At 59.9% G+C, this 56,577-nt stretch carries 53 protein-coding genes (1 of these 53 only partly in view); 24 read left to right on the forward strand and 29 right to left on the reverse strand.

Features of this window, described 5'->3' with window-relative positions:
• From PMI16_RS12890 to PMI16_RS12920, 7 genes are all read right to left on the reverse strand, one after another.
• Positions 1 to 660, reverse strand: a 660-nt coding sequence (locus tag PMI16_RS12890) for an ABC transporter permease (protein WP_007880146.1), incomplete at its 3' end; no start/stop codon positions are given.
• Positions 661 to 676: 16 nt separating this feature from the next.
• Positions 677 to 1,768 carry an ABC transporter ATP-binding protein gene (locus PMI16_RS12895; RefSeq protein ID WP_007880148.1) on the reverse strand — a complete coding sequence of 364 codons (1,092 nt, stop codon included), beginning with the start codon at positions 1,766 to 1,768 and terminating at the stop codon, positions 677 to 679.
• Between the two features lie 25 nt (positions 1,769 to 1,793).
• Complete coding sequence (locus PMI16_RS12900) at positions 1,794 to 2,861, reverse strand: ABC transporter substrate-binding protein (RefSeq protein WP_007880149.1); 1,068 nt, start codon at positions 2,859 to 2,861, stop codon at positions 1,794 to 1,796.
• A 91-nt stretch (positions 2,862 to 2,952) separates the two neighbouring features.
• Positions 2,953 to 3,726, reverse strand: a complete 774-nt coding sequence (locus PMI16_RS12905; protein ID WP_007880150.1) for an enoyl-CoA hydratase/isomerase family protein — start codon at positions 3,724 to 3,726, stop codon at positions 2,953 to 2,955.
• A 471-nt stretch (positions 3,727 to 4,197) separates the two neighbouring features.
• On the reverse strand, positions 4,198 to 5,235 hold the full coding sequence (locus PMI16_RS12910; protein ID WP_272942482.1) for an NAD(P)-dependent oxidoreductase: 1,038 nt from the start codon (positions 5,233 to 5,235) through the stop codon (positions 4,198 to 4,200).
• On the reverse strand, positions 5,180 to 5,980 hold the full coding sequence (locus PMI16_RS12915; RefSeq protein WP_007880152.1) for a transporter substrate-binding domain-containing protein: 801 nt from the start codon (positions 5,978 to 5,980) through the stop codon (positions 5,180 to 5,182). The genes PMI16_RS12910 and PMI16_RS12915 overlap by 56 nt, the downstream gene beginning before the upstream one ends.
• Positions 5,981 to 6,450: 470 nt before the next feature.
• Positions 6,451 to 7,269 carry an AraC family transcriptional regulator gene (locus PMI16_RS12920; RefSeq protein ID WP_007880155.1) on the reverse strand — a complete coding sequence of 273 codons (819 nt, stop codon included), beginning with the start codon at positions 7,267 to 7,269 and terminating at the stop codon, positions 6,451 to 6,453.
• Between the two features lie 126 nt (positions 7,270 to 7,395).
• Here PMI16_RS12920 and PMI16_RS12925 point away from each other — a divergent pair, with 126 nt between their 5' ends.
• Entirely contained in the window at positions 7,396 to 8,637 is a 1,242-nt protein-coding gene (locus tag PMI16_RS12925) for an MFS transporter (RefSeq protein WP_034380484.1), read from the forward strand.
• A gap of 92 nt (positions 8,638 to 8,729) precedes the next feature.
• On the opposite strand, the gene PMI16_RS12930 is transcribed toward PMI16_RS12925, so the two are convergent.
• From PMI16_RS12930 to PMI16_RS12940, 3 genes are read right to left on the reverse strand one after another with little or no spacing between them, the layout of a single operon-like run.
• Positions 8,730 to 9,764, reverse strand: a complete 1,035-nt coding sequence (locus PMI16_RS12930; protein ID WP_007880159.1) for an alpha/beta hydrolase — start codon at positions 9,762 to 9,764, stop codon at positions 8,730 to 8,732.
• A gap of 56 nt (positions 9,765 to 9,820) precedes the next feature.
• A complete protein-coding gene (locus tag PMI16_RS12935) occupies positions 9,821 to 10,348 on the reverse strand; it encodes a thioredoxin family protein (RefSeq protein WP_007880161.1) in 528 nt (175 codons plus the stop codon).
• Between the two features lie 19 nt (positions 10,349 to 10,367).
• Positions 10,368 to 11,075, reverse strand: a complete 708-nt coding sequence (locus PMI16_RS12940) for a cytochrome c biogenesis CcdA family protein (protein ID WP_007880163.1) — start codon at positions 11,073 to 11,075, stop codon at positions 10,368 to 10,370.
• Positions 11,076 to 11,277: 202 nt separating this feature from the next.
• On the opposite strand from PMI16_RS12940, the gene PMI16_RS12945 reads away from it, so the two are divergent.
• Genes PMI16_RS12945 through PMI16_RS12955 form a run of 4 tightly spaced genes read left to right on the forward strand, consistent with a single transcriptional unit; the run spans position 11,278 to position 13,844 of the window.
• A complete protein-coding gene (locus tag PMI16_RS12945; protein ID WP_007880165.1) occupies positions 11,278 to 11,649 on the forward strand; it encodes a GFA family protein in 372 nt (123 codons plus the stop codon).
• Positions 11,646 to 11,783 (forward strand): hypothetical protein, encoded by a 138-nt coding sequence (locus PMI16_RS26300; protein ID WP_007880167.1) that lies wholly within the window; start codon positions 11,646 to 11,648, stop codon positions 11,781 to 11,783. Before PMI16_RS12945 ends, PMI16_RS26300 begins: the two co-directional genes overlap by 4 nt.
• A gap of 7 nt (positions 11,784 to 11,790) precedes the next feature.
• Complete coding sequence (locus PMI16_RS12950; RefSeq protein ID WP_007880169.1) at positions 11,791 to 12,531, forward strand: response regulator; 741 nt, start codon at positions 11,791 to 11,793, stop codon at positions 12,529 to 12,531.
• Positions 12,528 to 13,844 (forward strand): ATP-binding protein, encoded by a 1,317-nt coding sequence (locus PMI16_RS12955; protein ID WP_007880171.1) that lies wholly within the window; start codon positions 12,528 to 12,530, stop codon positions 13,842 to 13,844. The genes PMI16_RS12950 and PMI16_RS12955 overlap by 4 nt, the downstream gene beginning before the upstream one ends.
• A gap of 19 nt (positions 13,845 to 13,863) precedes the next feature.
• On the opposite strand, the gene chrA is transcribed toward PMI16_RS12955, so the two are convergent.
• Together chrA and PMI16_RS12965 are read right to left on the reverse strand one after the other, a co-directional pair.
• Complete coding sequence (chrA, locus tag PMI16_RS12960; RefSeq protein ID WP_007880172.1) at positions 13,864 to 15,222, reverse strand: chromate efflux transporter; 1,359 nt, start codon at positions 15,220 to 15,222, stop codon at positions 13,864 to 13,866.
• 85 nt (positions 15,223 to 15,307) lie between these two features.
• Positions 15,308 to 15,586, reverse strand: a complete 279-nt coding sequence (locus PMI16_RS12965) for a hypothetical protein (protein WP_237719859.1) — start codon at positions 15,584 to 15,586, stop codon at positions 15,308 to 15,310.
• Positions 15,587 to 15,904: 318 nt separating this feature from the next.
• On the opposite strand from PMI16_RS12965, the gene PMI16_RS12970 reads away from it, so the two are divergent.
• Positions 15,905 to 17,653 carry a methyl-accepting chemotaxis protein gene (locus tag PMI16_RS12970; RefSeq protein WP_007880174.1) on the forward strand — a complete coding sequence of 583 codons (1,749 nt, stop codon included), beginning with the start codon at positions 15,905 to 15,907 and terminating at the stop codon, positions 17,651 to 17,653.
• Between the two features lie 12 nt (positions 17,654 to 17,665).
• On the opposite strand, the gene PMI16_RS12975 is transcribed toward PMI16_RS12970, so the two are convergent.
• Positions 17,666 to 18,538 (reverse strand): LysR family transcriptional regulator, encoded by an 873-nt coding sequence (locus PMI16_RS12975; RefSeq protein ID WP_007880175.1) that lies wholly within the window; start codon positions 18,536 to 18,538, stop codon positions 17,666 to 17,668.
• A gap of 107 nt (positions 18,539 to 18,645) precedes the next feature.
• Between PMI16_RS12975 and PMI16_RS12980 the strand changes: the two genes are divergently transcribed.
• The 3 genes from PMI16_RS12980 (at position 18,646) to PMI16_RS12990 (ending at position 21,330) form a co-directional block, all read left to right on the forward strand.
• The gene (locus tag PMI16_RS12980) at positions 18,646 to 19,104 is read left to right on the forward strand and encodes a multidrug/biocide efflux PACE transporter (protein ID WP_007880179.1); all 459 of its coding nucleotides are present in this window, start codon (positions 18,646 to 18,648) and stop codon (positions 19,102 to 19,104) included.
• Positions 19,105 to 19,264: 160 nt separating this feature from the next.
• Positions 19,265 to 20,476 (forward strand): DUF2252 domain-containing protein, encoded by a 1,212-nt coding sequence (locus PMI16_RS12985; protein ID WP_007880180.1) that lies wholly within the window; start codon positions 19,265 to 19,267, stop codon positions 20,474 to 20,476.
• 104 nt (positions 20,477 to 20,580) lie between these two features.
• Positions 20,581 to 21,330, forward strand: coding sequence for an MgtC/SapB family protein (locus PMI16_RS12990; protein ID WP_007880181.1), 750 nt, complete (start codon positions 20,581 to 20,583; stop codon positions 21,328 to 21,330).
• 19 nt (positions 21,331 to 21,349) lie between these two features.
• On the opposite strand, the gene PMI16_RS12995 is transcribed toward PMI16_RS12990, so the two are convergent.
• A complete protein-coding gene (locus PMI16_RS12995; protein WP_051994648.1) occupies positions 21,350 to 22,216 on the reverse strand; it encodes a LysR family transcriptional regulator in 867 nt (288 codons plus the stop codon).
• Positions 22,217 to 22,348: 132 nt separating this feature from the next.
• Here PMI16_RS12995 and PMI16_RS13000 point away from each other — a divergent pair, with 132 nt between their 5' ends.
• A complete protein-coding gene (locus tag PMI16_RS13000) occupies positions 22,349 to 22,882 on the forward strand; it encodes a lipocalin-like domain-containing protein (RefSeq protein ID WP_007880184.1) in 534 nt (177 codons plus the stop codon).
• A gap of 59 nt (positions 22,883 to 22,941) precedes the next feature.
• Here the strand turns inward: PMI16_RS13000 and PMI16_RS13005 are convergent, their stop codons facing one another.
• The 5 genes from PMI16_RS13005 to PMI16_RS13025 all read right to left on the reverse strand — a co-directional run bounded on the left by PMI16_RS13005 (position 22,942) and on the right by PMI16_RS13025 (position 28,081).
• Positions 22,942 to 24,270 carry an MFS transporter gene (locus tag PMI16_RS13005; RefSeq protein WP_007880187.1) on the reverse strand — a complete coding sequence of 443 codons (1,329 nt, stop codon included), beginning with the start codon at positions 24,268 to 24,270 and terminating at the stop codon, positions 22,942 to 22,944.
• Between the two features lie 159 nt (positions 24,271 to 24,429).
• Positions 24,430 to 25,182, reverse strand: a complete 753-nt coding sequence (locus PMI16_RS13010) for an SDR family oxidoreductase (RefSeq protein ID WP_007880188.1) — start codon at positions 25,180 to 25,182, stop codon at positions 24,430 to 24,432.
• A gap of 152 nt (positions 25,183 to 25,334) precedes the next feature.
• Positions 25,335 to 26,180: an ureidoglycolate lyase gene (locus PMI16_RS13015; protein ID WP_007880189.1), complete on the reverse strand. Its 846-nt coding sequence runs from the start codon at positions 26,178 to 26,180 to the stop codon at positions 25,335 to 25,337.
• 313 nt (positions 26,181 to 26,493) lie between these two features.
• Positions 26,494 to 27,393 carry an alpha/beta fold hydrolase gene (locus PMI16_RS13020; protein ID WP_007880190.1) on the reverse strand — a complete coding sequence of 300 codons (900 nt, stop codon included), beginning with the start codon at positions 27,391 to 27,393 and terminating at the stop codon, positions 26,494 to 26,496.
• Between the two features lie 73 nt (positions 27,394 to 27,466).
• The gene (locus PMI16_RS13025) at positions 27,467 to 28,081 is read right to left on the reverse strand and encodes a TetR/AcrR family transcriptional regulator (RefSeq protein ID WP_007880191.1); all 615 of its coding nucleotides are present in this window, start codon (positions 28,079 to 28,081) and stop codon (positions 27,467 to 27,469) included.
• A gap of 176 nt (positions 28,082 to 28,257) precedes the next feature.
• Between PMI16_RS13025 and PMI16_RS13030 the strand changes: the two genes are divergently transcribed.
• Complete coding sequence (locus tag PMI16_RS13030; protein ID WP_007880192.1) at positions 28,258 to 29,121, forward strand: patatin-like phospholipase family protein; 864 nt, start codon at positions 28,258 to 28,260, stop codon at positions 29,119 to 29,121.
• A gap of 172 nt (positions 29,122 to 29,293) precedes the next feature.
• Here PMI16_RS13030 and PMI16_RS13035 read toward each other — a convergent pair whose 3' ends face one another.
• On the reverse strand, positions 29,294 to 29,827 hold the full coding sequence (locus PMI16_RS13035) for a C40 family peptidase (RefSeq protein WP_443134891.1): 534 nt from the start codon (positions 29,825 to 29,827) through the stop codon (positions 29,294 to 29,296).
• A 291-nt stretch (positions 29,828 to 30,118) separates the two neighbouring features.
• Here PMI16_RS13035 and PMI16_RS13040 point away from each other — a divergent pair, with 291 nt between their 5' ends.
• The 4 genes from PMI16_RS13040 (at position 30,119) to greA (ending at position 35,932) form a co-directional block, all read left to right on the forward strand.
• A complete protein-coding gene (locus tag PMI16_RS13040; RefSeq protein ID WP_007880195.1) occupies positions 30,119 to 30,526 on the forward strand; it encodes a GlcG/HbpS family heme-binding protein in 408 nt (135 codons plus the stop codon).
• A gap of 316 nt (positions 30,527 to 30,842) precedes the next feature.
• On the forward strand, positions 30,843 to 32,006 hold the full coding sequence (gene carA, locus PMI16_RS13045; RefSeq protein ID WP_007880199.1) for a glutamine-hydrolyzing carbamoyl-phosphate synthase small subunit: 1,164 nt from the start codon (positions 30,843 to 30,845) through the stop codon (positions 32,004 to 32,006).
• Positions 31,999 to 35,232 (forward strand): carbamoyl-phosphate synthase large subunit, encoded by a 3,234-nt coding sequence (gene carB / locus PMI16_RS13050; protein ID WP_007880200.1) that lies wholly within the window; start codon positions 31,999 to 32,001, stop codon positions 35,230 to 35,232. Before carA ends, carB begins: the two co-directional genes overlap by 8 nt.
• Positions 35,233 to 35,449: 217 nt before the next feature.
• A complete protein-coding gene (greA, locus tag PMI16_RS13055; protein ID WP_007880201.1) occupies positions 35,450 to 35,932 on the forward strand; it encodes a transcription elongation factor GreA in 483 nt (160 codons plus the stop codon).
• Between the two features lie 128 nt (positions 35,933 to 36,060).
• Here greA and PMI16_RS13060 read toward each other — a convergent pair whose 3' ends face one another.
• On the reverse strand, positions 36,061 to 36,525 hold the full coding sequence (locus tag PMI16_RS13060; protein WP_007880202.1) for a YhbY family RNA-binding protein: 465 nt from the start codon (positions 36,523 to 36,525) through the stop codon (positions 36,061 to 36,063).
• A gap of 96 nt (positions 36,526 to 36,621) precedes the next feature.
• On the opposite strand from PMI16_RS13060, the gene PMI16_RS13065 reads away from it, so the two are divergent.
• From PMI16_RS13065 to phoB, 5 genes are all read left to right on the forward strand, one after another.
• Positions 36,622 to 37,266, forward strand: a complete 645-nt coding sequence (locus PMI16_RS13065) for an RlmE family RNA methyltransferase (RefSeq protein ID WP_007880204.1) — start codon at positions 36,622 to 36,624, stop codon at positions 37,264 to 37,266.
• Positions 37,267 to 37,547: 281 nt separating this feature from the next.
• Positions 37,548 to 39,431 carry an ATP-dependent zinc metalloprotease FtsH gene (gene ftsH, locus PMI16_RS13070; protein ID WP_007880205.1) on the forward strand — a complete coding sequence of 628 codons (1,884 nt, stop codon included), beginning with the start codon at positions 37,548 to 37,550 and terminating at the stop codon, positions 39,429 to 39,431.
• Positions 39,432 to 39,563: 132 nt separating this feature from the next.
• Positions 39,564 to 40,430 (forward strand): dihydropteroate synthase, encoded by an 867-nt coding sequence (folP, locus tag PMI16_RS13075; RefSeq protein ID WP_034380402.1) that lies wholly within the window; start codon positions 39,564 to 39,566, stop codon positions 40,428 to 40,430.
• 44 nt (positions 40,431 to 40,474) lie between these two features.
• Positions 40,475 to 41,812 (forward strand): phosphoglucosamine mutase, encoded by a 1,338-nt coding sequence (gene glmM / locus PMI16_RS13080; protein WP_007880207.1) that lies wholly within the window; start codon positions 40,475 to 40,477, stop codon positions 41,810 to 41,812.
• 74 nt (positions 41,813 to 41,886) lie between these two features.
• Positions 41,887 to 42,588, forward strand: a complete 702-nt coding sequence (gene phoB, locus PMI16_RS13085; RefSeq protein WP_007880208.1) for a phosphate regulon transcriptional regulator PhoB — start codon at positions 41,887 to 41,889, stop codon at positions 42,586 to 42,588.
• A gap of 54 nt (positions 42,589 to 42,642) precedes the next feature.
• Here the strand turns inward: phoB and PMI16_RS13090 are convergent, their stop codons facing one another.
• The gene (locus PMI16_RS13090) at positions 42,643 to 43,929 is read right to left on the reverse strand and encodes a c-type cytochrome (protein ID WP_007880209.1); all 1,287 of its coding nucleotides are present in this window, start codon (positions 43,927 to 43,929) and stop codon (positions 42,643 to 42,645) included.
• A gap of 10 nt (positions 43,930 to 43,939) precedes the next feature.
• Complete coding sequence (locus tag PMI16_RS13095; RefSeq protein WP_237719860.1) at positions 43,940 to 44,608, reverse strand: c-type cytochrome; 669 nt, start codon at positions 44,606 to 44,608, stop codon at positions 43,940 to 43,942.
• 247 nt (positions 44,609 to 44,855) lie between these two features.
• On the opposite strand from PMI16_RS13095, the gene PMI16_RS13100 reads away from it, so the two are divergent.
• Entirely contained in the window at positions 44,856 to 45,425 is a 570-nt protein-coding gene (locus PMI16_RS13100; RefSeq protein ID WP_007880211.1) for a sigma-70 family RNA polymerase sigma factor, read from the forward strand.
• 493 nt (positions 45,426 to 45,918) lie between these two features.
• Here PMI16_RS13100 and PMI16_RS13105 read toward each other — a convergent pair whose 3' ends face one another.
• Positions 45,919 to 48,339, reverse strand: a complete 2,421-nt coding sequence (locus PMI16_RS13105; protein WP_007880213.1) for a penicillin-binding protein 1A — start codon at positions 48,337 to 48,339, stop codon at positions 45,919 to 45,921.
• Between the two features lie 352 nt (positions 48,340 to 48,691).
• On the opposite strand from PMI16_RS13105, the gene PMI16_RS13110 reads away from it, so the two are divergent.
• A complete protein-coding gene (locus tag PMI16_RS13110) occupies positions 48,692 to 50,605 on the forward strand; it encodes an ATP-binding cassette domain-containing protein (protein ID WP_007880214.1) in 1,914 nt (637 codons plus the stop codon).
• Positions 50,606 to 50,645: 40 nt separating this feature from the next.
• Here the strand turns inward: PMI16_RS13110 and PMI16_RS13115 are convergent, their stop codons facing one another.
• A complete protein-coding gene (locus tag PMI16_RS13115; RefSeq protein ID WP_007880215.1) occupies positions 50,646 to 51,485 on the reverse strand; it encodes a SirB1 family protein in 840 nt (279 codons plus the stop codon).
• Positions 51,486 to 51,585: 100 nt separating this feature from the next.
• Entirely contained in the window at positions 51,586 to 53,136 is a 1,551-nt protein-coding gene (gene murJ, locus PMI16_RS13120) for a murein biosynthesis integral membrane protein MurJ (RefSeq protein ID WP_007880216.1), read from the reverse strand.
• Positions 53,137 to 53,428: 292 nt separating this feature from the next.
• Here murJ and rpsT point away from each other — a divergent pair, with 292 nt between their 5' ends.
• Positions 53,429 to 53,695, forward strand: a complete 267-nt coding sequence (gene rpsT / locus PMI16_RS13125) for a 30S ribosomal protein S20 (RefSeq protein ID WP_006463174.1) — start codon at positions 53,429 to 53,431, stop codon at positions 53,693 to 53,695.
• 219 nt (positions 53,696 to 53,914) lie between these two features.
• Here rpsT and PMI16_RS13130 read toward each other — a convergent pair whose 3' ends face one another.
• The 3 genes from PMI16_RS13130 to PMI16_RS13140 all read right to left on the reverse strand — a co-directional run bounded on the left by PMI16_RS13130 (position 53,915) and on the right by PMI16_RS13140 (position 55,440).
• Entirely contained in the window at positions 53,915 to 54,355 is a 441-nt protein-coding gene (locus PMI16_RS13130) for a DUF192 domain-containing protein (RefSeq protein ID WP_007880219.1), read from the reverse strand.
• A 166-nt stretch (positions 54,356 to 54,521) separates the two neighbouring features.
• Positions 54,522 to 54,719 (reverse strand): hypothetical protein, encoded by a 198-nt coding sequence (locus PMI16_RS13135; RefSeq protein WP_034380497.1) that lies wholly within the window; start codon positions 54,717 to 54,719, stop codon positions 54,522 to 54,524.
• A gap of 154 nt (positions 54,720 to 54,873) precedes the next feature.
• A complete protein-coding gene (locus tag PMI16_RS13140; protein WP_007880221.1) occupies positions 54,874 to 55,440 on the reverse strand; it encodes a pseudouridine synthase in 567 nt (188 codons plus the stop codon).
• A gap of 266 nt (positions 55,441 to 55,706) precedes the next feature.
• Here PMI16_RS13140 and icd point away from each other — a divergent pair, with 266 nt between their 5' ends.
• Positions 55,707 to 56,577, forward strand: partial view of an NADP-dependent isocitrate dehydrogenase gene (icd, locus tag PMI16_RS13145; protein ID WP_007880223.1) — the 5' portion only. It continues 383 nt past the right edge of the window; only the first 871 of its 1,254 coding nucleotides appear in the window; the start codon lies at positions 55,707 to 55,709; the stop codon falls past the right edge of the window.

Here is a 56,577-nt window from a genome sequence, read left to right on the forward strand (position 1 = left end):
GCCCGGCCCCGCCATCGGCAGGAAGATCGAAAAGAAGGCGATGGAGCGATTGGCGCCCAGGGTCTCCGCCGCCTGCAGCAACTGTGCGTTGACGCCGCGCATGATCGGCAGCATGTTGATCACCGCCAGCGGCAGCATCGCATGCACCATGCCGATCATCACGCCCAGCATGGACGGCGCCAGTGCTGACGGATCGTCGACCAGGCCGAGGCTGACCGCCAGCGTGAGCAGGATGCCGGTCTTGGACAGCACCAGGATCCAGGCAAAGGTCTTCACCAGATAGCTGGTCCAGAACGGCACCATGATCCAGATCATCCAGCGTTCGCGAAACTTGTCGCTCAGCTGGCTCAGGAAGTAGGCGATCGGAAACCCCAGCACCACCGACGACAGCGCCGTCAGGCCGGAGATCAGGAAGGTATTGCCCAGCACCTTGGCAAACACCAGGTCATTGGTCATGCGGCGGAACTGATCAAGCGTGACGTGGCCGTCGGCGTTGACCATGCCGGTCTGCAGGATCTCGATCACCGGCACGCAGAAGAAGGCGATCAGGAACACGAAGCACGGCACGGCGGGAAGCCAGGCGCGCAGAGACTTGCCGAACGTCGACGTGCGGCGGAGCGCAACGGCAGGGGCCGAAACCCGGAGGGAGGAAGCAGACATGGCGTATCTCCCTTGTTCAGCAGGTCACCACGGCGGTATGCGCCGGGTTCCACGTGACGCCGACGGTGTCGCCGGGCGCGGGAGCGTCGCGGCGTCCGCAGCGCAGCAGGAAAGGTTGCTTCTCGCCGATGTCGACCAGCACGCGGAAGTCCGATCCGGCGAACACGACTTCGCGTACCGTGCCTTTGACGTAGGCGTCGTCGACAGACGACAGGCGCGCTTCTTCGGGACGGATCACCAGCGAGATATCGTCGGCTCCGGGCGTTTTGTCGAGCGGGAGCAGCGAGTGCACCGGGACGTGCTCCGGTACGTGGATCGGTACGCTGAAGCGCGCATTGCAGAGGCGGATATTGTCGTCGCCGGCATGTTTTTCCACGCGGCCCGACAACAGGTTGGAGTAGCCGATGAACTGCGCCGAGAAGGCCGTCGCCGGCTTGTCGTACAAGTCTTGCGGCGTGCCGATCTGCTCGATTTTCGACTGGTTCATCAGGCAGATGCGGTCGGACAAGTTGAGCGCTTCTTCCTGATCGTGCGTGACATAGATGAAGGTCGCGCCGAGATCCTTGTGCAGGCTGCGGATCTCGGACTGCATGTGTTCGCGCAGTTTTTTGTCCAGCGCACCGAGCGGTTCGTCCAGCAAGATCACCGAGGGTTTGTAGACGAAGCAGCGCGCCAGGGCGATGCGCTGCTGCTGACCGCCGGACAGCTCGCGCGGCAGGCGATGCGCATAGCTTCCCATCTGCACCATTTCCAGCGCATCTTTCACCGCACTTGCCATCGCCGCCTTGTCCATCTTGCGCATGCGCAGCGGGTAGGCGATGTTCTCCCACACCGACAGATGCGGGAACAGGGCGTAGCTCTGGAACACCATGCCGATGCCGCGGTCGCCGGCGGCGGCATGGGTCGCATCCTTGCCGTTGATGAGCAAGCGGCCGCCGCTGGGTTCGACCAGCCCGGCGAGGATTTGCAGCAGCGTGGTCTTGCCGGAACCGGACGGTCCCAGCAAGGTGAGGAACTCCCCGTCCCGCACTTCAAGATCGGTAGCGGAGAGCGCGGTGACGCTGTCGTAGTGCTTGCTGATTGCTATGGTTTGCAGTCTGGCAGTCATGATGTCTTCGCGATATGGAAAGTAACTAGGAGAGCAACCACGCGTTGAAACGGTCCGACACGGCGTTGCGGTTCTTGTGCCACCACGGGCCGCTCGGCGGGCGCATCAGCGCGATGTTGGCGGGCGCCGTCGGCAGGATCGCGGCGCGTGCGGCCGGGATGTCCTTGTAGGCTTCCAGGGCGGTCGGTCCGTAGGCCAGCGTGTCGGTGAAGCCGCTCTGGCGCTTGGCGTCGGCGCAGAACTTGACGAAGTCCTTGGCGATGGCGGCCCTGGGATTTCCCTTCGGCACGCCCCAGCCTTCGACCGAGTAGAGGCCCTGGTTCCAGTTGATGGCCACCGGCGCGCCGCCTTCGATGGCGGTTTGCGCGCGCGCGTTCCAGGTCGAGATCATGTCGACTTCGCCCGACTGGATCAGCTGCATCGCCTGCGCGCCGCTGGTCCACCAGACCGAGATGTGTTTCTTGATGCGATCCAGGCTCTTGAAGGCGCGGTCGAGATCGAGCGGGTAGAGTTTTTCCGGCGGCACGCCGTCCGCCATCAAGGCCTGTTCCAGCGTGTCGATGGCGTTGCGGCGCAGCGAGCGGCGCCCCGGGAATTTTTCCACGTTCCAGAAATCGGCCCAGGTCTTCGGCGGGTTTTTGCCGAGCTTGTCGGTGCGGTAAGCGAGGACGGTGGCGTACACGTCGACGCCGAGGAAGTTCGACGTGATCGCGCCCGGCAGCATGTTCTTGAAATCGGTCGGCGCGATGCCCAGCGGTTCCAGCATGCCGGTTTCTTCAAGGATGGGCACGTCTTGCTGCAGCGTCAGCGTGGTCACGTCCCACACGAAATTCCTGGTCTGCACCATGGCGGTCAGTTGCGCCAGCGGTTGCGCTTCGCGCGCGACGTTGACGATCTTGACGCCGGTGGCTTTTTCAAACGGATCGTAAAACGCCTTGCGATAAGCCGTCGTGTAAGGACCGCCCGGATCGGCGACCACCAGTTGCTTGCTTTGCGCGAACACCGCAGGGGCGGCGCCGACGCCGGCCGCTGCCGCCAGCCCGCCCGCCATCTTCAATACGGTGCGGCGTTGTTGATTGATTTGCTTAGTCATACGTACTCCCCTTGAATAGTGAATTAGAGAACCCTCAGACCTGCCATTACTGAAATGCAAAAAAGCGTGCTGACGTGATCGTGATGTCGGATCAACCCGCGATGGAGTGGCCGCGCTTCTTGAAGAACTCTTCCATCATGCGGGCCGGTTCGCCGGTGGCGTAGGCCTCGCCCTGGATGCGGCGGCCGGCGGCGATGGCGTCGACGAAGCCCGGTTCGGTGATTTCATAGAAGCGTTGCTTGTCCAGGCGCATGGCGACCGGCGGCTTGCCGGCGAGGTCGCGCGCGATCGCCAGCGATTTGCTCATCACTTCCGCTTGCGGGACGAGGTGATGGATCAGGCCGAGGCGATGCGCTTCTTCCGCCTCCATCAGGCGACCGGTCAGGGTCAGCTCGATGGTGCGCGACAGACCCAGCATCGGCGCCATGATCCATGGACCGGTCACGCTCGGGATGCCCGAATTGATTTCCGGCTGGCCCATGCGCGAACCGGCGTGGCCGACGCGGATGTCGCCCAGCAAGGCGACCTGGAATGCCGAGCCGGCGGCGGTGCCGTTGAGCGCCATGACCAGCGGTTTCTTCAATGCGCGCAGCGTGCGGTAATAGTTTTCCCATTCGGTCATCCACTCATCGACGCGCGTCTTATCGAAGCCGTGCGCTTCTTCCAGATCCTGGCCGGCGCAGAAAGCGCGGTCGCCGGCGCCGGTCATGACGATGGCGCCGATCGCGGCTTCCTGATCGAAGCGCTTGAGCGCGGCGATGATCTCGTTGCGCATTTCCGTGTTCCAGGCGTTGAGCTTTTCAGGGCGGTTCAGGGTGATGATCGCCACGTTTCCATCGATTGCCAGTTTGATAAATTTTTCCATAATTATTCCTATGTAATAACTAATGTTTTATAACGCTAGTAAGTGTTGCAGCAATAAATGTGCCTGTCTATATGCAATGCAAGATGGCTCATTAAGCTCTGTACTGGTGCGTTGGAGGGGTGGTTTACATTGCGTTGCACTACAAAAGTTCGAGGCGATGGCGTGGCTTGGTGCGGGGAGGAGATGATGGCTGCGGTGGAAACTGAGGGCGCGAGTCAGGGAAACGGCGTCGCACGTTGCACGTCGCTCGGCGCGCGGCAAAAAGAAAAGCCCCGTGAGGGGCTTGGTATTGCTGGATGGAATTGTCCGCGAAAGACGCTTCCAGCTTCGCCGTCGTCCCAGCGAACGCTGGGACCCAGTGTCGTGACGGCGGTCGATCAAACGACAGATAAGACGCTGGGTCCTGACTTTCGTCAGGACGACGGCTATCGGTATTTGCAGAGGCGTGCTTGATGACCGCGCTCCGGCAGCCTACTTCTTCGCCGCCAGCCTGTCCTTGTGCGCCTTCACCATCGCGCCCAGCATCTGGTCGCCGAAGCCTTCCTTCACGCTTTGCTGCAAGGTCGCGGCAACGTGGGTGCCTATCATGGCAGGATTGGCGAACTGCGCCGTCATGTTGTTGTAATAACCGAGATCCTTGCCGGCGTTGGCGATGCTGAACTTCATGCCGTCGGAACGGCCTTCGAGGATGCCGCCGGCGATCATCTGGAAGATGCCGCTGTTGGCGCCGCCTTTGCTGATCACCTCAACGAACTTGCGCTGGTCGACGCCGACCGCGTCGCACATGGCCAGTGCTTCGGTGGTCAGCGTGGCGATGCCGATGGCAATGAAGTTGTTGAGCAGCTTCAGCTTCTGCGCACTGGTGGTGTCGCCGATGTGGAAGATGTTTTCGCAGAAGGCTTCCAGCACCGGCTTCACTTTTTCAAAGGTCGCGGCATCCGCGCCGACCATGGTGTTGAGGCGGCCTTGCATGGCTTCCACCGGCGTGCGCGCCAGCGGGGCATCGACGAACTTCACGCCCTTGGCGGCCAGTTGTTCGGCAATGCGCGTGCTCGACATCGGCTCGCTGGTGGAGCAATCGATGACGATCTGGCCGCTGCGGCAGTGTTCCAGAATGCCGCCGGCGCGGAACATCAGGTCTTCCACCTGCGGCGAGCCGGTGACGCACAGGATGATGGCATCGCTGCTCGCGACCAGGTCTTGCAGGCTGCCGGCCTCGCGCGCGCCTTCGGCGACCAGCTCTTCCACCGGCTTGCGATTGCGGTTGCCCATGACGGTGACCTTGAAGCCCTTGATGACGAGGTTGTGCGCCATGCCCTGGCCCATCATGCCGACGCCTATGAATCCGATATTTTTCATGACTGGTGAATTGCTTTCGTGAGAAGAGGAGTGAGAAGTGGAAAAGGCCGGCGCAACCGGAGGCTGCGCCGACGTGAAGCGATCTGTTGCGTACTTACTTGGGCATGTATTGAGAAAGATCGGCCAGTGGCGCGCCTGCCGCGGCCTCATAGGATTTCGCCAGATTGCCGTTCTTCATGTTGGTGACGACCCAGTTGTTGATCCACGCCAGCAGCGCAGTGTCTTCCTTGCGCACGCCGATGCCGTGCGGGACCACCTTGACCGCAAACTTGGTTTCGATGTTGCGGCCCGGATTCTTGCGTGCCGTCGTGGTCACCAGCTCCCTGGCGGTGCCGATGGCGTCGACTTGGCCCGACAGCAGCGCGGCCGCGTTGGTCGAGTCGTCGTCATAGCGCACCAGGATCGTGCCCTTGGGGACGATAGGCGTGAGCAGCGTGTCCTGCAGGTTGCCGCGCACGACGCCGACGCGTTTGCCGGCCAGGTCGGCCAGGCTCTTGATCTGCATCGAGTGCTCGGCGCCGACTACCGACTCCGACGCGCTGTAGGGCACGCTGAAGTTGATCACCTTGGCGCGCTCCGGCGTGATGCTGAAGGAGGCGATCACGATGTCGGCCTTGTTGGTCAGCAGGAAAGGCACGCGGTTGGGGCCGGTGACCTGGATGATTTCCATCTCGACGCCGAGGTCCTTGGCCAGCATCTTGGCGGCGCTGACGTCGGAACCGTAGGGTTGCAGCTTGTCGTCGGTCATGCCGAAAGGCGGCGAACCGAGATCGATGGCGATGACGATTTTCTTGCGCTGGCGGATGTCGCTGAGCGTGTCGGCGCTGACCGACTGGGCAAGGCAGACCAGCCCAAGGAAGGCGGCGGCCAGATATTTGATGTTGACGAGTTTCATGCAATCTCCTGGATATAAGAATTGTTGTTGTTCACTGCCGGCGTTGCGTTGATGCGAAAGCTGTTGCTGAGAAACGGATAACGGATTCTATGCTTCGGAAATGCGATTGCGTCAGAGCAAGAAGCCATGGAAGAGAGGGAGGAAACGGCAGGCGCGAGTCCGCTGCCACCGTTCAGGCGCAACAGCGCCGTCAACGATGGAACATCGGTGTCGCGTAAAAAATCCTGGTGTTGTCTCCGCCAATGGCGTGGCAATGATCTCGTAGCGCCCGCCGGCTTTTATGGTTCTTGATTCTGCCGAGCAGCCCTCACTGAATCAGGCCCTCGTGTGGAAAGCGACACTACGCCCGGCGTCGGGCACTGTCTAATGAAAGTAATTCATCGCGTGATAACCGGTCGTGATGGCCCGGATTTTTTCCGGATTTTTCCATACATCGCCTGCATCGTCTGCGTGCCGGCGATTGAAACAGTCTATGTCCGCGGCTTCAACGCCGGCCTCAATGCAGGCCGGCCATGAGCGGCATATTGGCTCGGCGTCTTGCCGAGCACTTTGCGAAACATGCTGGTGAAGGCGCTGGCGCTCTTGTAGCCGAGCTTCTCCGCGATGCGTTCGACGGCGTCGCCTTGCGCCAGCCGCAGCAGCGCTTCGGTGATGTGGACTTGCTGCACCCAGTGACGGAACTGCAAGCCGGTCTCTTTGGGAAACAGGCGGATCACCGTGCGCGCGCTGGCGCCGCCGAGTTCGGCCCATTGTTCCAGCGAGTTCAGGCTGCCGGGGTTGCCGACGATGGCTTCGCAGATCGCCACCAGCCGGCGGTCGGACGGCCAGGGAATGGCGACGGGAATCGCCGCGGCGCCGTGGATCTCGGACAGGATCAGTTGCGCCAGATGACCGCCGCGCGCCTTGATGTCGTAGTCGGCGCTTTCCTTGAGCAGCGCCAGGATCAGCTCGCGCAAGAGCGGGCTGACTTCCAGCAGGCGGCAAGCCTCGCCGATCTGCCGCGACTCTTGCTGGCGGATGTAGAGCGTGCGCAGATGCACTTCGCTGAGCATGCGGATTTCGTGTTCCAGTTCCGACGGCACCCACAGCGCGCGTTGCGGCGGGATGACCCACAGGCCGTGCGGCGTGCGCACCTGCATCACGCCTTCCGCGGCGTACAGCACTTGCCCGCGCGGATGCGAATGCGGCGCCAGCAACTGGCCGGCGTCGAAGTCGCGGCTGAAGGCGACCACGGCTTGCGGCAGTTGCTGGAGTTTGGCGGCCTTGGCGCTGGAGTGGACGATTTTCATGGCGTTGAGTGTTGTCACTTAATCGACGAAAAATGGCATTACGGTTTTTAAATGCCAATATAACATTGACGTGTTCCTTGCATGTTTCTCGTCCTTTTTTCGTCCCTTTCACGTTCCTTCTTGCTCATGACAATCAACAGCTCATCTACGCTCGCTGCGCCGCTGGCCGATAAAGCCCCTGCGACGTCGGTCGCCTCAGGCAGCAGCGCTACACCTCTGGTATTGCGCATCGTCCTCGCGGTCGGCTTCGCCCACCTGATCAACGACCTGATCCAGGCCTTGCTGCCGTCCATCTATCCGATGCTCAAGCAAAACTATGGGCTGACGTTCACGCAGGTCGGGTTGATCACGCTTACCTTCCAGGTGACGGCATCGCTGATACAGCCGTGGATAGGCATGTACACCGACAAGCATCCCAAGCCGCTGCTGCTGCCGTGCGGCGCGGTCTTCACGCTGATCGGCGTGGTGTTGCTGTCGATGGCCGGCAGCTTTCCGTGGTTTCTGTTTGCGGCGGCATTGATCGGTGTCGGTTCGTCGACCTTCCATCCGGAAGCGTCGCGTATCGCGCGCATGGCGTCGGGAGGCAGGTTCGGTCTGGCGCAGTCGACTTTCCAGGTCGGCGGCAATGCCGGTTCCGCATTGGGTCCCTTGCTGGCGGCGGCGATCGTGGTGCCGTTCGGCCAGGCTAACATCGCGTGGTTTTGCATTATCGCCGTGGTGGCGATCGTCACCTTGTCGCGCGTGAGCAACTGGTATCGCCATCATCTGGCTGCCGGCGCGAAGAAGGGCAAAGCGGCCATGCTGCATGATTTGCCGCCGGGCGCCGTCAAGAAGGCGCTGGTGGTGTTGTCCTTGCTGGTGTTTTCCAAATATTTTTACATGGCGAGTTTCACCAGTTATTTCACCTTCTACCTGATCGACAAGTTTCACGTCGCGGTGGGCGATTCGCAGATCCTGCTGTTTCTGTTCCTCGGTGCGGTGGCGTTGGGTACGTTCTTCGGCGGTCCCATCGGCGACAAGATCGGACGCAAGCGCGTGATCTGGTTTTCGATACTCGGCGCGGCGCCGTTCGCCTTGTTGCTGCCACACGCCAACCTGTTCTGGACCGGCGTGCTGTGCGTGTGCGTCGGCTTCATCCTGGCGTCGGCGTTTTCGGCCATCGTGGTGTATGCGCAGGAGCTGGTGCCGGGCAAGGTGGGATTGGTGGCGGGCGTGTTCTTCGGATTGATGTTCGGCTTTGGCGGCATCGGTGCGGCGTTGCTCGGGCATCTCGCCGATCTGTACGGCATCGCGGCGGTGTATGCGGTGTGCGCGTGGCTGCCGCTGGCGGGTGTGCTGACGGTGTTCCTGCCGAATCTGAAACATTGACCCTGAGGTCAATTTCGACATAAGCGTGCACGACAATATCCGCCTGCGCGGATATTGTCGCTTGTAGCTGACTTTAGCTGACTTTAACCGACTTAAAGTTTTGTCACCGCCAGCACCGCGTCGGCGAATGCCTGGGGGGCTTCCTGCGGCAGGTTGTGGCCGATGCCGCCGGTGAGGTTGCGGTGTTCATATTTGCCGGAGAACTTGTCGCGATACAAGGCCGGCGGCAGGAAGGGGGCGCCGTTGGCGTCGCTTTCCATGGTGATGGTCGGGATGCCGATCGCCGGCAGGCCGGCGAGGCGGCGTTCCAGCGCGTCGTACTTGCGTTCGCCGTCGGCCAGGCCGAGACGCCAGCGGTAATTATGGATGACGATGGCGACGTAGTCCGGGTTGTCGAAGGACGCGGCGCTGCGGTTGAAGGTGGCGGCGTCGAACTGCCATTTCGGCGAGGCCGTCTTCCAGATCAGTTCGGCAAACTCGCGGCGATACCTGGTGTAGCCTTCGACGCCGCGCTCGGTGGTGAAATAGAACTGATACCACCAGTCGAACTCCGCCTTGGGCGGCAGCGGCTTCTTGGCCGCGGCCAGATTGGTCATCAGATAGCCGCTGACCGACACCAGCGCCTTGCAGCGCTCCGGCCACAGGGCCGCCATGATGCACGCGGTGCGCGCACCCCAGTCAAAACCGGCGATGACCGCCGACGGAATGCGCAAGGCATCCATCAGCGCGATGATGTCCTGCGCCACGGCCGATTGCTGGGCATTGCGCAGCGCGTCGGCGGACAGGAAGCGCGTGCTGCCGTGGCCGCGCAGATGCGGGATGATCACGCGATGGCCGGCCGCTGCCAGCAAGGGCGCGACATCGATGAAGCTGTGGATGTCGTAGGGCCAGCCGTGCAGCAGGATGACCGGCTGGCCGTTGGCTGGACCGGCTTCCGCATAGCCGATGTTGAGTACGCCGGCGTCGATTTGCTTGATGCCGGCGAAGCCCGCTGCGGATGCAGACGGAGTAGCGGCAGCGATACCCTGTGCATTGGCGAGCGCACTGAAGCTCAACTGCGCGGTGGCGACGGTGGCTGCGGCCGCGCCGAAGAAACGGCGGCGGCGTTGGTTGATCTGATCGGACATGTTTTTCTCCTTGAGTGTGTGGCGATGAGCTGGTTTGGTTCGCGTTGCTTTGCTGCTTACTGCGGTTGCGCCAACAGGTTCTTGATGGCGGCTTCGGTTTGCGCGTACTGGCCTTCGCCGAAGTGCGTGTAGACCACTTGTCCCTTCTTGTCGATCAGGTAGAACGCCGGCCAGTATTGGTTGTTGTACGAAGTCCAGGTGGCGTAGCGGTTGTCCTGCGCCACCGGGTAGGTCAGGCCGAAGCGCTTGATGGCGGTCTTGACGTTGTCGGTGCTGCGCTCGAAGGGATATTCGGGCGTGTGCACGCCGACCACGACCAGGCCCTGGTCCTTGTATTTGTCGTACCAGGATTTGACGTGGGGCAGGGTGTTGATGCAGTTGATGCAGGTGTAGGTCCAGAAGTCGACCAGCACCACCTTGCCGCGCAGCTGCTGCATGGTCAGCGGTTCGCTGTTGAGCCATTTGTCGATGCCGCTGAATTCCGGCGCGGCGACGCTTTTGCCGAGTGCGCCGGCGGAGGCTGCGGTGGACGTTGCTGCGGCCAGCACGGTCAGGGCGGCGAAAGTCTTGAGTCGGGAAAACATGATGGAATCCTTTCAGAGTTCAGATGGAAGAAGAAAACAAGGAAGAAACAGCGGCCGTAATCAGTACGTCGTATTGCAGATAGATCGCCAGCGCGGTCAGCATCACCAGCACGCCGAACAGCTGTTGCAGGCGCCGGGCGTGACGCGACAACACACGGACATGGCGGCTGACGTACTGCCCGCCGTAAATGATGGCGAGCATGGGAATGGCGGCGCCGATGGCGTACATCAACAGCAGCAAGGCCGACCAGCCGAGGTCCTGGGCCTTGACGACCAGCACCAGGATCGAGGCCAGCACCGGGCCGGCGCACGGCGTCCAGACTGCACCCAGCGACATGCCCAGTACAAAGCCGCCGGTGTTGCCGGCATGCACCTTGGGTACGCCAGGCGTCGCGTGCATGCGTTGCAACTGCGCCACCAGCCATTCATAAGGACGCGGCCACAGGCGCAGCAGGCCGGACAACGCCAGCAATGCGATGGCGGTATTGCGCAACACATCCTGCGCCACGTGGACAGTGCTGGAGACGGCGCCCAGCAACATGGCGAAGGCCGAGAAGCTCAGGATGAAACCTGCGATGATGAACAGCGGGCGGGCGCGGTTGGGCGCGCTGCCATTTGTTCCCACTGAACTGCCCAGCAAGATGGGCAGCACCGGCAGGACGCATGGCGAGGCGATGGTCAGCAGACCGGCCAGCAGGGCAAACGGCGTTTCGATAAAGTTGTGCATGATGGCATTCCAATGTTGGTTGCGATGACCGTATTGGAACGCTTGCACGTATCTGGCTTGTGTCTGCAACACCGCACGGGTGCAATGTTTTGTGTATGTGTACAGGCCGGATACATTGAGACACAAATCGCTTCCGGACTTGTTTTCGCATTGATTTATAAAGGCAGTTATTGCAATCGCTCACTACAAAGGAGAACCGACAATGACCACCGAAACTTACAAGGGATCCTGCCATTGCGGCGCCGTGCGTTTTGAAGTCCGTACCGCGCTGACGCCCGCCGGCCGCTGCAATTGCAGCCTGTGCCGCCGCAAGGGCGCGCTGATGACGCCGATGATCGACGTCGCCGACGTGAAGATCGTCAGCGGCGAAGAGTCGCTGACGCTGTACCAGTTCAATACGCGCACGGCCAAGCACTATTTCTGCAAGCACTGCGGTATCTACCCCTTCCACCAGACTCGCAAGGCGCCCAATCTCTGGCGCGCCAACATCGGCTGCCTGGACGGCGTCGATCCGTATGCGCTGGAAGCGGGCGTGGCCGACGGCGCCAGCCTGTCGGTGCTGGAGGATGCATGAAGCATCCGAGGAGATTGCTGGCGATCTTCGCCTTTGTGGCGGGCGGTCTGGCGGCGGAATTGGCCAGGCCGGTGTATTGCTCGCTGCTCAACGTGACGAGCACGGCATCTGCACGTCGACGCAAACGGGTATGATCGCCGCATGGAAAACCAAGACCACATCCTGATCGTCGACGACGACCGCGGCATCCGTGAATTGCTGGCTGCCTACCTTGAGAAAAACGGCATGCGCGTGTCGCTGGCGGCCAATGGGCGCCAGATGCGCGCCGTGCTGGAGCAGGGCGCGCCGGATCTGATCGTGCTGGATCTGATGCTGCCCGGCGAAGACGGCCTGGTGCTGTGCCGCGAATTGCGCGTCGGCAAATTCAAGGCCGTGCCGGTGCTGATGCTGACCGCCCGCAGCGAAGAAACCGATCGCATCGTCGGACTGGAAATGGGCGCCGACGACTATCTCGCCAAACCGTTCGCCGTGCGCGAGCTGATGGCGCGCATACGCTCGGTGCTGCGGCGCGCGCGGATGCTGCCGCCCAATATGCAGGTGACCGAAGCGGTACAACTGCTCGGTTTCGGCGACTGGCGGCTCGACACCACGGCGCGCCATCTGCTCGACCGGGACGGCACCATGGTCGCGTTGAGCGGTGCCGAATATCGCCTGCTGCGCGTCTTCCTCGATCATCCGCAGCGCGTGCTCACGCGCGACCAGTTGCTCAACCTGACGCAGGGACGGGCGGCGGATCCTTTCGACCGCTCCATCGATTTGCTGGTCAGCCGTCTGCGCCAGCGCTTGCAGGACGGCGCGCGCGAACCGCGCTATATCAAGACGCTGCGCAACGAGGGCTATGTGTTTTCGGCGGCCGTGACCTTGATGGACGGTGAGCAATGAAGATGCTTCTTTTGCGCTGGCCGCGCACGCTGTTCGCCCGGCTGGCGCTGATCCTGTGCGTCGGGCTGGTGCTGGCGCAGACCTTGTCGTTCTGGCTGACGATGACAGAGCGCGATCAGGCCACCACCAATGTCATGATGGGTTACATCGAGCGCGAAGCGGCCAGTTCGGTGGCGCTGCTCGACCATCTGCCGCCCGCCGAACGTCCGCAATGGCTGCCGCGCCTGGCGCGCCGCAGTTATGAATTCATCCTCGGCCCCGGCATCGCCGGCACGCCGCCCGATGCGCGCCTGTCGAAGATGGTGGCGAAGTCGATCGCCGACGGCATCGGTACTGAATACGCGCTGACCGTCAACGCCGTGCCCGGCGACAAGGAACGCATGCAGGTGCATCTCAAGCTCACCGACGGCACGCCGCTGACCATCGACATGCGGCCGATGTCGGGCGTGCCGCTGTCGCCGTGGCTGCCGCTGGTGCTGGCGCTGCAACTGATCGTGCTGGCGGCGTGCTGCTGGCTGGCGGTGCGGCTGGCGACGCGGCCGTTGCACGCACTGGCGGTCGCGGCCGACGCGCTCGGCCCCGATCTCAAGGCAGCGCGCTTGTCCGAGGACGGTCCGTCGGAAGTGGCGCGCGCATCCAAAGCCTTCAATGCCATGCAGGATCGCATCGCGACGTACATGGCCGAGCGCATGCAAATCCTTGCGTCGATTTCGCACGACTTGCAGACGCCGATCACGCGCATGCGCTTGCGCGTCGACGTGATGGACGACGATCCGCAGCATGCCAAACTGCAACAGGATTTGCAGGAGATGGAAAATCTCGTCAAGGAAGGCGTGGCCTATGCGCGCACCTTGCACGGCGCGGCGGAGGCGCCGATCCGCATCGATCCGGACGCCTTGCTCGACAGCCTGATGTGCGATTACGTCGACGCCGGCAGCGAGGTGACTCTGGATGGAAGCATCGGTGCGGCGCTGGTGACGCGTCCGCAGGCGTTGCGACGCATCCTCGGCAACCTGATCGACAATGCATTGAAGTACGGCGGCAGCGCCCGCATCGTGGCGACGGCGCTTCCCGGCGGGCCGGTGACGATCTGCGTGCGCGACCGCGGGCCGGGGATTCCCCCCGGGTTGCTGGAGGCCGTGTTCCAACCTTTCTATCGCGTGGAAGAATCGCGCAACCGGCAGACCGGCGGCACCGGACTGGGACTGGCCATTGCGCGGCAACTGGCGCTGGCGATGGATGCCTCGCTGTCGCTGCACAATCTTGCCGAAGGCGGCCTGGAGGCGCGGCTGAGCTTGCCAAAGACGAACTGATCCATTCCTGCCGCCGCGATCAGCTGAGTGTGCGAATGAGCAAACCGAGCAAGGCGCAGGCGATGATGACGTGGATCACATTGCGTTTGAAGCGGAACAATGCAACTACCGCCGCCAGCGCGATGAGTGCCGACATCCAGTCAAAACCCTGATTCCATCCTTTCGGCCACAACACATGCAAGCCGAAAAACGTCGCCAGATTCAGGATGACGCCCACTACTGCGGCGGTAATGGCAGTGAGCGGCGCAGTGAATTTGATATCTTGATGGGTCGATTCAACAAGCGGCCCGCCTGCGAGAATGAACAGAAAAGACGGCAGAAACGTAAACCAGGTCACGAGAGCGGCTGCAATCGCTCCGGCCAGAAACAGATGGTCGGGTCCCAGCAAGGCTTTCGCATAGCCGCCGACGAAGCCGACAAACGCCACCACCATGATCAGCGGTCCCGGCGTCGTTTCTCCCAACGCCAGTCCGTCGATCATCTGGGTCGGCGTCAGCCAGGAAAAATGACCGACGGCGCCCTGATAGACATAGGGCAAAACGGCATAGGCGCCGCCGAAAGTCATGAGCGCCGCCTTGGTAAAAAACCATCCCATCTGCGTATAAGTGTGATTCCAGCCATATAGGGCGGTGAGTCCCCACATCGGGATGATCCACAAGAGCGCGCCTGCGAGGACGATCCTGAGCAATCCGCTCCAGCGAAACAAAGCATGCGAAGGTGTCGGCGTGTCGTCGTCAATCAGCGCTTTTCCGAACGACTGCTTTGCCGCACCATGCCCTCCGCCGACGGCGAATTTTGATGGCGCTGATTTCCCACCCGCATAGCCGATCAACGCCGCCAGAGCGACAATCGCCGGAAATGGCACATTGAGCGCAAAAATGGCGACGAATGACGCTGCGGCAATTGACCAAAGAACGCCGTTTTTGAGCGCTCGCGAACCGATGCGATGCGCTGCCTGCAAGACGATGGCGGTGACGGCCGGCTTGATGCCGTAGAACAGGCCTTCCACGACCGGCAGATTGCCAAATGCGATGTACAGCCACGACAAGACGATCAGGATCAGCAGCGAGGGCAAGACAAACAAGACCCCGGCGACAATGCCGCCCGCCGTCCTGTGCATGAGCCAGCCGATATAGGTCGCCAGCTGTTGCGCTTCGGGGCCAGGCAATAACATGCAGTAGTTCAACGCATGTAAAAATCGCCGCTCCGATATCCAGCGGCGGTTTTCGACAAGCTCCTGATGCATGATCGAGATCTGCCCGGCGGGACCGCCGAAGCTGATGAATCCCAATTTCAGCCAGAAAAGAAAAGCTTCTTTAAAACTTACTGGTGGCGGAGCTTCCGCTTCAATGTTCGGGGCAGCGTCGGTCTTGCTCATTAACAGGATCCTCGATGGCATTTAATTGGTGCTCGATGAAAAAGCCAATTCTGCATGCAAACCGACACGCCGAGTGCGGTTTTTGCTATTCGACGATTTCCGGCCTGCCGTCGGGATAGGGGTGCAGGCAATATACCTTGCCCGATTTTCCCTTCATGTGCTGTTGCGGCCAGATGCCGCCGATGCGATAGAGCACCCGATTGGAAAAGACGATGGGACCTTCCAGTACTTTCGGCTGTTTGAAACCGCTCTCCGCCAGGCATGTTGCACGCGTGTCGGCCTTCAATTTTTTCCACTGATCGGCGCTGGATGCCTGTGCGCCGGCGCTCAGCAGCAATGACGTTGTGACAAGCAGCATTTTCATCGTCATTTTCATTGCCATGGCGCCGCTTGCTTGTAACGTAGGTTTCCAGCTTTGCTGCATATCGTTTCCTTATTTGTTTTGTGCGATTGACAATATTGCCTGATCGTCAAGTCGCCGTGTGGTTCATGCTTGTTCATCAAAGCGACATTTTCGGATGTTATATGTACCGGTTACCTGTTCAAAACAAGAGATAGGTAGTAATACTTATATCTCTGCAAGGACCTTATTGCCGACAATACGAGCGGTTCAGGGAGGGACGAATATGTTCCGGTTTGCCGAAGGAGCGGTTCCCGAATCGACATTCAGACAAGGATAACAATGAATTTCTTTTCCAATATGAAGATCAGCAAACGCCTCAATATCGGCTTTGCCGTCATCCTTTTTTCCGCCATCGGCGTCATCGCGGTGAGCATCTGGCGTTTGCATACCGTTGCCGAAACCACGCAGGCGATGATGGAAAAACCGCTGGCGAAAGAACGCCTGGTCTCCGACTGGTATCGCACCATCCATACCAGCGTGCGCCGCACGACCGCCATCGCCAAGAGTGCCGATCCCAGCCTGAGCGCGTTCTTCGCGGAAGATGCGGCGACGTCCACCAAATTGTCGAACGAACAGCAGAAGGCCCTGGAAGCGCTGCTGACCAGCGAGCAGGAAAAAGCCATGTTCGCGCAGCTGACCGCGGTGCGCAAGAATTACATCGCCGCGCGCGACGCCATCTCCAAGGCCAAGGCCGACGGTCAGGTCGAGGAAGCCAATCGCATTCTCGGCAAGGATTTTTCGGTGGCGGCCAAGGGCTATCTCGATGCGTTGCAACAATTGCTCGACATGCAGCGTTCCAGCATCGACCATATTGCCGCGAGTATTCATGAGCTCTACACCATGAGCCGCAATCTGCTGATCGCATTCGGCGCGCTGCTGTTCGTCGCGGGATGGATGTTCGCCTGGCGTCTGGCGCTCAGCATCACGCGCCCGCTCAACCAGGCCGTCGGCATTGCCGAGACCGTCGCCGCCGGCGATCTCACGTCGCATATCGACGACAGCCGCAAGGATGAAACCGGCAAGCTGCTGCACGCGCTGAAAACCATGAACGACAATCTCCTGCGCATCGTCGGCCAAGTGCGCAGCGGCACCGACACCATTGCCACGGCGTCGAGCGAAATCGCCAGCGGCAACATGGACCTGTCCTCGCGCACCGAGCAACAGGCCGGGTCCCTGGAAGAAACCGCCTCGGCCATGGAAGAACTCACCTCGACCGTGAAGCAGAACGCCGACAACGCGCGCCAGGCCAATCAACTGGCCGTGTCGGCGTCCGAGGTCGCCGTGCAGGGCGGCAGCGTGGTCGGCCAGGTCATCGATACCATGGGCGCCATCAACGAATCGTCGAAGAAGATCGTCGACATCATCAGCGTCATCGACGGCATCGCTTTCCAGACCAATATCCTTGCGCTCAATGCCGCGGTGGAAGCGGCGCGCGCCGGCGAGCAGGGCCGCGGCTTTGCAGTCGTCGCATCGGAAGTGCGCAGCCTGGCGCAACGTTCGGCGAGCGCGGCGAAAGAGATCAAGGAGCTCATCGACAACTCGGTGCAGAAGGTCGACTCCGGCAGCCGGCTGGTCGAGCAGGCGGGCGCGACCATGACGGAAGTGGTCTCCAGCGTGCGCCGCGTGACCGACATCGTCGCCGAGATCAGTTCCGCCAGCCAGGAACAGAGCGACGGCATCGAGCAGGTCAACCGGGCCATTACGCTGATGGATGAATCGACACAACAGAACGCGGCATTGGTGGAGCAGGCTGCGGCAGCCGCGCAATCCTTGCAGGATCAGGCGCACACCTTGACCGAGGTGGTCAGCTTTTTCAAGCTGGACGCTGCAGGCAAGGGCATGACGGCATCCGCGCCTGTTTCTGCTCCCCTGGTAAAGCACCAGCCGGCAACGGCGAATGCGCTGCGCAAGCCGGCACTGTCGTCCGGTCCGGCATCGGCCGTGCCGGCGCCGCGTTCAACGCCTGCCGTCGCCAGGCAACCCAAGCTGCCGGCGGCAACTTCCGACGATGACTGGGAGCAGTTCTAGGCGAAAAAATAGTCAGAGCGATGCCGGCGGCGACAAAAAGGTATTGCACAGCCAGCTGCCGGCTTGCCCCAGTCCGCGCTCGCGCGACCAGATCAGATGCACCTGGATGTTTTTGGGCCAGCCGTTGACTTGCAATTGCTTGAGGTCGGCGGCGCCGAAACGTTTGACGATCCAGCGCGGCAACTCCGCCCAGCCGAATCCCAGTTCGGTCATTTCCAGCAAAATCAGATAGCTTGACGACGACCAGTGGAATCCCGATCGCGGCGACTTCGCTTCGTCGCGATAGGTGTTCAGGCGCAGCTCGCGCGCTTCGCGCAGCATGTCGCCGGTGACTTGCGCCGCGCGCGCCAGCGGGTGTCTGGTGCTGACGTAGAGGCCGATTTCCGATTGGTCGGCGATGGTCTCGAAACCGATGTCGGGCGGATAGGCGGTTTGCGCCGCCACCAGCGCCATCTGCACGCGGCCGGACTGTACCAGGTCGACGGCGTCTTCGTCTTCCGCGATCAGGCATTCCAGCCGCAGGTCGGGATAGCGTTGCTCCAGCTGCGACAGGCTCTTCTCGAAGACGTCGGACTGATACGTATCGGACAGCGCAAAACTCAGTTGCGCTTCCAGGCCGCCGGCCAGTCGTTGCGCCGCCCGGCTCAGGCGATCATTGGCGTCGAGCATCTGCTGGGCATGGGCCAGCAGGGCGTGTCCATGTTCGGTCAGCGTCGGTTTGCGCGTGCTGCGGTCGAACAGCGTCACGCCGAGGTCGATTTCCAGGTTGGCGATGGCTTCGCTGACGGTGGACTGTTGTTTGTCGAGCTTGCGCGCCGCCGCCGAGAAGGAGCCGAGGTTGGCGGATTCGATGAACATCAGCAGGGCGTCGACGGAATGCAGCATGTGGCAATGACTCCTTTATATCGGTTTTTCCGATGATTAATGATTTTATCCTATCAGATTAAGTGGGGATAATCGCCTTCATCGATTGGAAAGAGAAGGAGAGCGCCATGACGCTGGAAAAAACCTTGTACGAACGCTTTTTGCACGCCGTCCTGTTCGAGCTGGTGGCGCTGTTGCTGTGCGCGCCGGTGATGTCCTGGCTGTTGGGGGTATCGTTTGCCCACGCGGGTTTGCTGACGCTGATGATTTCGCTGGTGGCGATGACCTGGAACGTGATCTTCAACAGCATGTTCGATCGCCTGGAGCGTCGCTGGAAGGCTAAGGCAGCGCCGGCGACACGTGGAGAGCCGCGGCGCTTTTCGGTGCGCATCGTGCATGCGCTGATCTTCGAAGCCGGCCTGATCCTCGCCGTGGTGCCGATGGCGGCGTGGTGGCTGGATATCGGCCTGATTGAGGCTTTCGTGCTGGATATTGGCCTGGTGTTGTTTTTTCTTCCCTACACGCTGGCGTTCAACTGGTGCTACGACAAGGTGCGCGCCGGCATGCTGAGGAATGCGGCCTGCTGATCATCCTTGTCAACCCGATTTACAAGTAAGGCGCTGATCTGCGGATTCGGCGCCTTTTTTCCGTTCGGCTCAGCGCGATTGCGGAGGACGGTTGATTAGCGTAGATTCTCGGGCAAACTCGGCTGCGCAGAGGTGCAGTCTGTGCCGACAGGAAAACAACATGAAAATCATCAATCGCGTACGCAAGGCAAATTCCGGGCGCGATCCGGAACGGCTGGCGATGAAATATGCGGCGCTGCGCACGGACCCCTTCGTCTTCCTGCGCGGAACCTGCCATCTCTTCTACGACCGCCTGCCCAAGAGCGGCATCTTCGCTTCGTCGCCGTCGGTCTGGTGCTGCGGCGATCTGCATCTGGAAAATTTCGGCAGCTACAAAGGCGATAACCGGCTGGCCTATTTCGACGTCAACGATTTTGATGAAGCGGCCATGGCGCCGGCGACATGGGAATTGTCGCGTTTCATCGTCAGTATCCTGGTGGCGGCGCCTTCGCTGGGTTTGTCGCACGCCGACGCCGCAATGCTGGCCGAGCATTTTATCGACGCCTATGTCGCGGCCCTCGCGCTCGGCAAGGCGCGCTGGGTCGAACGCGAGACCAGTTCCGGCATGGTCGGCGCCTTGCTGGAGCAGGTGAGACTACGCTCGCGTGTCGAGTTTCTCGACAAGCGCACGCAACGAAAAGGCCGTCAGCGTCGCCTCCGCATCGACGGCAAGAAACTGCTGCAGGTATCCGACGAGCAGCGGCACAAGATACATGCCTTCCTCGACACATTCGCGCACGGCCAGGCGCAGCCGGGTTTTTACAAGATCCTCGACGTGGCGCGTCGGGTTGCCGGTACCGGCAGTCTGGGCGTGGAGCGTTACGCCATTCTGGTCGAGGGCAAAGGCTCGCCCGATCAAAACTATCTGCTGGATCTGAAACAGGCTTTGCCGTCCTCGATTGCAGGCCATCTCGGACATCTTCAGCCGCGCTGGCGCCACGAGGCGGAACGTGTGGTCGCCCTGCAGCGGCGCATGCAGGCGGTGTCGATTGCGTTTTTGCATGCCGTTGAAATCGGTGAACAGTCCTACGTGCTGCGCGCCTTGCAGCCGATTGAGGACCGCGTGCCGCTGGCGGGACAGAAGCATCATCTCGATCATCTGATCGGCGTGATCACGGTCATGGGGCAATGCGTGGCCTGGTCGCAGTTGCGTAGCGGGGGGCGCGACGGTTCGGCCATCGCGGATGAACTCATCGACTTTTCAGCAGGCAAGAAATGGCGCAGCAAACTGCTGCCGGCCTGCGCCGAACTGGCAGTCGAAGTGCAGCAGGACTGGCGGACGTACTGCGAGGCTTACGACGACGGCGTGTTCAGGCTGGACCGGCCGGATTGATTCGCACGGACTTGATCCGCGTGATACCGCCTGATACCGCGTGATATAAAGGGCAATCATCCTGGTCGCCTGAGCGTTCTTCGATCCACTTCACCCGAAAACCCATGACTTCATTCGATCATCTTTTTTCTCTGTACTGGTCTGGGCCTGCGCTGGATGCCAGCTTGCGGCTGGTGGGCGATCTGCTGGGAGCGCTGCTGCTGGGCGCACTGGTCGGGTATGAGCGGTTCTATCACGGCCACGCGGCAGGCATGCGTACCTATGGCGTCGTTTGCATGGCGTCCGCGGCGCTGGTTGCCATCGTCGGTCATCCCGATGTCTGGTTCGGCGGCCATGTCGGCATGGCGACCGCGGCGCCTGATCCGACGCGCGTGATACAGGGCATCGTCACCGGCATCGGTTTTCTTGGCGCCGGCGTGATCGTGCACGAGCAATACTCGACCCATGGACTGACTACCGCTGCTTCCATCTGGGCATCGTCGGCGATCGGCATCCTGATCGGCGTGCAACTTTATCCGACGGCGATCGGCCTCGCCTTGCTGTCGAGCGCGTGCATGGCGCTGGGCGGCAAGATCGAAAATCGCCTGCCTTCGCAGGAAGGCATCGCGGTCATGCTGGAGTTCGACAAAGACGCGGTTCCGGATGCCCCCATGCTGACCACGCTTGCCCGGGAGCAGGGATGGCGCATCGGCCGGCGTTCGTTTTCGGTGGTCAGGCGCGCGCAGAAGATTGAATGGCATTTCATCGCGGTCATCGTCAATCGCGCCGTCGCAGAACCGATTGTCGGTTTTTCCGAAAAACTCCAGGCCATGCCTGGCGTCACCGGATTCCAGCTGACGCACGCGCGCGGCTAGTGGCCCCATCCCGCTTTTTTTACGATTGCTTCGAATTGTCGTCGAAGAGCGCGATGATGGCGTCGGCAACAGCACGAACGCGCGCCGTGCGCCTGACGTCTTCATGCAAGACAATCCACAGCTTTCGCTTGATCGGGCAGGCCGGCGAGGCGATGCGGATCAGGCCGGAGGAACGGCTCCCAAAATAATCCGGCAGGACGGCCACGCCTTCACCGGCATTGGCTGCTTCGAACAATACGCTGAGGTCGTTGCTGCGCAGCCGGTACCGTCGGTCTCCCTTGATGGCGTCGAGCCATTTTTGTTGCGGCGTGTCCTGTAATCCATCGTTGTAACCCAGAAACTCCCAGGCATCCGGAGACAGGTTTTTCAGATAACGCCGGTGGGCGTACAAGCCGTAATGGATGACGGCAATCGTGCGAACCGCCAGGCCCGGAGAGCTTGGCCGCTGAAATCTCAGGGCGATATCGGCTTCCCGGCGCGTGAGGTCGACCAGGCGGGACTCCGCCAGCAGCTCGATCTCTATTCCCGGAAGATGCCTGAGTGCTTTTTGCAGACGCGGCGCCAGCAGGCAAGTCGTGATCGCGGGCGGCGCCGACACGCGAACAATGCCGTCCAAGGCGGTAGACCCGGTCGTCGCTCGCATCAAGGCGTGCATGTCGGCTTCCAGCTTGCGTGCATGGGGAACCATGTTTTCACCGTCGGAGGTCAGCGCCCAGCCTTTTGGAAAGCGATCGAAAAGGCGAATCTTCAACGCGCTTTCCAGCGTGTCGATGCGACGGGCGACGGTGGTGTGTTCCACGCCCAACGCCCGGGCTGCACCCGTGAGCGTCGAGGCGTCGACCAGCGCAAGAAAAAAACGGAAGTGGTCCCAGTCAGGCGATTTCATCGTGCAATTATGCACTGACGATGTGCGATAGTCTCCAATTTCGCTCTGATAAAAAGATCGGTATCGTTTGCCGTCTCGCATGACAAAGCTCATGTCGGGATGACGCCAACTTATCTTTCTGAGGAGTGCGAAGTGAAAACGAATGTCAAATTCATGCTGGCAAGTGTCGCCGTCTGCCTGTATCCGCTCGGCACATTTGCCGGGCAGGTCTTGCCGGCAGAGTTCGAGGGTGTCTGGTCAATGACGTCCGCCTATGAAATCAAGGCCGACGGCACGCGCACCACCAACTACGGGGAGCATCCCAATGGCCTGCTGATGATCGACAAAAGCGGCCGCTACTCGCTGCAGATATTTCGACCAAATCGTCCAAAGTTTGCGTCAGGCGACAAGACGCGCGGCACTCCGGAGGAATATCGTGAGGCGGCGCTGGGGTCCAGTACGCATACGGGCTGGCTTTCCATTGATGCGGCGAAGGGGCAGCTGACGTTCAGGATCGATGCCGCTTCCTATCCGAACTGGGAAGGCACGCAGCAAGTGCGCGAATATATTTTCAAGGATGGTGTCCTTACCTATGGCGTGCCGGCAAGCGCCTCCGGAAATGGAACGGTTGCTTATTCAGTCTGGCAACACTTGCCGCATGAACAATTTAGCCATTCCGCCAGGTGATAAGAAAGAGATAAAAAAACCGCCCTGACTGCAGGCGGCTTTTTTATGAGACAGCGGGATTACTTCTCGGCAGGTTCGCGGAAGTAAATGCGTTTCGGCAAAGCCCACAGCAACAGTGCCGCGCCGAGCAGGCATTCCAGCGCCACCACGTACAGGCCCAGCGATGCGCTGCCGGTGATGTCGCGGATCTTGCCGACCATGTAGGGCGTGATGATGCCGCCCAACTGGCCGACCGAGTTGATCAATGCAATGCCGCCTGCGGCAGCGGCGCCGGTCAGCACGCGCGGCGGCAGGATCCAGAACAGGCCGATGCCGGCGATGATGCCGGTGGCGGCAAACGACAGGCCGACCACCAGCACCAGCGTGTTGTCGCCGAAGTAGGCGCTCACCGCATAACCGAGGGCGCCGGCCAGCGCGCAGCCGGCCAGATGCCAGCGGCGCTCGCCGGTGCGGTCCGAGCTGCGGCCGATCAGGATCATGCCGATGGCGGCGCACAGGTAAGGGATCACCGTGATCAGGCCGATGATGAAGGTATCGTCGGTGCCGGCGGTCTTGATCAATTGCGGCATCCAGAACACCAGGCCGTAGATGCCCGACGCCAGCACCAGATAGATCAGCGACATGGTGATGGTCGACGGTTGCTTCAGCGCGTCGCGGAAGGAGTGCACCGCTTCGCTCTTCGGTTCGGCCGCGAGGCGGGCCAGCAGCAGTTTCTTTTCCTCGTCCTTCAGCCAGCGCGCATCTTCGATCTTGTTGTCGATGACGATCCAGCAGATCACGCCGAGCACGATCGACGGAATGCCTTCCAGCAGGAACAGCCATTGCCAGCCGTGCAGCGCGCTCACGCCGTGGGTGAACTTCATGATGCCGCCCGAGATCGGACCGCCGATCATGCCGCAAACGGCAATCGCCGCCATGAACAGCGAGTTGATGCGGCCGCGACGCTGCGACGGGAACCAGTTGGTGAAGAAGTACAGGGCGCCGGGAACGAAGCCGGCTTCCAGGCTGCCGATGAGGAAGCGCAGGATGTAGAAACCGGTTTCATTGGTGACGAACATCATCGCCGCCGAGGCGATGCCCCAGGTGACCATGATGCGAGCGATCCAGCGTTTCGGACCGACCTTGTGCAGGATCATGTTGCTGGGAATTTCGAACAGGAAGTAGCCGACAAAAAAGATGCTTGCGCCGAGGCCGTAGACGGCGTCGGAGAAACCGAGGTCTTGCTGCATCTGCAGCTTGGCGAAGCTGATGTTGACGCGGTCCAGGTAAGCAAACACAAAGCAGATCACCAGCAGCGGCACGAAGCGCAGGGTGATGCGGCGGTAAAGACTGGATTCCTGGATATCCTGCATGTCTTGTGACGGGGCCGGATAGGGGACTGCTGCCATTTCATTTCTCCTCTGTTTTTAAAGACGCAACCGGCCGCCGGCGGTGCTTGCGGCAGCGTCGGGAGACAGGCTGGAAATATTGTTATTTTTGGGGATGGCGCGGCACATGTTCAATGTGCCGCGGCTGCATCCGTATAGGTACGACTGTTTCTTGCGGGATCAGTAAGTCGCGCGACCGCCCGACAGGTCGAAGACCGAGCCGGTGGTGAACGAATTTTCTTCCGAGACCAGCCACGTCACCATCGCCGCGATTTCTTCCACCTTGACGAAGCGTCCGCGCGGGATCTTCGACAGCATGTAGTCGATGTGCGCCTGGGTGCATTGCTCCAGGATGCGGGTTTGCGCCGCCGCCGGCGTGATCGCGTTGACGGCGATGTTCTTGGTGGCGGTTTCCTTGCCGAGGCTCTTGGTCAGGGCGATCAGGCCGGCTTTGGCGGCGCTGTAGGCCGATGCGGTCGGATTGCCTTCCTTGCCGGCGATCGAGGCGACGTTGACGATGCGGCCGTAGTTCTGCGCGATCATGCGTTGCACGACCACCTGATTGACGTAGAACGCGCCGTTCAGATCGATGTCGATGACGCGGCGCCATTCTTCCGGCGAGTACTCCGCAACCAGGCCGTTCTGACCGGCGATGCCGGCGCTGTGCACCAGCACGTCGATCGATTGGGTCACTTTTTCGGTGGCTTCGATGGCGCGCTGTACGGCAGCCTGATCGCCGATGTTGACGACCACGGTTTCGACGTTGCCGAGCGGCTCCAGCCTGGCGCGCGCTTCTTGCAAGACTTTTTCATCCATATCCCACAGGACGACTTTGGCCTTGCCTTGCAGCAGGCGTTCGGCGATGGCAAAGCCGATGCCCTGCGCGCCGCCGGTAACGATCGCGCTGCGACCCTGGAAATCGTAGTGATTCATGTTGACTCCGTTCTCTTTGCTCTTGAGGAAACCCGTATTGTTTTGTCTGCCTTCTGCGGGCAGTTTTTAGCGCTCGAATCTGTGGTTGCATCGTGGCGAGACCATCAGCCAATACTGGCCAATGGTCTCGCGGTAGAAGCAGGGAGCAGGTATCAAGCGTTAACAGTCTTTTGTTGCTGCTCGCCCAGGCCTTCGATGCCCAGGCGCATGGTTTGACCCGCAACCAGATAGACCGGATTCGGCTTGACGCCCATGCCGACGCCTGGAGGCGTGCCGGTCGAGATCACGTCGCCGGGCTGCAGGCTCATGAATTTGCTCAGGTAGGAAATGATGAACGGCACGTTGAAAATCATCGTGTTGGTGTTGCCGTTCTGGTAGCGCTTGCCGTCGACTTCCAGCCACAGTTGCAGGTTGTTCGGATTGGCGATTTCATCGCGCGTCACCAGCCATGGGCCGATCGGACCGAAGGTGTCGCAACCCTTGCCCTTGTCCCAGGTGCCGCCGCGTTCGGTCTGGAATTCGCGCTCGGAGACGTCGTTGACGACGCAGTAGCCGGCGATGTGCGACAGCGCATCTTTCTCTTCGATGTACGAGGCAGCCTTGCCGATGACCACGCCCAGCTCGACTTCCCAGTCGGTCTTCCTGGAGCCGCGCGGAATCTTGACGTCGTCGTTGGGACCGACCACGGCCGACGTCCACTTGTTGAACACGACCGGTTCGGCAGGGATGGGAAGGTTGGATTCGGCGGCGTGATCGGCGTAGTTCAGGCCGATGCAGATGAATTTGCCGATGTTGCCGACGCAGGCGCCGATACGCGGGTTGCCGTCCACCACCGGAAGGCTTTGCAGATCCAGCGCACGAATCTTGGCGATGGTGGCGTCGTCCAGCGCTGCGCCGTTGATGTCCTTGACGTGCGCCGACAGATCGCGAATCTTGCCGGCCTGATCCAGGATGCCTGGCTTTTCTTGGCCGACAGGGCCGTAACGAAGTAATTTCATTGCTCTTCCTTTGGTGGTTGATCTAAAGAATGAAGCGCCATCTTGGCAAATGTGTGGCACGTAGTCCTGCTTGGGAATCGAGATAATACCAATTAATTGGTAAGACCATCAAACAACTTTGCCGCCGTTCAGGTGAAAATTTATAAAGCGTGGGTCTGAAACATTGCAATTCTTTTATCTCTGAACTTCACCTTTCCTTCTTTTTTATTGCGCAAATAAATGTTTGCAATTTACAACTTTTGTTTTGCCGGTTGTGTATCGAATGTCTTGCTATTGCGCTGGGCGGCGATCGGACGAATAAGTCGTTGCACACTCAGGCGTTGAAAAAGCGTTGCAGTTCGTCGGCGACGGCGTCCGGCATTTCTTCCGGCATGTAGTGGCCGCAATTTTCCAGAATGCCGCCGCGCACGTCGGTCGCGATCGTGCGTAAGGTATTAAGCAGCGCATCTTTGACGCCGTGTTCCGCGCCCATGGCGAGGATCGGCATGGCCAGCGTTTTCTCGCCGCGGCTGCGGCTTTGTGCGAGACCTTCCGTGCCGAAGGCGATGCGGTAATACGACAAGGCCGCGCGTATTGCGCCGGGTGCGGAAAAGACGCGCTCATATTCATCCAGGTCGGCCGGCGTGATGGCCCAGCGCTTGGCCGCCTTGGTGTGGAACAGATGGCTGAGGAAGGCGCGTTCATGTCCTTGCAGCAAAATCTCCGGCAGATCGTCGAGGCGGTTGAATGCGAAATGCCAGGTTCTCGTATTGACTTCAGTCGAAGGGATCCCTGCAGGAGGGGGAGGCGTGATGCCGGGGAGGGCTGCATCGAACAGGGCCAGCCTGCGGATATCGTCCGGCCAGTCTGCGGCATAGGCGTGGCCGATCCAGGTGCCGATGTCGTGTCCGGCGACATCGAGCGGACCGTGATCAAGCAGCCTGAGCGTGCCGGCGAATGCGTGCAGGTCGGCGGCGACGGTCTTCAGGTCGTATCCTGATGCGGGTTTGTCGGAGTCGCCCATGCCGCGCGGATCGATGGCGATGACGCGACGTCCGCCGGCGACCAGCAAAGGCATGACCAGACGCCATGCGTACCAGCTTTGCGGCCAGCCCGGAATGAGCAGGATCGGTGCGCCGCTGCCGCCTTCGACGTAATGCAGGCGCACGCCGTTGACGCGTGCGCTGCCGTGGTGGAAGTCGTTCCAGAATGTGGTGGGAGAGAATGTTTGCATGATGGATTCTTTGGTTCGGGTTGAGGGAGTTCATTAAATAGGAAGCGAATGTTTCCTAAATTGGTAAAATTTTTTAGTCGAGTACTTTCAAGGCACTGCCGATCAGGTTGTTCATGTCCTTTTTGCTGCGACCTGTTTTGCCGATCACGCGCATGCCCTGCAGCACGCACAAGAGCAGCCGGGCAGTCGTCGCCGCTTCGACGTGCACAGGAATGCTGCCGTCTTCCTGCCCCTGGCGGATGAAAAGGGTCAGACGCTTTTCGTGGACATCCAGCGACCGTGCGACGCGTTCGGCGATTTCCGGATCGGAAATGGATAATTCAACGGCGCTGCTGACGATGAAGCAACCGCGGCGTCCTTCGGCTTCGTAGCTGGAGGCGGCATACAGTGCGAGCAAGGCGCGCACGCGCTCGCGGCCGGTCTTGGCCGGCTTCAGGGCTTGTTGCAGGCGTTCGGTGCGCAGGGCGATGTAGCGTTCAAGCGCGGCGATGAAGACGGATCGCTTGTCTTCGAAGGCTTTGTAGATGCTGCCGGCGGTCAGCTCCAGGGCGGCGCTCAGGTCGCTGATGGAGGTGCCGTAGTAACCCTTTTCGGTAAAGATGACGATGGCCTTGTCCAGCGCGGCATCGATGTCGAACTCGCGCGGGCGGCCGCGGCTGCGCGCAAGGGTAGTGGTGTTGGAGGTCATGTGCTGCATTATAGGAAATGATTGTTTCCAAATCAAGGGCCGGGAGCGCGGCGTGTTTAAGCTAAAATGGCTGCGCCCGTTCGGGCTGAGATTTTCTGCTCTCGAAGAACATGTCCGTATTACATCGCGTCATCGCCGTATTTTCCCTTTCTCTTCTGGCTGCCTGTAACGGCCTCATGCCGTCCAAATCCGCCGCGCCGGTCGAGACGTCGCCGGTGACGCCGGTGGCGGCGCCGACCAAGCCGCCGCAAAAACCGCGCATTGCACTGGCTCTCGGCGGCGGCGCCGCGCGTGGTTTTGCACACGTGGGCGTGATCAAGGCGCTGGAGTCGCAGGGAATCGCGGTTGATATCGTGGTGGGCACCAGCGCCGGCAGCCTGGTCGGCGCCTTGTATGCGGCCGGCAACAATGGATTTGCCTTGCAGAAGCTGGCGCTGGATATGGACGAAGCAACCATTTCCGATTGGTCGGTGCCGTTTTTCTCGAAGGTCAGCGGGGTGTTGAAAGGCGAGGGCGTGCAGACTTACGTGAATCGTGCCGTCAACAACCTGCCGATAGAAAAATTCAAGATCCCGTTCGGCGCCGTGGCGACCGACCTCAAGACCGGCCAGCCGATTCTGTTCCGCCGCGGCAATGCCGGGGTTGCGGTGCGTGCGTCGTCGGCCGTGCCGGGCGTGTTCCAGTCGGTCAGGATCGGCGATCACTATTATGTCGACGGCGGACTGGTGGCGCCGGTGCCGGTGCATTTCGCGCGCGAGATGGGCGCGGACTTCGTGATCGCGGTGAATATCTCGGCGCAGCCGGAGGCGCAGGCGTCGTCAAGCTCGGTCGACGTGATGCTGCAAACTTTCGCCATCATGGGACAGAGCATCAATTACTACGAATTGAAGGACGCCGACATCGTGATTCAGCCGGGTTTGGGCGCGATGAAGGGCAGCGACTTTGCGGGACGCAATCTGGCGATTCTGGCCGGAGAGCAGGCGACGATGAAAATCATGCCTGAGCTGAAGGCGAAGTTGAAGGCTAGAGGCGGAGATTGACGGAAATGTCTGTCTGGCAATGTTTCTGCCGTATCAAGCAGCGCCAGATGTCACGAATGCATTTTTGAGCAGCGTTGAACCGGTACTACTAATATAAGAGAGAAGGCGCTGGTCGAATCGAGAAAGAGAGAGAGAGAGCAGGAATCGCAATCCTGGACTCCTGATGAAACGCTTATTGCTGATCTTCAGCAGTTGTGGAGATGCGGCGCGCGCCATTAAAGCGCTTTTTCCAATAGGCGACATCCATGTCTTCGATGCGTACTTGTCCGCCGGCGGATGGCGAGTGGATGAATTTGCTGTCGCCCAGATAAATGCCGACATGCGAAAAGCCGCGACGCAGCGTGTTGTAGAACACCAGGTCGCCGGGACGCAGGTCGACTTTGTCCACTTTTTCGCCGACGCGGCTGATTTCAGCCGACGTACGCGGCAAATCGGTTCCCAACGCTTCCTTGAACACATAACGCACCAGGCCGCTGCAATCCAAGCCGGTTTCCGGTGAGGTGCCGCCGTAACGGTAGTTGATGCCGAGCATGCTCAATGCCTGGACGGCCAGTTCGGAAGCGCGGTTGGTGATGTCTTGCAGTTTGGCGAGAGCGATGGTCGCTTTGCCGGGAGGAAGAGGGTCTTGCTGAACTTGCTGAATCTGCTGGATGGGAAGATCGATGCTCCAGGCGGTGCCGCAGAACCAGAAGCCGGCGGCCAGCACGCATGCTTTTGCGAGGCGGTGTCGGTATCGGTTAGTTCTTGCGGCGCTGCGTGTTGTCATCAGGACATTTCCCTATCGGTATGACTGCTGGAATGTAAACAATTTCATCGGCAATGTCAAAAGATTATTGCGCGTCATTTCAGAGAAATTGCAATAAAGTCAATGCCTTACGTATGCTGCGGTAGGCATGCAGTTGAAGCGGGATGCCGGAGGTTTTGCATATTTCGTGCCGGCGAGCCATTCTCGCCTTACAATCAGCATTCTTTTTTACTTGAGACATGTGGGAGCATCATGCAAACGAAACCGTACCTGACACTCGACGATCTGAAAAAAATCGCTGCCGGCGCCGAAGCCGAAGCCAAGGCCAATAACTGGGCAGTTGTCATCTCTATCGTCGACGATGGCGGCCATTTGCTGTGGTTGCAACGCCTGGACGGCGCTGCGCCGGCTTCCTCGCACATCTCGCCGGCCAAGGCCAAGACCGCCGCACTGGGCCGCCGCGAAACCAAGATTTACGAAGACATGATCAACAACGGTCGCTTCTCTTTCCTGTGCGCGCCTGAGCTGGACGGCCTGCTGGAAGGCGGCGTGCCTATCGTTGTCGACGGTCAATGCGTCGGCGCCGTCGGCGTGTCGGGCGTGAAGTCGTCGGAAGACGTGCAGATCGCTAAAGCGGGTATTGCTGCCTTGGGCCTGTAATAGCGCTGATCTGACGCTAATTAATTGATTTTTAGCCGGTTTTTCATCACCGGCAAGGTCTCGAAATGCGCCTTCCGGCAATCTTAGGATTTGCTGGGGGGCGCATTTTGCGCTATAATCGAGCGGTTTAGCTAATTTAAATTCCGCCGTAGCGCATACCGAATCCTTCACCTCGTCCCAGCAGACCAAACAACCACCCGCGTGCTTCAAAACGGGGCGTTTGTGCCGGTCGCCGGTTGGGTACTGAGAATTGAGTGCAGAGTCTCAGCAGCACATCTGGTCAGGCCAGCGGCGGTAACAATCTCAGGAGTTACCCTTGCTGCCTCTTCTTTCTGGCCCTACCGTTCCGGCCATCCTCGCGCTAGCAGACGGGTCCGTTTTTCTTGGTGTTTCCATCGGCGCTGCTGGCAACACGACCGGTGAAGTCGTTTTCAACACCGCCATGACCGGCTATCAGGAAATTCTGACCGACCCCAGCTACAGCCGCCAGATCGTCACACTGACTTACCCGCATATCGGCAATACCGGCGTCAATGCCGAAGACGTCGAAGCATCGCAGATCCACGCTGCCGGCCTGATCATCAAAGATCTGCCGCGCCTGACTTCCAATTTCCGCACCAAGCAAACACTGGCCGAATACCTGCAAGCCAGCAACATCGTGGCCATTGCCGATATCGATACGCGCAAGCTGACCCGTATCCTGCGTGAAAAGGGTGCGCAAAACGGCGCCATCGTCGCCGGCGACACAAACATCGAAGCGGCAACCGCCAAGGCGCTGGAACTGGCGCGCGGTTTCCCCGGACTGGCGGGCATGGACCTGGCCAAGGTCGTGTCGACCAGGCAAGCCTACAACTGGACCGAGACCGAGTGGAAACTGGGGCGCGGCTACGGCCAGCAAATCACGCCGAAATTCCACGTGGTCGCGTTCGATTACGGCGTCAAGTACAACATCCTGCGCATGCTCGCCGAGCGCGGTTGCAAGGTCACCGTGTTGCCGGCGCAGGCAACTGCCGCCGAAGCGCTTGCGCTGAATCCGGACGGCATCTTCCTGTCCAACGGTCCCGGCGATCCGGAGCCATGCGATTACGCGATCGCAGCTTCGAAGGAACTGATCGAGCGCGGCATCCCGACCTTCGGCATTTGCCTCGGCCACCAGATCATGGCGCTGGCTTCCGGCGCCAAGACGCTGAAGATGAAGTTCGGTCACCACGGCGCCAACCATCCGGTGCAGGATCTGGACACCAAGCAAGTGCTGATCACCTCGCAAAATCACGGTTTCGCCGTGGATGCCGCAACATTGCCGGCCAACTGCCGCGTCACGCACGTGTCGCTGTTCGACGGCTCGCTGCAAGGTTTTGCCCGTACCGATAAGCCTGCGTTCTGCTTCCAGGGCCACCCCGAAGCATCGCCCGGGCCGCATGACATCGCCCCCCTGTTCGATAAATTTGTGGCGATGATGGAGAAAAAGAAACATGCCTAAGCGTAACGACATTAAAAGCATCCTGATCATCGGCGCTGGTCCGATCATCATCGGTCAGGCCTGCGAATTCGACTATTCCGGTGCGCAAGCCTGCAAGGCGCTGCGTGAAGAGGGCTACAAAGTCATCCTGGTCAACAGCAATCCCGCGACCATCATGACCGATCCTGAAATGGCCGACGTCACCTATATCGAACCGATTACCTGGCAAGTGGTGGAACGCATCATCGCCAAGGAAAAGCCGGACGCGATCCTGCCGACCATGGGCGGCCAGACCGCGCTGAACTGCGCGCTCGACCTGCACCGCAACGGCGTGCTCGAAAAATACGGCTGCGAACTGATCGGCGCCTCGCCGGAAGCCATCGACAAGGCCGAAGACCGCTCCAAGTTCAAGGACGCCATGACCAAGATCGGTCTGGGTTCCGCGCGCTCGGGCGTGTCGCACACCATGGAAGAGTCGTGGGCGGTGCAAAAGGAACTGGGCTTCCCGGTCATCATCCGTCCTTCGTTCACCATGGGCGGCACCGGCGGCGGCATCGCCTACAACGCCGAAGAATTCGAAACCATCTGCAAGCGCGGCCTGGAAGCTTCGCCGACCACCGAACTGCTGATCGAAGAATCGCTGATCGGCTGGAAAGAGTACGAGATGGAAGTCGTGCGCGACAAGGCCGACAACTGCATCATCGTCTGCTCCATCGAAAACCTGGATCCGATGGGCGTGCATACCGGCGACTCCATCACCGTGGCGCCGGCGCAAACGCTGACCGACAAGGAATACCAGATCATGCGTAACGCCTCGCTGGCGGTGCTGCGTGAAATCGGCGTCGACACCGGCGGCTCCAACGTGCAGTTCTCGGTCAATCCGGCCGACGGCCGCATGATCGTCATCGAAATGAATCCGCGCGTCTCGCGTTCGTCGGCGCTGGCCTCGAAGGCGACCGGTTTCCCGATCGCCAAGATCGCTGCCAAGCTGGCGGTCGGCTTCACGCTGGACGAACTGCGCAACGAAATCACCGGCGGCGCGACCCCGGCTTCGTTCGAACCGTCGATCGACTACGTCGTCACCAAGATCCCGCGCTTTGCGTTTGAAAAATTCCCGCAAGCCGACAACCACCTGACCACGCAAATGAAGTCGGTCGGTGAAGTCATGGCGATCGGCCGCACCTTCCAGGAATCCTTCCAGAAAGCACTGCGCGGCCTGGAAGTCGGCGTCGACGGCATGAACGAAAAGACCACCGACCACGAAACCATCAAGGAAGAACTGGGCGAGCCGGGTCCGGACCGCATCTGGTACGTGGGCGATGCGTTCGCACAAGGCTTCACGCTGGAAGAAGTGCATGGCCTGACGCACATCGACCCGTGGTTCCTGTCGCAAATCAAGGAAATCGTCGACATTGAACTGTGGCTGGAAAACGGCCAGACGCTGGACGGTCTGGACAAGGCGACCTTGTACAAACTGAAGCAAAAAGGCTTCGCCGACCGTCGTCTTGCCAAGCTGCTGAAGGTCACCGACACCGCCGTGCGCGAGAAGCGCCATGCGCTGAACATCCGTCCGGTCTACAAGCGCGTCGATACCTGCGCGGGCGAGTTCTCGACCAACACGGCTTACATGTACTCGACCTATGAAGAAGAGTGCGAGTCGAAGCCCAACGACAAGAAGAAGATCATGGTGCTGGGCGGCGGTCCGAACCGCATCGGCCAGGGTATCGAATTCGATTATTGCTGCGTGCATGCTGCGCTGGCAATGCGCGAAGACGGTTACGAAACCATCATGGTCAACTGCAATCCGGAAACCGTGTCGACCGACTACGACACGTCCGACCGTCTGTATTTCGAATCGCTGACGCTGGAAGATGTGCTGGAAATCGTCGCACTGGAAAAACCGTACGGCGTGATCGTCCAGTATGGCGGCCAGACGCCGCTGAAGCTGGCGCTGGATCTGGAAGCCAACGGCGTGCCCATCGTCGGCACTTCGCCGGACATGATCGACGCTGCGGAAGACCGCGAGCGTTTCCAAAAACTGTTGCACGATCTGGGTCTGCGTCAACCGCCGAACCGTACCGCGCGTACCGAAGCCGACGCGCTGCGCCTGGCGCAGGAAATCGGTTATCCGCTGGTGGTGCGTCCTTCCTACGTGCTGGGCGGCCGCGCGATGGAAATCGTCCACGAGCAACGCGACCTCGAACGCTACATGCGTGAAGCCGTCAAGGTGTCGCATGATTCACCGGTGCTGCTGGACCGCTTCCTGAACGACGCGATCGAAGTCGACGTCGACTGCCTGTCGGACGGCGAGCGCACCTTCATCGGCGGCGTGATGGAACACATCGAACAAGCCGGCGTGCACTCGGGCGACTCGGCCTGTTCGCTGCCGCCATACTCGCTGGCCAAGGAAACCATTGACGAACTGAAGCGCCAGACCGCGCTGATGGCCAAGGGCCTGAACGTGGTCGGCCTGATGAACGTGCAGTTCGCGATCCAGCAAACCGAAGTCGACGGCAAGTTGCAAGACGTCGTCTTCGTGCTGGAAGTAAACCCGCGCGCCTCGCGTACCGTGCCGTTCGTTTCCAAGGCAACCGGCCTGCAGCTGGCGAAGATCGCCGCACGCTGCATGGTCGGCCAGTCGCTGGACAGCCAGGGCATCAAGAACGAAGTGATCCCGCCTTACTTCAGCGTCAAGGAAGCCGTGTTCCCGTTCGTGAAATTCCCGGGCGTCGACACCATTCTCGGACCCGAGATGAAGTCGACCGGCGAAGTCATGGGCGTGGGCAAGACTTTCGGCGAAGCTTTCGTCAAGTCGCAGCTCGGCGCAGGCGTCAAGCTGCCGACATCGGGCAAGGTGTTCCTGAGCGTCAAGGGCAGCGACAAGCCGCGCGCCGTGCAGGTGGCGAAGGATCTGGTCGGTCTCGGTTTCTCCATCGTGGCGACCAAGGGTACGGCTGCGGCCATCAGCGCCGCCGGCATTCCGGTCACGACCGTGAACAAGGTGGTGGAAGGTCGTCCGCACATCGTCGACATGATCAAGAACAACGAGATCGCGCTCGTGGTCAACACGGTCGAAGAGAAGCGCACGGCGATTGCCGACTCCGGTGCGATCCGTACTTCGGCGCTGGCGGCGCGCGTGACGACGTTCACGACGATTGCCGGCGCAGAGGCTGCGGTGGAAGGCATGCGCCATCTGGACGCGCTGGATGTGTATGATTTACAAGGGCTGCATAAAGCTATACACTAAACCCACATACACGTTTTATTGCTAGTCACAGAGGGCATCTGAGTATTCGATGCCCTCTGTGTCTTTTTTAACGGCAAACTCTGTATTTGCCTGTCAGGGCTGTTGCAAAATCGATCTCGCGCCGCGCCGTGTCGTGTTTCATTCCGCTCAGTTTGATTTTGCAACAGCCTCCAGGGCAAGTCATACAAAAGTGCCTCATTTTTTTGTTGAGAGTTTTATGAGTACAGTTCCTATCACCAAGTATGGTGCAGAGCTTCTGAAGGAAGAGTTGCAACGCCTGAAATCCAAAGAGCGTCCGGCGGTCATCAATGCGATTGCCGAAGCGCGCGCGCAAGGCGACCTGTCGGAAAATGCCGAATACGATGCCGCCAAGGAACGTCAGGCCTTCATCGAAGGCCGCATTGCGGATCTGGAAGGCAAGCTGGGTTCGTCGCTGGTCGTCGATCCGGCGACCTTGAGCTCGGGCGCGGATGGCCGCGTGGTGTTTGCCGCCACGGTCGATCTGGAAAACCTGGACAGCGGCGAGAAAGTCACCTATCAGATCGTCGGCATCGATGAAGCCGATATCAAGGAAGCCAAGGTTTCCGTGACTTCGCCGATCGCGCGTGCCTTGATCGGCAAGAGCGCCGGCGACGTGGTTGCAGTCGAAGCACCGTCGGGCGTGCGCGAGTATGAAATCCTGGAAGTGCGCTACGTTTAAGTCGTAGCGCAAAGGCCGGCGCAGGCGCTGTTGATGATGAGCCGGAAATAATTTACGGTACTGCGATGGTTAAAAAAATGCCCGCTGAAGCGGGCATTTTTTCTTGCTGGGATCCAATGGCGGGATGATCAGCCCATGGATTTCTTGGCACTCTTCTGACGCGGCTTGGCGCGCTTGATCGAGCCGCCCGCGGTAACGCGTTCGTTGCCCTTGAGCATGACCTTGGTCACCGACGGGCGCTTGGTGCCGCTGGCGCTGGGCTTGACGATGGTGACTTCGCGCATGCCCTTGCCGCGCGTTTCGCTGCGTTCTTTCGCGGCTTCCTTCTTGGGGCGGAAGATCACCAGCAGTTTGCCGATGTGTTGCACAGGCGCCGCCTTGAGTTGTTCGCAGATGGTGTCGTAGATGGCGACGCGCGCTTCGCGGTCGTCGCCGAACACGCGGACCTTGATCAGGCCGTGGGCGTTCAGGCTGGCATCGATTTCCTTGGTGACGCCGGCGGTCAGGCCGCCTTCGCCGATGATCACGACAGGGCTCAGGCCATGCGCTTCGGCGCGCAATTCACTGCGCTCTGCAGGAGTAAGTTTCAACATAGTTTGTTTCCGGTGGGCGAGCGGCTTGGCGCCTGCGGCCGGTTAAAACCGGCCCGAACTCTGTCCCTCAATATTTAAAACCAGTATTCTACGCGAATGGCAAAGAACAAATTAAACAAAAACTGGCTGCACGATCACATTAACGACCCGTATGTGAAGCTGGCGCAGAAGGAGGGCTATCGCGCACGCGCGGCCTACAAGCTCAAGGAAATCGACGAGGAAGAGAAGCTGATCAAGCCAGGCCAGGTCATCGTCGACCTCGGTTCGACGCCCGGCAGCTGGTCGCAGTACGCTCGCAACAAGCTGGCGGGGCTGGAGGGTGGGGGCATCCGCGGCACCATCATCGGGTTGGACATGCTGCCGATGGATCCGATCGCCGACGTGCATTTCATCCAGGGCGACTTCCGTGAAGAAGATTCCTTGCGCCAGCTGGAAGCAATTCTGGACGGGCGTCAGGTCGATCTGGTGTTGTCCGACATGGCGCCGAACCTGTCCGGCGTGGCGATTGCCGATGCGGCGCGGGTCGAGCATCTTATCGATCTGGCAATAGAATTCGCGCAGGCGCACATGAAACCGACCGGCTCGGTGTTGGTGAAATGCTTCAACGGCACCGGCTACAACGAACTGGTGCACAAATTCCGCGCCGAGTTCAAAACCGTCACGTCGAAAAAGCCCAAGGCCAGCCGCGATAAATCGTCGGAAATTTTCCTTTTGGGCAAAGTTCTGAAGAATCCCCGATAAATCCGCCTGCAATCTTGCATTTCGGCCATTTTTCTTCTTGATTTCATCGATTCCGACCACACATCCACTGCTGGAAGCTTTCGTTTTGCTGTCCCTTGATGTGTTTTTGCGGTGATTTGGCTGTCTTCTTGCCAACGCCTGCGATTCAAGTTTTTCCGCCGGTTTGCCGTAGTCAGGTGACGTCAGTCGGCGATGGATGGTTTCCTAGTAAGCGCAGATGAATCCGAGTAAAATCGGATATATACAAGGTAATGAGGCGCGCTCGCGTCGGAGGAGTTCTAGTGAACAACATGTTTTCCAAAGCCGCCATTTGGGTGGTGATCGCCCTGGTGCTGTTTATGGTCTTTAAACAGTTCGATCGAAGCAGCCTGTCATCGGGCGCTACATCGATGGCGTACTCCGATTTCATCAGCGAAGTAAAAGCCGGCCACATCAAAGACGCCACCATCGAAGACCGCAGCATCATCGCGACGACGCAAGACGGCAAGAAAGTCAAGACTGCCACGACTACGCTCGACCGCGGCCTGGTCGGCGATCTGTTGAACAACGGCGTCAAGTTCGACGTCAAGCAACCTGAAGAACAATCCTTCCTGTCGCAAATCTTCATTTCCTGGTTCCCGATGCTGTTGCTGATCGGCGTCTGGGTATTCTTCATGCGCCAGATGCAGGGCGGCGGCAAGGGCGGCGCGTTCTCCTTCGGCAAATCGAAGGCGCGCATGCTCGACGAGAACAGCAATTCCGTCACCTTTGCCGATGTCGCCGGTTGCGATGAAGCCAAAGAAGAAGTGCAGGAGCTGGTCGAGTTTCTGCGCGATCCGACCAAATTCCAGAAGCTCGGCGGCCGCATTCCTCACGGCGTGCTGATGGTCGGTCCTCCGGGTACCGGTAAGACGTTGCTGGCGCGGGCGATTGCGGGCGAAGCCAAAGTGCCGTTCTTCACCATTTCCGGTTCCGACTTCGTTGAAATGTTCGTCGGCGTGGGCGCATCGCGCGTGCGCGACATGTTCGAAAACGCCAAGAAGCACGCACCGTGCATCATCTTCATCGACGAAATCGACGCCGTCGGTCGCCATCGCGGCGCCGGCATGGGCGGCGGCAACGACGAGCGCGAACAGACGTTGAACCAGATGCTGGTCGAGATGGACGGTTTTGAAGCCAACTCCGGCGTCATCGTGATCGCTGCCACCAACCGCGCCGACGTGCTGGACAAGGCGCTGCTGCGTCCGGGCCGTTTCGACCGCCAGGTGATGGTCGGCCTGCCGGATATCCGCGGCCGCGAACAAATCCTCTACGTCCACATGCGCAAGGTGCCTATCGCTCCCGACGTCAAGGCCGATATCCTGGCGCGCGGCACACCTGGTTTCTCGGGCGCCGACCTGGCCAATCTGGTCAACGAAGCCGCCTTGTTCGCCGCACGCCGCAGCAAGCGTCTGGTGGAAATGCAAGATTTCGAAGACGCCAAGGACAAGATCGTCATGGGTCCTGAGCGCAAGTCCGCCGTGATGCGCGAAGAAGAACGCCGCAACACCGCGTTCCATGAGTCGGGCCATGCCGTTGTCGCCAAGCTGTTGCCGAAGGCCGATCCTGTGCACAAGGTCACCATCATGCCGCGTGGTTATGCCCTCGGCCTGACCTGGCAGTTGCCTGAACATGACCGCGTCAACATGTACAAGGACAAGATGCTGGAAGAGATCGCCATCCTGTTCGGGGGCCGTATCGCGGAAGAGATCTTCATGCATCAGATGTCGACCGGCGCTTCCAACGACTTCGAACGCGCAACCAAGCTGGCGCGCGCCATGGTGACGCGTTACGGCATGTCCGAAGCGCTGGGCACGATGGTGTACGAAGATACCGAGCAAGACGCCTACTTCGGCCGCATGTCGTCGAAGACCGTTTCGGAAGCGACGCAGCAAAAGGTCGACGCTGAAATCCGCAGCATCCTCGACACGCAATACGCATTGTCGCGCCGCCTGCTGGAAGAGAACCGCGACAAGGTCGAAGTCATGGCGCAGAAGCTGCTCGACTGGGAAACCATCGACGCCGACCAGATCAACGACATCATGGCAGGCAACGAGCCGCGTCCGCCGAAGTCCGGCGTTCCGGCCAAGAAGTCTTCCGACAATACGCCGGGCGACATTTCGCCGACCGCGACCGCTCCGGCCTGATAGCAGGACCGGAAGCGAAGCCGTCTCAGGGTGAGGAGTGATCCTCGCCCTTTTTCTTTGGCGTGCCGGCTCGTGCCAAATGTGCCGCAGGCCGTGCAAATGCCGGACAGGTTTGAACAATGATGTAGCGGAATGAACCAACGATATCTACAATGCGGGCGTTATCGCCTTCCCGTCACGCCGGGGCGAAGGCCTCTGGTGATGGGCATCCTCAACGTCACTCCCGATTCGTTTTCCGACGGCGGTAATTTCCATGCGTTGGAATTCGCCATTTCGTGCGCCGAGCAGATGATTGCCGACGGCGTCGACATCATCGACATCGGCGGCGAGTCGACGCGGCCGGGCATTCCGCCGGTCCCGCTGGACGAAGAGCTCAGGCGCGTGATGCCCTTGATCTATGCGTTGCGCGATTGCGGCAAGCCTTTGTCGATCGACACCTACAAGCCGGAAGTCATGCGCGAGGCGCTGATTGCCGACGCCGACATGATCAACGACATCAACGGCTTCCGGGCGCCGGGCGCCATCGATGCAGTGAAGGACAGTAGTGCCGGCCTGTGCGTCATGCACATGCAGGGCGAGCCGCAGACCATGCAGCAACAGCCTGCATATGGCGACGTGGTCGCGGAAGTGAGCGCCTTCCTGCGGCAACGCGTGGGCGCGCTGGAAGCCGCCGGCGTGGAGCACGACCGTCTGTGCATCGATCCCGGTTTTGGCTTCGGCAAGGATGTCGGACACAACTACGCCTTGCTCAGGAACACGCGCCGACTGATCCAGGAACTGGGCCTGCCGCTGCTGGCCGGCATGTCGCGCAAGTCGATGATCGGCGCCATCACCGGCAAGCCGCTGGACCAGCGCCTGGCCGGCAGCATCGGCGCGGCCTTGGCAGCGGCGGCGCAAGGTGCGATGATTATCCGCGTGCACGATGTCGCGGAGACTGTCGATGCGCTCAATGTCTGGCACGCCGGCATGACGGACGCGACCGGCATCCGGGAATATTGATAAAAAGTTTATAAAAAGACTCTTCAAGAGGAAACACAGGAATCATGGCTGGAAAATATTTTGGCACCGATGGTGTGCGTGGACGTGTTGGCGTTGCGCCGATTACTCCTGATTTCGTCATGCGTCTCGGCTACGCTGCCGGCAAGGTGCTGACCAAGTCGTGGGCCTCGTCGGCCAAGCCGACGGTATTGATCGGCAAGGACACCCGCATTTCCGGCTACATGCTGGAAGCCGCACTGGAAGCCGGATTTGCCGCCGCCGGCGTGGACGTGATGCTGGCCGGTCCGGTGCCGACGCCTGCCGTTGCCTACCTCACGCGCGCATTGCGCCTGTCGGCCGGCGTGGTGATCTCTGCCTCGCACAATCCCTATCACGACAACGGCATCAAATTCTTCTCGGCCTCCGGAAACAAGCTGCCTGACGCAGTGGAGGCAGAGATCGAAGCCGAACTCGACACGCCGATGAGCTGCGTGTCGTCGGAAAAGCTGGGCAAGGCAAAGCGCCTGGACGACGCCCAGGGACGCTACATCGAATTCTGCAAGAGCACCTTCCCCAACGATCTCGACCTGCACGGCATGCGCATCGTCGTCGATTGCGCACATGGAGCCGCTTACAACATTGCACCGCATGTTTTCCACGAACTGGGCGCCGAAGTCATCAATATCGGCAATCAGCCCAACGGCCTGAACATCAATGAAGGCTTCGGTGCGACCGCGCCGGAAGCCTTGTCCAAATCGGTACGCGCCAATCACGCCGACGTCGGCATTGCGCTGGACGGCGACGCCGACCGTCTGGTGATGGTGGATGCCGCCGGTCGCATCTACAACGGCGACGAGCTGCTGTACGTGATGGTCAAGGACCGTCTGGCGAGCGGCCCGGTGCCGGGCGCGGTCGGCACGCTGATGACCAACATGGCGCTGGAAGTCGCCTTCAAGAAAATGGGCATCGGTTTTGCGCGCGCCAAGGTCGGCGATCGCTACGTGCTGGAGACCATGCAGGAGCGCGGCTGGCTGCTCGGCGGCGAAGGCTCCGGCCACTTGCTGTGCCTCGACAAGCACACCACCGGCGATGGTATCGTGTCGGCGCTGCAGGTCATGTCGGCGCTCAAGCGCTCGGGCCAGAGCCTGGCAGGGATGACGGCGGATATCCGCATGTATCCGCAAGCCTTGATCAACGTGAAGATCCCGGCCGGTTTCGACTGGAAAACCAATCCCGGCATGCAAGCCGAAAAGGATGCCGTCGAGAAGGCGCTCGGCGACACCGGTCGCGTCTTGATTCGCCCCTCCGGCACCGAGCCGCTGATTCGCGTCATGGTGGAAGCGCAGCAGGCGGAGACGGCGCAGGCGATGGCCAAGAGAATTGCTGATAAAGTAGCCGCCTGAGAAGGCGCGCAGGACAGCGGTAAATCGCTGTCTCCGATCACGCCGCCAACCACTACAAATCAAAATAGCAGCGCATGTCAAAAGATCAGCCACACATCTTGTTAGTCGAAGACGAGCCGAGCATCGCCGAGTTATTGCGTTTCACGATGCAGGGCGCAGGCTTCGCCACCAGCATCGCCAGCGATGCCGCAGAAGCGCGCAAGCTCGTCGCGACGGTTTTGCCGCAACTGGTGCTGCTGGACTGGATGCTGCCGGATACGTCGGGACTGGCGCTGCTGAGCGAGTGGCGCAGGGATGCGCGTACCGCGGCCTTGCCGGTCATCATGCTGACCGCGAAGGGCATGGAAGAGGACAAGGTCAAGGGCTTGAACGAAGGCGCCGATGACTACGTCACCAAGCCGTTTTCACCGAAAGAACTGGTGGCGCGGGTGCAGGCGCTGTTGCGCCGCAAGGCGCCGGAAGTCGGCCAGCAGAGCTTGTCCTACGGTTTGCTCGGCATCGACACCGAGCGCCATCGCGTCACCGTCGACAAGGACGAGATCGAGCTGGATCAGGCGGAATTCAAACTCTTGCGCTACCTGGTCGCGCATCCGGAACGCATCTTTTCACGCGCCCAGTTGCTCGACAAAGTCTGGGGCGACCATACCTTCATCGAAGAACGCACCGTCGACGTCCACATCATGCGCCTGCGCAAGTCGCTGGGCGCTGCCGCCGACTACGTGAAGACCGTGCGCGGCATGGGCTACAAGCTCAGCATGGAAGCAAAAAGCGGTTAATCTGGTAGTTCGAGCATCCGGCCGTTCGGGCCGGACGTCGCTTTCACCCCAGTCTTAATCCAGCGGAATCGAACGGTAGCGATTCACCTCTTGCGGCGACACGAAGCCGGCGCGATTTTCCCAGCTGTTCCTGATGTAAGACACCACCGCGGCAACTTCCTGATCGTTCAAGGCCTGGCCGAACGGCGGCATGCCGTAGGGACGAGGGTTGCCTTCGGTCGCCGGCGGGAAGCCGCCGTTGAGCACCATGCGGATCGGATTGACGGCGGAGCCCATCGTCAGCGCACGATTGCCGCTCATCGGCGGATAAGCGGGCGGCATGCCCTGGCCGTTGGCTTTGTGGCACTCGGCGCATTGCTGCTCATAGATCTTGCTGCCGGTTTGCAGGATGCGATCGGCCGTCGCCTTGTCCGGCTGTGCCGTATCGAGCGCCGGCGGCGGATCGTTTTGCGGCAGCGATTTCAGATAGACCGCCATCGCCCGGATGTCGCTGTCGTTCAGGTGCTGCAGGCTCTGGCCGACGACTTCCGCCATCGGTCCGAACACCGTGCTGCGCGGCGATACGCCGGTCTTCAACAATGCGGTGATGTGTTCCGTTTCCCATTTTCCGAGTCCGGCTTCGGCATCGGACGTCAATGAGGGCGCATACCAGTTCATGATCGGTATCAGGCCGCCGGCCAGGTCGGATTTGTCCATGGTGGCGCCGAATGCGTTGCGGGTGGTATGGCAGGCGCTGCAATGGCCGAGTCCTTGCACCAGGTAGGCGCCGCGATTCCATTCCACCGACTGTTTGTCTTCCGGCGCATACGAGCCTGGCGTGAAGTACAGGGCGCGCCATCCGGCCAGCAGGATGCGGTAGTTGTAGGGGAAGCGCAGCGCGTGCTCCTGATTGACCTGGCGCACCGGCTTGACGGTCTGCAGGTAGGCGAACAGAGCGTCGGCGTCTTCACGCGTGACCTTGGTGTAATTCGGATAGGGGAACGCCGGATAAAGGAAGCTGCCGTCCTTAGCCTTGCCGTGATGCAGCGCGCGCCAGAAATCTTTCGCGCTCCAGCTGCCCAGCCCGGTTTCCTTGTCGGCGGTGATGTTGGGAGCGTACAGCGTGCCGAACGGCGTCGGGATCGCGCGTCCGCCGGCATAAGGCTGGCCGCCGCGCGCCGTGTGGCAGGCCATGCAGTCGCCGGCGCGGGCCAGATAGGCGCCCCGCGCGACCTGCTGTTCCGTATTGACCGGCACAGGCTGCTGCGCCGGGGCGTCGTCGTGGTCGATGAACTCCATGCCGATGAGGATGGCGGGAACGGCGATGATCAATAGCAGGAGCGCCAGCAAGATGCGTTTCATGACCCGACCCTTATTCTGTGACGCTGCCGCAGGCCAGCGGCAGCTTGACGGTCGTTGCCGCTGTCGGTACCGCGCCTTCCGGTACGGTCTGGGCGGCGAGCCAGCTGCTGGCGGCATTGATGTCTTCCAGCGTCAGCTTTTGCGTGATCTGGGCCATGCAGTCGGGCGCTTTTGCTTTGCGCACGCCATTCCTCCAGGCGCCGAATTGCGAGTTGATGTAGTCGCGCGGCAAACCGATCAGGCCCGGAACGGCAGGCGCCACGCCGGTCAGCGCCTGGCCGTGGCAGGCGATGCAGGCCGGCACTTTCTTGCTGCTGTCGCCGTTCATGACCAGGTTGCGGCCGCGTTCCAGTACTGCCGGCGTGGCGTCGCCCGGTTGCGGCGCCGGGTAGGGCGGATGCTGTTCGGAAAAGTAGTTGGCGATCTCGTGCAGGTAGGCGTCGGAGAGATGATCCAGCAGATAAGTCATCAGCGGATACTGGCGACGGCCGTCGCGGAAATTGGTGAGCTGGTTGAACAGGTAGCCCTCCGGCTTGCCGGCGATGCGCGGATAAAAGCCGTCGCTGGAGGCGCGGCCCTCCTTGCCGTGGCAGGCAGTGCAGGCGACGACGCGCTGGGCGATGGTATCCGGCAGTGTTTGTTGCGATTGGGCGTGCACAGTCGGTAACAGGCAGGTCATCAGCATCGCGGACAATGCAAGGATGCAACGACGAGCAGACATCAGAGAAGACATAAGGCTGGCCATATAAATAATCGTTGTAAGTTATATGCGGCGAGCTGATCGTATAACTGATCGCAATGTTTGCATTGTATAAGAGCAGCCGTTTATCATGCCTGCACACGAACAGCGCGAAAATCCAAGTACAGTAGCGTTTTTGTCGTATTTGTTGCCGTACAGATCAATTCCACAAGACAGACGAATCCCCATGACCGACAAGTCGTTTGAACAGTCCGTGATCGCCGAGCGTAGCATGCTGGTCAAGTTTGCACGCCTGCATGTGCAGGAAGACGCGGCCGAGGACGTGGCGCAGGAAACCTTGCTGGCGGCTTTGCAGAATCCGGCATCCTATTCGGGCAAGTCATCGCTGCGCACCTGGCTGGTCGGCATCCTCAAGCATAAAATCGTCGACCTGATCCGCAAGGAAAAGAAATACGTCCAGATTACGCAGGAAGAAACCGGCGATCCGAGCGACTTCGACGTGCTGTTCGACGAAACCGGACATTGGGCCGAGGCGCCCGCCGACTGGGGCAATCCGGCCGAAACCCTGCAGCAGTCGCAGTTCTTCGACATCATGGATTTTTGCGTGAACAAGCTGACGCCGGTCATGGCGCGGGTGTTTTCCATGCGCGAACTGTTCGAGTTCGAGATCGCCGAAATCTGCAAGGAACTCAAGATCACCACCGGCAACTGCAGCGTGCTGCTGTATCGCGCCCGCATGCAACTGCGTCTGTGCCTGGACCAGAACTGGTTCGAGGGTCGTGCAAGCCGTGCGTGAGATTCTGCCCGCGCGCCTTTCCATACCCGCCCACACCCGCTACAATAGCGCCCACGCCCCCGTAGCTCAGTGGATAGAGCGATCCCCTCCTGAATGAATTGGGCACCGGCATCCGAAAGGCGCCGCGTGAATGGAGTCAAATTCGGTGAACCCTGACAGCGCTTGCAGTGCTTATGCTGCAAACGGCTGCTGGCAATACCGAGCCAAGCCGCACCGGGTTGTTGTCGTGCGGAAGGTGTAGAGACTAGACGGCTCCGGCCTGCGGACTATATGTCCATGGCCAAGGTATAGTCCAGACCACAAACAAGTTATTTGGTGGCGAAAGCCATGGTGGTACGAAGGGATAGGTCACACGTTCGATCCGTGTCGGGGGCGCCAGACAGGAAGTACAAAAAAAGCGCAGAAGATATTGTCTTCTGCGCTTTTTCTTTTTGCGGGCCGCCATTCGTGCCTGGTGTTTCCAGGCATTCGCTCCCGACCTCGGTTTCCGACTTTAATGGCCTTGATAAACTTTGTCCCGCTCGACTTGCGCAGGCGGGGCAGAGGTCGGTGCGGCCGGGGATTCGGAGTTCGGATTTTTCGACCAGCCGAAGAAATTGGACAAGGCATCGACCACGCCGCCACCTTCCGTACCCAGCGAGGCGACGAAGCCCTCGCCCGGCGAGAAGTTGTCGTAATAAGGTTCGTTGTCGACAAACCTGATGCCGGCTGGCGCCGGCATGTCGGATTGCGGCACATTTTTGAGCGCGACGCCCATGTAATCCACCCAGATCGGCAAGGCCAGCTGTGCGCCGAATTCCTTGCTGCCCAGCGTCCTGGGCTGGTCGTAACCCATCCAGACCACGGTCGTCAGCGTGCGCTGATAGCCGGCGAACCAGCCGTCCATCGCATCGTTGGTGGTGCCGGTCTTGCCGGCCAGGTCGGTGCGCTTGAGCGTGTTGCTGCGCGCGCCGGTACCGCGTTGGGCGACCGATTGCAGCAGGCTGGTCATGACGTAGGCGTTGCGTTCGTCGATGGCGCGCGGCGCGTTGTTGCCGACGATCAGCGGGTCTGCCTTGGACAGAACCTTGCCGCGTGCATCGGCGATTTGCGTGATCAGGTAAGGATTGATCTTGTAGCCGCCGTTGGCGAAGATCGCATAAGCGGACGCCAGCTGCAGCGGCGTGGTCTGGCCGGCGCCCAGCGCCATGGGCAGGTAAGGCGGCACCTTGTCGATGTCGAAGCCGAAATGGCTGGTGATGAAGTCTTGCGCATATTTCACGCCGATGGCGTCAAGGGTGCGGATCGCCACCAGATTGACCGATTTTTGCAAGGCGGTGCGCATCGACATGGGACCGGCCGGAGGATCATCATCCTTCGGTTCCCAGTTCGGCTGGCCGCTGCCGGCAGGGTAGGACACCGGCGCATCGTTGATGATACTGGCCGGGCCGAAGCCTTTTTCCAACGCCGCCGAATAGATGAAAGGCTTGAAGGTCGAGCCCGGTTGGCGCCACGCCTGCGTCACATGGTTGAAGTTGTTTTGCGTGAAGTCGAAACCTCCGACCAGCGCGCGAATCGCACCATTCTGCGGCGTCACCGACACCAGCGTGGCTTCCACTTCAGGCAACTGCACGATCTGCCAGGTTTTCCTGGCGTCCTGCATGACGCGGATGACGGCGCCCGGTGCGATGCGGATTTCCTTCTTGGCCTTCGGCCCCAGCGCCGCCGCAACGAATTTGAGCGTGTCGCCGCTCAGCGTGATCTTGTCGCCGCTGCGGATCACGGCCTGGATCTGTTTCGGATCGGCCGATACTACCACGGCGGCGAGGATGTCGTCGTTGTCCGGATGGTCGTCCATGGCGTCGTCGATGGCCTGTGCGCGATCGTCGTCGCCCGACGGCAATTCGATGGTTTCTTCCGGACCGCGATAGCCGTGGCGGCGGTCGTAGTCCATCACGCCCTTGCGCACGGCGTCATAAGCCGCCTTCTGGTCGGCGGCGTTGATGGTGGTGGTGACGGTGATGCCGTGCGTGTAGGTGTCTTCCTTGTACTGCGCATAGACCATCTGGCGCACCATTTCATTCACGTACTCGGCGTGGACGTTGTACTGGTTGCCGGGTGCGCGCACCTGGATGTCTTCCTTCACGGCGGCGTCGTATTGCGCTTGCGTGATGTATTCCAGATCCAGCATGCGTTGAAGGATGTATTGCTGGCGGATGTGGGCGCGCTTCGGGTTGACGATCGGGTTGTAGGCCGACGGCGCCTTCGGCAAGCCGGCCAGCATGGCGGCCTGCGCCAGCGTGACGTCCTTGATGTCCTTGCCGAAATAGGTGCGTGCCGCTGCGGCAAAGCCGAAGGCGCGTTGACCCAGATAGATCTGGTTCATGTACACCTCAAGGATCTGGTCCTTGCTCAGCGTGGCTTCGATCTTGTTGGCCAGCAGCACTTCATAGAGTTTGCGCGAGAAGGTTTTTTCCTTTGTCAGGAACACATTGCGCGCCACCTGCATGGTAATGGTGCTGGCGCCTTGGCTGGCGTGGCCTTTGATCAGGTCGGTCGCCAGTGCGCGTGCGATACCGATGTAGTCGATGCCGCCATGCTGATAGAAACGATAATCTTCAATCGCCAGCACCGCGTTCTTCACGTTGGCGGGGATGGCGTCGAGTTTGACCAGGCTGCGCTTTTCTTCGCCGAATTCACCGAGCAGGACGTTGTCGGCGGAATAGATGCGCAGCGGAATCTTCGGACGATAGTCGGTGATGACGTCCAGCGACGGCAGGCGCGGATTGATGAAGATCAGTGCGTAAGCAATGATCAGCGCGCCGATGATCGCCAGTCCGAGGACCGAGAAGGCGAGGAACTTGGCAATGTTGGGATTCAGAAAACCGCGTTGACGGGAAGCTTGTGGCAAACGAGAGTTAAAGCGCATGGTCATTGTGAGTGAAGGGCGTGCCGTATCTTACAACAAGGGGTGGGCCGGGCTGCCGTTCTGTGGCCAAACCGGGCCGGGATTATGTTTCCAAATGTATGCGGCGGCCTGTCTAGTGTTGGTTTTGGTGCAGGAACATGCAAAAAATGCATCGTTTGTTGTTGGCCGGTAATTATCCTTGCCGTGCCGGGGCTTTATAAGCGGAAGATTGTGCTTAGATTCAGCTTGAAATTCAGCCCGGATCGAGCTTAGATTCACCAAGCCTGCGCGCAATCGGTACAATGCGGTCTTTCTTCATTAATTCAGTCGCGGCAAAGCAGCTTCTGCCCGGCCTTCGATTTCATCCCTCGGCATACCTATGGCAGTCATTTCTCTCTCCAATGCGCAGCTCGCATTCGGACACGTTGCGCTTCTCGATCACGCGGAGTTTTCCCTTGAAACCGGCGAACGCGTCGGTCTGATCGGCCGCAACGGCACCGGCAAGTCGTCCTTGCTGAAAATTATCGCCAGCGTTTCCAAACTGGACGACGGCCTGCTGGTGATGCAGCAAGGGCTGAAGATTGCCTATGTCGACCAAGAGCCGCATTTCCCGGCGGAGATGTCGATTTTCGACGCGGTCGCCTCGGGCCTCGGCGAATTGCCGGCGCTACTGGCCGAATATGAATCGTTGACCGGCCAGTTCGGCGGCGACAACGACGACGCGCTGATGGAGCGCATGCACGATATCCAGGTCAAGCTCGATGCCGCCGATGCGTGGAGCCTGAATCACAAGGTCGAAACCACGCTGGACAAGCTCAACCTCAAAGGCGACGCGCTGATCGGCGCCTTGTCCGGCGGTATGCAAAAGCGCGTGGCGCTGGCATGCGGCCTGGTCGGCGCGCCCGACGTGCTGCTGCTGGACGAACCGACCAACCATCTGGATTTCGGCTCCATCCTGTGGCTCGAAGCCCTGCTGCGCGACTACAAGGGCAGCGTGCTGTTCATCACCCACGATCGTAGCTTCCTCGACAACGTCGCCACACGCATCATCGAACTGGACCGCGGCAAGATCCTGTCTTTCCCCGGCAACTTCAGCACCTATCAGGCGCGCAAGGCCGAGTTGCTGGCCAATGAAGAAGTCGAAAACGCCAAGTTCGACAAATTTCTCGCGCAGGAAGAAGTCTGGATCCGCAAGGGCGTGCAGGCGCGCCGCACCCGCGACGAAGGCCGCGTGCGCCGTCTCGAAGCCTTGCGCCAGGAGCGCAGCGTGCGCCGCGACCGCCAGGGCCAGGTCAAGCTGGAAGTCTCTTCCGGCGAACGCTCCGGCAAGATCGTGGCGGAACTGGAAAACGTCAGCAAGTCTTACGGTCCGAAGACCATCGTGCGCGATTTCACCGGCACCATCATGCGCGGCGACAAGGTCGGCCTGATCGGCCAGAACGGTGCCGGCAAGACCACCTTGCTCAAACTGATTCTCGGCGAAGAAACGGCGGACGCCGGTACGGTCCGTCAGGGCACCAAATTGCAGGTCGCGTATTTCGACCAGATGCGCACTCAGCTCAATGAGGAAGCCACGCTGGCCGACACCATCGCGCCGGGTAGCGACTGGGTGGAAGTCAACGGCCAGCGCAGGCACGTGATGACGTATCTGGGCGACTTCCTGTTCGCGCCGGAACGCGCGCGTTCGCCGGTGCGCACCTTGTCGGGCGGCGAGCGCAACCGCTTGCTGCTGGCGCGTCTGTTCGCCAAACCGGCCAACGTGCTGGTGCTCGATGAACCGACCAACGACCTCGATATCGACACGCTGGAGCTGCTGGAAGAATTGCTGGAGGAATATACCGGCACCGTGTTCCTGGTCAGCCACGACCGCACCTTCCTCGACAACGTGGTGACCCAGGTGATTGCCTCCGAAGGCGATGGCGTGTGGCGCGAATATGTCGGCGGCTACAGCGACTGGGAGCGCGTGCGCGCCAACATGCAGGCGACGGCGAAGAAGGCGGACAGCAAGCCTGAATCCAAGCCGGCGGAAGTGCAGGCGGCGCCTGCCGCCGCAGCAGCCAAGCCGAAGAAACTCAGCTACAAGGAACAGCGCGAACTGGAAGAATTGCCCAAGCTGATCGCGCAACTGGAAGAAGAGCAGGCGGCGATTTCCGCCAAGCTGGCCGATCCGGATCTTTACAAGCAAGGCGCGGATGCAGCGGTGCGCCTGAATGCGCGTTTCGCCGAGATCGACGGTTTGTTGCTGGAAAATCTGGAACGCTGGGAAGTGATCGAAGCGCGTTCCAAGGGGTAATCAGTTCTGCAGAGACGGCGTCTTCAATCTGAATTCAACCTCAATTGGGACGCCGGCTTGCATGGCGCAACTCCGGCAGTTTCTCGCGCATGATGTCGGCATCTTCGGCATCGGGGCGCAAGGCCAGATAGGCTTCCAGATCGTCCAGTGCGGCCTGCGGCTCCGCCATGTTTGCATACGCCAGCCCGCGATCGCGGCGCTCGGTAATTTCATCCGGCAATAAAATCACCAGACGTTCCTGCACATCGAGCACGCGCTGCCAGCGTTGTGCGTCGGTGAAGATTGCTTTCAAATTGCGCAGCATGCGGGTGAGGATCTCGCGCGGGTGCGCCGCGCGCAGATAGGCGGCAAGCGGCAGCTCGTCGCCGTATTCCTGTTGCTCCAGATAGGGTTCCAGCCGTTCTTCCAGTTCTTCGCGCGACAGGCTGGAACCGTTCATCGGGTCCAGCACGATGTCGCCGGACTGCACCGACAGTTTCATCAGGAAGTGGCCGGGGAAGGAAACTCCCTTCATGTTCAGGCCGATCTGCTGCCCTAGTTCCATGTATACCACCGCCAGCGAAATCGGAATGCCGCGGCGCGACGTGATGACGCGATGGATGTAGCTGTTGTCGGGATCGTAATAATTGTTGATGTTGCCGGCGAACGCCAATTCCTGGAAAAAGAAATGGTTGAGCATGCGCAGTTTTTGAATATGCGATGCATCGGCGGAGAGACGCTGCTTCAGCTTGAGCGCCAAGGTGTCCATCTCGATCTGGCAAGCGGAAAAATCCAGATCGGGATACGCATCCTGGCCCAACGCCAGAGCCGATTCAAATAACGGAATCGAATCGTCTTGACGAACCAGCGAAGAAAAATATTCGAGCGGTGTAAGCGTCATATGTCGATCATGCTATCAAAATATATGCGCTTGTGAAATGTTTGCCTGGCAATAGGGCGTCAAAGCAACATTGTCAGGGAAAATATAGGGCTGCAAGTGGTCAGCGGCCAATGCGTTTAAAGTCGCGGAAGCGGAATCCCATCGCCATCAATGCGCCGAAATAAGCAATGCCGCAGGCGGCAAACACCAGCATCAGCGCGCCGACGCGTTCGGCCGGATGTGCGCGCATGGCGATCCAGTCAAAATGCCGCGCCACCGCAAGCGCCACGCCGGCGAGCAGGAACAGGGCGCCGGTCAGCTTGATCAGGAACATGCGCCATCCCGGTTGCGGCGTGTAGATGTTGCGACGGCGCAGTCCCCAGAACAGAAACGCCGCATTCAGGCAGGCGCCCAGCCCGATGGACAAGGCCAGGCCGGCATGGGCGATCCAGGGGACAAAAATGTAATTCATCAGCTGCGTCGCAATCAGCACGCCGATGGCGATCTTGACCGGTGTGCGGATGTCTTGTTTGGCGTAGAAGCCGGGCGCGAGAATCTTCACCAGAATCAGGCCGATCAGGCCGACGCCATAGGCGACCAAGGCATTGCCGGTCATGGCCACCGACAAGGTGTCGAACTTGCCGTAATGGAACAAGGTCGCGGTCAGCGGTTCCGACAGCGTCGCCAGGCCGACGGCGCAAGGCAGCGCCAGCAAAAAGGTCAGGCGCAGGCCCCAGTCGAGCAGGGAGGAGTATTCCACCATGTCGTTTTCGGCATGCGCGTTGGACAGGCTGGGCAACAGGATCGTGCCGAGCGCCACGCCGAGCAGCGCGGTGGGGAATTCCATCAGGCGGTCGGCATACGACAGCCACGACACGCTGCCATGCGCCAGGCGCGAGGCGATGTTGGTGTTGATCATCAGGCTGATCTGCGCGGCCGAGACGGCGAACACGGCCGGTCCCATCTTCTTGAGCACGCGTTTGACGCCTTCATCCGAGAGTCCGATCATCGGATTGAGATACAGGCGCGGCAGCATGCCGATCTTGGTCAATGCGGGAATCTGCAGCGCGACCTGCAATACGCCGCCGACGAAGACCGCGAATGCCATCGCGTAGATCGGCTGATCCATGTAGGGCGCAACGAACAGCGAAGCCACGATGAAGGAGACATTCAGCAGCACCGAGGTAAAGGCCGGGATTTTGAACTCCCGCCAGGTGTTGAGGATGCCGCCGGCCAGCGCCACGAAGGCCATGAAACCGATATACGGAAACATGATCCGCGTCATCATCACGGAAGCGTCGAAGGCGCCCTGATTGTATTTGAGACCGGTGGCGATGAAGTAGACGATGACCGGCGTGGCGAGGATGCCGACGATGCTGGTGGCCAGCATGACCCAGATCAGCACTGTTGCCACATGATCAACCAGGTTCTTGGTGGCGGCGTCGCCTTTCTGGTTCTTGTACTCGGCGAGGATGGGGACGAACGCCTGCGAGAAGGCGCCTTCGGCGAAGAGGCGGCGCAGCAGGTTGGGAATGCGGAACGCCACGTTGAACGCATCCGTATAGGCCGAGGCGCCGAATGCGCGTGCAAACAGGATTTCTCTTGCGAGGCCGGTAATGCGGGAGAGCATCGTCATGCCAGAGACGGTGGCAAGCGTTTTATGCAAGTTCATGGGACGGCATTATAGCTTTCGTTTTTGATGCGGCAGGTGCTTTGATGCCGTTGTGGGCGAGGTTGATGGCGTTTGAGGAGGCGCGGGTCGGAAGGTTCGGCAAGGCAAGAAATTGGGTCGGCGAGTTTGTTGATTCCAGGCAATTTAGCCGCTTTGCAACAGGGTGTTGGCGATAGTGGGGTTGTATTTGCCAGTTTGATGAAAAATGGTTATAATCCGTGGCTTTACAGAATTCCGCCTCGCAAGTTATCAAGATTGCGATGCTCTCGATCTCGATTTAGGATAATTATTCATGGCAAATACCGCACAAGCACGCAAACGTGCTCGTCAAGCTGTTAAGCAAAACGCGCACAACTCCAGCCAACGTTCGACTCTGCGTACAGCAATCAAGGCTGTTCGCAAGGCGATCGCTGCAGGCGACAAGGCTGCTGCGACTTCCGTGTTTCAATCGTCGGTTTCGACCATTGACAGCATCGCTGACAAGAAAATCATTCACAAGAACAAGGCTGCTCGCCATAAGAGCCGCCTGGCTGCTGCCCTGAAGGCACTGGCTGCTTAATTCTTGTTGCTGACCGGATCCTTTGCTTAGGTAAAGATCCGCGCAATGCAGAATCGATAGCGATGTCGATTCGAAAACATCAACCCGCCCAAGCGATTTGGCGGGTTTTTGCGTTTTCAGGCGTCATTCTGCGTGGCTTGCTGTTTGTGCCTTGTCTGTTATTGACGCTATTTGGCGCCGCGACGTCGCCGTGGGCGTTGCGGGCTTGTTGTCAGATGTTTAACGCGGCAAGCCTTCAATCACCGTGCCCGGTTTGATGTTCTTTTGCTTGAACCAGCCCTTGTTCATTTCCAGGGCGTAGGTCGCCGCCTTGGTCGCGCAATGCGAATCCAGGGTTTGTTCCTTCATTTCCTCGATATTGATGATCTTGCCGGTTTCGTCCATGAAGGCGACCGAAAGCGGGATCAGCGTGTTCTTCATCCACATGCAGACGCCTGCCGGCTGGCCGAAGGCGAACACCATGCCTTCATTGGCGCCCATTTTGTCCCGGAACATCAGGCCTTGCTCGCGCTGGGCTTCGGTCGAGGCGACTTCCGCCTTGATCAGATACAGGCCGGCGTTGAGTGTGACGGTGGGGAATTTCTGAAGTTGCTGGGAGTGGGACGGGAGGGCGGTCGCGAAGGCGGCAAGTGCGGTGAGCAGTGCAAGTGAACGGCGCATGATGAATTTGTTGTGAGGGTGACGAACGATCAGCGGATTATAGCGAGGATGGATTGTTCGTGGCGCATCGACGTTCTGCCGGGCGCCGGAGCGCGAATCGATGAATCAGGCGCAGAAATGAAAAAAGGCAGGACGAGCCTGCCTTTTAGTCGTGCGAAAGCTTAGATTACTTAGCAGCAGCGTCAGCAGCTGGAGCGGCCTTCTTAGCCTTCTTGGCCTTGTGGCCCTTCTTCGCTTTCTTAGCCTTTGGTGCAGCTGCTTCAGTCTTGGCAGCGTCAGCAGCTGGGGCAGCAGGAGCTGCAGCTTGTGCGAACACGGAAGTTGCGAACAGACCAGCGATCAGAGCGGCGATCAATTTTTTCATTTTGCAGTCCTTCAAATTTAACATGTTAAGAAAACGGTGATTCTCGTGAATCATTGCCAATAACGACGTGCAGGAGGCTTGGTTGACAGAAAATTCCAAAAAAGAAAATTTCTTTGCATCCCGCGTAGTATGAGGATTTTTTGTCAGTGTATTGTCAGGTTTGGCGATTCAGCTCTGAAGGATCCACGGCCTTCCATTCACCCGGCATGAGCGGGTGCGTATGCAGGGAAAACGGGCCGATGGCGATGCGCACCAGTCGCAAAGTAGGCAGGTCTACTGCGGCCGTCATGCGGCGCACCTGACGGTTCTTTCCTTCGGATATCTTGATGGTCAGCCAACTGGTCGGCTGGCTCTGCCTCACGCGTATCGGCGGATTACGCGGCCACAGCCAGCCGGGCTCTTCAACATGTTTCACTTCGCTTCGCTGCGTGACGAAATCGCCCAGATCGAGCGGATTGCGCAGGCGGTCCAGCGTATCGCGATCGGGTACGCCGTCGACTTGCACCAGATAGATTTTCGGCTGTTTGCGTTTGGGATGGCTGATTTCATGCTGCAGTTCACCGTCGTCGGTAAGCAGCATCAGGCCTTCGCTATCGGCATCAAGACGACCGGCGGGATAAATGTCGGGGATGTCGAGGTAATTGGCCAGCGTATCGCGCTCAGGATGTGCCGAAAATTGGCACAGGACCTGAAACGGTTTGTTGAACAAGATCAAAGGCATGCTTGAGCTGAAGAGGTATTGAATCGAATAGGTAGCGGTAACGTATGCGGCAGCGCGTCGGGGTAAATGTTACAGCCTGGGTATTGCAAAGGCACGACATTCAGTAAAATACTGATGCATACCAAAAGTGGTATCTTATGTCTTATATAAGATGTTGCTTTATTTTACTTCCTGAAGTCGCTTGCGGATTCCGGTTCAGAATGGCCGACCGTGACCATTCACGCTTTTTCGCTTCATTCCGTTTAGTTTAATTGTCGGAGACAACGATGTACCAACATATCAACGTGCCGTCTGAAGGTAAGAAAATTACCGTCAACGCAGACTTTTCCCTCAATGTCCCGGACAATCCGATCATTCCATTCATTGAAGGCGACGGCACCGGCAGCGACGTCACGCCTGTCATGCTCAAGGTCGTCAATGCCGCAGTTGAAAAAGCCTATGGCGACAAGCGCAAGATCAGCTGGATGGAAATCTATGCCGGCGAGAAATCAACCAAGCTGTACGGCGAGGATGTCTGGCTGCCGGAAGAGACCGTTGCCGCCGTCAAGGAATACATTGTCTCGATCAAGGGACCGTTGACGACGCCGGTCGGCGGTGGCATCCGTTCGCTCAACGTGTCGCTGCGCCAGCAACTGGACCTGTATGTCTGCCTGCGCCCGGTGCGCTACTTCAAGGGGGTGCCGTCGCCGCTGCGCGAGCCTGAAAAGACCAACATGGTCATCTTCCGCGAAAACTCGGAGGACATTTACGCCGGCATCGAATGGCAGGCCGGCTCCGAAGGCGCCAAAAAGCTGATCGACTTCCTGGTCAAGGAAATGGGTGTCAAGAAGCTGCGTTTCCCCGAGACCTCCAGCCTGGGCATCAAGCCGGTTTCGCAGGAAGGCACCGAGCGTTTGGTGCGCAAGGCGATTCAGTACGCGATCGACCACGACAAACCATCGGTGACGCTGGTCCACAAGGGCAATATCATGAAGTTCACCGAAGGCAGCTTCCGTGACTGGGGCTACGCTCTTGCGCAGAAGGAGTTCGGCGGCGTGATCATCGACGACGGTCCATGGGTCCGCGTGAAAAATCCGAAGACCGGTCGCGATATCATCGTCAAGGATTCGATCACCGACGCCTTCATGCAGCAGATCC

The sequence above is a fragment of the Herbaspirillum sp. CF444 genome (assembly GCF_000282135.1).
Classification (GTDB): domain Bacteria; phylum Pseudomonadota; class Gammaproteobacteria; order Burkholderiales; family Burkholderiaceae_D; genus Herbaspirillum.

Bases quoted from the DNA above. Each gene is read 5' to 3' on its own strand.
- PMI16_RS12895 (WP_007880148.1), bottom strand. From the start codon at position 1,768: ATGACTGCCAGACTGCAAACCATAGCAATCAGCAAGCACTACGACAGC.
- PMI16_RS12900 (WP_007880149.1), bottom strand. From the start codon at position 2,861: ATGACTAAGCAAATCAATCAACAACGCCGCACCGTATTGAAGATGGCG.
- PMI16_RS12905 (WP_007880150.1), bottom strand. From the start codon at position 3,726: ATGGAAAAATTTATCAAACTGGCAATCGATGGAAACGTGGCGATCATC.
- PMI16_RS12910 (WP_272942482.1), bottom strand. From the start codon at position 5,235: ATGAGGCCGCGGCAGGCGCGCCACTGGCCGATCTTTCTCAATACATGC.
- PMI16_RS12915 (WP_007880152.1), bottom strand. From the start codon at position 5,980: ATGAAACTCGTCAACATCAAATATCTGGCCGCCGCCTTCCTTGGGCTG.
- PMI16_RS12920 (WP_007880155.1), bottom strand. From the start codon at position 7,269: ATGAAAATCGTCCACTCCAGCGCCAAGGCCGCCAAACTCCAGCAACTG.
- PMI16_RS12925 (WP_034380484.1), top strand. From the start codon at position 7,396: ATGACAATCAACAGCTCATCTACGCTCGCTGCGCCGCTGGCCGATAAA.
- PMI16_RS12930 (WP_007880159.1), bottom strand. From the start codon at position 9,764: ATGTCCGATCAGATCAACCAACGCCGCCGCCGTTTCTTCGGCGCGGCC.
- PMI16_RS12935 (WP_007880161.1), bottom strand. From the start codon at position 10,348: ATGTTTTCCCGACTCAAGACTTTCGCCGCCCTGACCGTGCTGGCCGCA.
- PMI16_RS12940 (WP_007880163.1), bottom strand. From the start codon at position 11,075: ATGCACAACTTTATCGAAACGCCGTTTGCCCTGCTGGCCGGTCTGCTG.
- PMI16_RS12945 (WP_007880165.1), top strand. From the start codon at position 11,278: ATGACCACCGAAACTTACAAGGGATCCTGCCATTGCGGCGCCGTGCGT.
- PMI16_RS26300 (WP_007880167.1), top strand. From the start codon at position 11,646: ATGAAGCATCCGAGGAGATTGCTGGCGATCTTCGCCTTTGTGGCGGGC.
- PMI16_RS12950 (WP_007880169.1), top strand. From the start codon at position 11,791: ATGGAAAACCAAGACCACATCCTGATCGTCGACGACGACCGCGGCATC.
- PMI16_RS12955 (WP_007880171.1), top strand. From the start codon at position 12,528: ATGAAGATGCTTCTTTTGCGCTGGCCGCGCACGCTGTTCGCCCGGCTG.
- chrA (WP_007880172.1), bottom strand. From the start codon at position 15,222: ATGAGCAAGACCGACGCTGCCCCGAACATTGAAGCGGAAGCTCCGCCA.
- PMI16_RS12965 (WP_237719859.1), bottom strand. From the start codon at position 15,586: ATGAAAATGCTGCTTGTCACAACGTCATTGCTGCTGAGCGCCGGCGCA.
- PMI16_RS12970 (WP_007880174.1), top strand. From the start codon at position 15,905: ATGAATTTCTTTTCCAATATGAAGATCAGCAAACGCCTCAATATCGGC.
- PMI16_RS12975 (WP_007880175.1), bottom strand. From the start codon at position 18,538: ATGCTGCATTCCGTCGACGCCCTGCTGATGTTCATCGAATCCGCCAAC.
- PMI16_RS12980 (WP_007880179.1), top strand. From the start codon at position 18,646: ATGACGCTGGAAAAAACCTTGTACGAACGCTTTTTGCACGCCGTCCTG.
- PMI16_RS12985 (WP_007880180.1), top strand. From the start codon at position 19,265: ATGAAAATCATCAATCGCGTACGCAAGGCAAATTCCGGGCGCGATCCG.
- PMI16_RS12990 (WP_007880181.1), top strand. From the start codon at position 20,581: ATGACTTCATTCGATCATCTTTTTTCTCTGTACTGGTCTGGGCCTGCG.
- PMI16_RS12995 (WP_051994648.1), bottom strand. From the start codon at position 22,216: ATGAAATCGCCTGACTGGGACCACTTCCGTTTTTTTCTTGCGCTGGTC.
- PMI16_RS13005 (WP_007880187.1), bottom strand. From the start codon at position 24,270: ATGGCAGCAGTCCCCTATCCGGCCCCGTCACAAGACATGCAGGATATC.
- PMI16_RS13010 (WP_007880188.1), bottom strand. From the start codon at position 25,182: ATGAATCACTACGATTTCCAGGGTCGCAGCGCGATCGTTACCGGCGGC.
- PMI16_RS13015 (WP_007880189.1), bottom strand. From the start codon at position 26,180: ATGAAATTACTTCGTTACGGCCCTGTCGGCCAAGAAAAGCCAGGCATC.
- PMI16_RS13020 (WP_007880190.1), bottom strand. From the start codon at position 27,393: ATGCAAACATTCTCTCCCACCACATTCTGGAACGACTTCCACCACGGC.
- PMI16_RS13025 (WP_007880191.1), bottom strand. From the start codon at position 28,081: ATGACCTCCAACACCACTACCCTTGCGCGCAGCCGCGGCCGCCCGCGC.
- PMI16_RS13030 (WP_007880192.1), top strand. From the start codon at position 28,258: ATGCCGTCCAAATCCGCCGCGCCGGTCGAGACGTCGCCGGTGACGCCG.
- PMI16_RS13040 (WP_007880195.1), top strand. From the start codon at position 30,119: ATGCAAACGAAACCGTACCTGACACTCGACGATCTGAAAAAAATCGCT.
- carB (WP_007880200.1), top strand. From the start codon at position 31,999: ATGCCTAAGCGTAACGACATTAAAAGCATCCTGATCATCGGCGCTGGT.
- greA (WP_007880201.1), top strand. From the start codon at position 35,450: ATGAGTACAGTTCCTATCACCAAGTATGGTGCAGAGCTTCTGAAGGAA.
- PMI16_RS13060 (WP_007880202.1), bottom strand. From the start codon at position 36,525: ATGTTGAAACTTACTCCTGCAGAGCGCAGTGAATTGCGCGCCGAAGCG.
- PMI16_RS13065 (WP_007880204.1), top strand. From the start codon at position 36,622: ATGGCAAAGAACAAATTAAACAAAAACTGGCTGCACGATCACATTAAC.
- folP (WP_034380402.1), top strand. From the start codon at position 39,564: ATGAACCAACGATATCTACAATGCGGGCGTTATCGCCTTCCCGTCACG.
- glmM (WP_007880207.1), top strand. From the start codon at position 40,475: ATGGCTGGAAAATATTTTGGCACCGATGGTGTGCGTGGACGTGTTGGC.
- phoB (WP_007880208.1), top strand. From the start codon at position 41,887: ATGTCAAAAGATCAGCCACACATCTTGTTAGTCGAAGACGAGCCGAGC.
- PMI16_RS13090 (WP_007880209.1), bottom strand. From the start codon at position 43,929: ATGAAACGCATCTTGCTGGCGCTCCTGCTATTGATCATCGCCGTTCCC.
- PMI16_RS13095 (WP_237719860.1), bottom strand. From the start codon at position 44,608: ATGACCTGCCTGTTACCGACTGTGCACGCCCAATCGCAACAAACACTG.
- PMI16_RS13100 (WP_007880211.1), top strand. From the start codon at position 44,856: ATGACCGACAAGTCGTTTGAACAGTCCGTGATCGCCGAGCGTAGCATG.
- PMI16_RS13105 (WP_007880213.1), bottom strand. From the start codon at position 48,339: ATGACCATGCGCTTTAACTCTCGTTTGCCACAAGCTTCCCGTCAACGC.
- PMI16_RS13110 (WP_007880214.1), top strand. From the start codon at position 48,692: ATGGCAGTCATTTCTCTCTCCAATGCGCAGCTCGCATTCGGACACGTT.
- PMI16_RS13115 (WP_007880215.1), bottom strand. From the start codon at position 51,485: ATGACGCTTACACCGCTCGAATATTTTTCTTCGCTGGTTCGTCAAGAC.
- murJ (WP_007880216.1), bottom strand. From the start codon at position 53,136: ATGAACTTGCATAAAACGCTTGCCACCGTCTCTGGCATGACGATGCTC.
- rpsT (WP_006463174.1), top strand. From the start codon at position 53,429: ATGGCAAATACCGCACAAGCACGCAAACGTGCTCGTCAAGCTGTTAAG.
- PMI16_RS13130 (WP_007880219.1), bottom strand. From the start codon at position 54,355: ATGCGCCGTTCACTTGCACTGCTCACCGCACTTGCCGCCTTCGCGACC.
- PMI16_RS13135 (WP_034380497.1), bottom strand. From the start codon at position 54,719: ATGAAAAAATTGATCGCCGCTCTGATCGCTGGTCTGTTCGCAACTTCC.
- PMI16_RS13140 (WP_007880221.1), bottom strand. From the start codon at position 55,440: ATGCCTTTGATCTTGTTCAACAAACCGTTTCAGGTCCTGTGCCAATTT.